Source organism: Neobacillus sp. Soil_C_43, from assembly GCF_057656715.1.
The window spans coordinates 1-57,671 of the sequence record NZ_JBDGJV010000025.1 but is presented as its reverse complement, the minus strand read 5'-3'; the positions used below and the strand labels follow the sequence as shown (position 1 = coordinate 57,671).

Below are 57,671 nucleotides of genomic sequence, written 5' to 3'. Positions count from 1 at the left end.
AACTTCATTGGCCACATCCAATCGCCAACCTGAAGAACCGTTTTTAATCCATGACTTTGCCACTGAATCTTCATCATACATAATATAATTCGCAAATGACTTGTTATTAAGTTCGGATGAATAGTCGACAGCTTCACCAGGCACTGATTTGATTTCTGGAAGGGAATCGTAACCCCACCAGCACTGATATTTATATACACCGTCAACTTTTTCATTTTGAATGTTAAACCAATTTTCGAAGCCGTATGGACTAAACGTTTGTCCTTCAGCGATAAATTTATCTTTTACTTGCTTTTTTGCCTCAGCTTCTGATATTCCTTTATTTACAAGATCATAGATAGCTGCCCAGTACTCATAAGCACCAACTGTTGGGTATTTACTGTAACGATCAAAATAAATGGAATCGTCCCCTACATGATTAAACACTCCATCTAAAATTAAATGCATTTTCCGTTTCTTTAATTCTTTCGTAAAGGCTTTAAATTCTTCAGGTGAACCAAACATTGGGTCAACATTCTTGTAGTCCGCCGCATCATATTTATGATTGGATGCTGCTTCTGCAATCGGATTTAAATAAAGTGTGTTTACGCCTAATGACTGGATATAATCCAATTTCTTTTGAATTCCAGCGATATCTCCACCGAAGAAATCATTAGAGAAAATGGCATCTCCTTTATACCCTTCTGTCCCTTCTAGACGAGGATTATCAGGCAAGTCATTCCACTGTTTATGCTCAATCGGTTCATCACCACGAGCATTTTTCTTAGCTCCATCATTCTTTTTGTTCCCATTGTTAAATCGATCAGGAAAAATTTGATAAACTACCGCTTCCTTCATCCAATCCGGTGTTTTAAAGGAAGGATCATACACTGTTAGCTGGAATAAGGACGCATTTGAGTCCGACGCGGTTCCTTTTCCACCTTCTTGGACATCTTCCCCGTACTCTTTCTGGCCTTCGCCATCTCGAGCAATAAACTTATAACCATAAACCCCTTTAACATCTGGTTTAACGTCTGCTTCCCAAAACTCAACCTCTTTACCCTTTTGATCCATCCAACCGGCATATTCCATATCTACCATTACCGTATTACCAGTATTGTAGTTTTTTAGCTGGACTTTAGCACCAGTTAAGTCACCCTTCTTTGCTTGAAGACGGAGCTTGACTGTTTCTCCCGCTTTTACTGCACCAAATGGTGATCGGAAAGCCGAATCCCATGTGTTGTGAAAAAGCTTGTCCCCTTGGACACTGCCATCAGGTAAACCAGGATCATAATCAGTGTAAACTTCGTTTGTATCATGGTTGTAAAAGAACGTAACCGTTGCATCTCTTAGGACATTTAACACAAAGTTATTTTCTGGATAGGCAGGCGCTTCCCAGTTGTTCCCTAGTACAACCTTAAATTCATGCTTACCCTTTGGAACTTGAGCAGTATAAGTGTATATATTATCATGGTCCTCATCTTGTAAAATGGCAGTTGACTCACTAGGTGACCACTCACCACCTGCATTTAGCTCAGGCTGTATATCGCCAACTATTCTAGGTTTTTCACTATCCGGCAATTCGATTGGCACTGTTACACGATGGGTACTATCATCATAAATAAAAGTAACCTGTGTTTCCTTTACAAAAGATAACTTATAGTTATCCCCCCCAGGAGTACCATCCACTCCATAGTTTTCATCCCATGAACCGTTAATGGCTACTTTATATTCATAGGTTCCTGCAGGAAGTGTTCCGGTTAATTTATACTTACCATTCTCCTGCTGTTTCATTTGTGTTGCAGGATCAGCCGGATTCCATTCACTTGAACCACCTAATTCATCTTGCAGGTTACCGACAAGCGTTACTACTCGTCCTTCCGCCTTTGTTGGTGACGGATGAAATAACGCCGTTCCTGCAATCGTTTGCACAATTAACATTAAAAGTGCTAAGTAACTGATTAACTTCCGTGATTTACCTTTCATTCTTTTTCCTCCCCTAGCTATATGGCTTTTGAGCAAACGTTTGCACAAACAAGTTTAGAAAACGCTTACTTAAAGCTATTATCTCATCTCCTACATTTCCATAAGAATAGGCCTTTCCTACTTTTTATATCCACTTTAAACATGTCTTTTATCCTATTTTTCTGATAATTCAATAATTACCAAACCAAAAAGGGTCAGACTCATCGAGGTTCTGACCCTTTTGTTATTTATACAGCCTCTTTTGAGTCGATATCCATTCGTCTCTCTAATTTCCTTAGCAAGTACGAAAAGATCAAAACAAGGGCTAAATAATAGATACCAACCACCATGTAAGTATCTAGTTGGCGATAATTCGAGGCTGCTTCACTTAAACCCGACCCCCATAAATCTGACATTCCCACATAGGCAACTAGGGAGGAATCCTTTAATCCAATAATAAATTGATTACCCAATGGAGGAATGGAAAATTTAAAAGCCTGTGGTAAAATAATTCTTCTCATCGCAAGTGGATAGGACATTCCAAGTGAACGAGCTGCCTCCATTTGCCCCTTGTCTATGGATTGGATTGAACCTCGAAAAATCTCTGCAATGTATGCTCCATTATGGATGGCTAAAGCGATAGCACCTGCCCAGAACTGCGAGAAGGTAACAACAGATGCAATTCCAAAATACAGAATGGCTATTTGGACAATTAACGGTGTTCCTCTAATAAGACCAATATAAATAGTTGCTAATTTATTAAGCCATTTATTTGAAGAAATTCTTAAGAAAGCAACAATGAGCCCAATAAGACACCCAATGATTAGTGATGTAATGGTTAACCTTAAGGTTAGTAGTGCCGCAGAAATAAATACATCATAGGTGTCCAGGAAGATTTGAACGATGATCAACACCCTCTCTTATTTAATCAACAGGGTGCCTGATACCCATACTTGACACCCTTAGAAACTCCTATTCTCCTAAAATACTGCGACCAAACCATTTGTTACTAATTTTTTCATAGGTTCCGTCCTTAATTATTTCAGCAAGGGCTTTGTTTAATTTATCAAGCAGTTCTTTATCCTCTTTTCGGACCGCGATTGCCTGATCATCGTGTGAAAGTGGCTCACCTACATCCTTAATCTTGATTGCACCGTCTTTGATGATTGGTAGCCCCACCATTTGATCAGTAATAACCGCATCCAGTCTTCCAGTTGGAAGATCCATTAGCGCTGTGATATCACTGTCATATTCAACAATGTTACCTTGATCTGTATTTTGTGATGCCAGTTCTTTATACGTACTTGCCTTAACAACTCCAATTTTTTTCCCTTTTAAGTCAGCAACTGATTTAATGGTCTGATTGTCTGCTGCAACAAAAATTTGTGCACCTGAACGATAGTAGGTATCAGTAAAATTCACTGATTTTTTACGTTCTTCCGTCACAGTCATACTGGCAAGAATGGCATCAAATTTCTTTGCCTGTAATCCTTGAATAAGTGTTTCCCAAGGGTTTGTAACCGCTACTGGCTTCATTCCCATTTTATCTGCAAGGGCTTCTCCAACCTCCACATCGAACCCTACTAATTTACCATTCTCCTTAAAATTAAAAGGCTTATACAATCCGCTCATTGCATAACGAAATTCTTTTTTCTCGTTGCCACTGCTTTTCTCTGAACTACCACAAGCCGTCAACATAACAGACACAAAAAACAAAGAAACAATCAATCCAATCATCCAACTTTTTTTCAACAAAATCCCTCCATTTTTTAAAGAATACTATTTAAAAATTGCTTGGCTTTCACGTGCTGAGGATTGACGAAAAATTCGTTCGGCGGTGCTTCTTCGAGAATTTTCCCCTCCCCCATAAAGACCACACGATCTGCTACTTCTCGTGCAAATCCCATTTCATGTGTAACCACAACCATCGTCATTCCCTCTTTTGCCAGCCGCTTCATTACCTGAAGAACTTCTCCCACAAGTTCCGGATCAAGTGCAGATGTCGGCTCATCAAACAGCATGATTCGCGGTTCCATGGCAAGTGCACGCGCAATAGCTACGCGTTGCTTTTGACCACCTGAAAGATTTTTTGGATAGGCTGAAGCTTTGTCATATAATCCTACTTTCTCAAGTAATACTAACGCTTTTTGTTTTGCTTGAGTCTTGTCCATCCCTTTTACATGCACAGGGGCTTCCATCACATTCTCTAACACAGTCATGTGTGGAAAAAGATTAAAATGTTGAAATACCATTCCGACATCTTCACGAATTTTGTTCAGGTTGTTGCTAGTTGGGTGAATTGTTTCTCCCCATAAGGTGATTTCTCCCTGATCATATATTTCAAGGAAATTAAGGCAGCGAAGTAATGTGCTTTTACCAGAACCACTCGCACCAATAATGACAACAACCTCTTTTTCAGAAACGGACAAATTAATATCAGTTAAAACAGTTTGTGAACCAAAAGACTTTACAAGATTTCTTACCTTAATCATGTCACCCTCCTTTGCATTACATAAGTTTTCACCGGCATTTATCATCAGCCTCTATGAAAAAAACAAAATATGCACCTTCTCAATGTTTTTTTCAAAAGTAGTACTGTACCTATATATAGTAATCCTATTAAACACTAGAGAATTATATTCGTTTCAAGAGAGCAACTGTTTTAAAAATGAAAAAACCTACCATGTCCCCCTATTACTAACAGGAGGCCTGGCAGGTTTAAGTTTTTATTTCGACTCTATAAAAAACCTTTCAATTGTTTTTTGTCCGCTTTCCTTTTCTGAATAGACAAACGAAATCTGGTCACCTTCTTTTATTGATGTTAGTTGTTTGATGGCTTCATCTGATAATTGAAAGGCGGTTATATTTCCATCAACGTTTACTTCTATTGTATGTGGATCCATTTGACCTACATACTGACCCGAACCATTAGTATATAAAGTATTCTTTACTATAAACTCTGCCTCAGTCTTTCCCTTTTCCTCTTTTGAATTCAGAAAAACTTCCAATTTATATTGACCATTCGGAAGATCAGATATAGTAAATTTTTGTTTCACTTCTTTATTATTATCTAATGAAATTTCTTGGCTAGCTTGTGTTGCAGAAACTTCATCTGAGTATTGTTTAACTTTTTTTCCATTCTGATCGTATACAATAAAGTCAGCCTTTAAACCATTAGTAAAGGTTAGTGTCTGTTTTTTGCCGGATATATTTTTAACTGCATATTTGACTGTCATGTCATGTGTATCCTCTTTTATTTCAAGTGAAGGAATAAATTTTGCCGTCACTTTTTCTTGCTTTTGAATTTCCGTTTTGGTTCTACCATTGGTACCATTCGTTTTTGTACTTGTGCCACAGCCTGTTAAAAGTCCAAATAGTAAAGCGGTGCTTATGACAAAATATATTTTTTTGTCTGCCATTTTCATATCCCCTTATTTAACATGTTTTTTGTTATCAGCACTATAGTCGCTATACACAGGAATAAAGTTACACTTCTAGTAAAAAATGTGTTTTCGTCATATCCAGTACTTTAAAATTAAAAGGTCCCATCATTAGCAGATGAGACCTTTTTTAACTTTCGTAATTTATTGCTTTTTAGGAGAGAATTCTCTTTTCACCTTCAATAGCTTTTATCGGATCAATATTCTGTGTAAATTCTAGTGTACCAATGTAGCTTCCTTTCTCATCTCGAATAGCAAAATAACGAATATATACATATTTATCTCGGAACTTAATCCAAAAATCCTCACTGTCTTTTTTCCCAGCTTTAAAATCTGCCAATAATTCTTCTACCACATGCACGCTTCGTGGCGGATGACAATTCTGAACCGTACGTCCAATAATTGCTTTTGTACGGGCGAAAATTCTTTCTTTTCCGTGGGAAAAATAACGAACTACATCCTCATGATCAATAAAAGTAATATCAACTGGTAGGTGGTTTAATAGCAGTTCTAATTGCTTTAAAGATAAAATTCCAGTTTCCATCTTTATATATCCTTCGGTCATAGCATTCTCAGCTAAAGCTTTTCTCTCTGGCTTCCATTCTTCCTCAGGGCCTGTTAAACAGAATCCAATCTCATCACTTTCATGAGCAATTTTTATCCACTCATCCTCAGATAAATTTTTCAAAGCCATTGGAAAAAGGATGTTTTCTTCTTTGTATATCATTCCAGATACTTCCTGGATGACAAAATTTAGGACCCCAAGGACCTCCTGCCTTTCACCTTGATAGCTGGCTAATTTTTGTTTTGCTTCTTTTATTGCATCGCGAATAAAGTCATCAATTCTCCACATATTGGTAGTTGGCCCAAAGATTCCGTACTTTTCTAAATAAGGAAATAGTAAGTTCTCTTTACGACTGTAGTGCTTATCAATGTCAAGTAAGAGATTAATATCATGCAGAAGATGGAAAATATTTTCGGAAGAATCGTCTCTCGAAAACTCATCCACATGGACCTGTACCTGTTGATGAAGCAGCTTTTCAATTTCCCTATTTTCCAGTTTAAACGTATGAACCGGATGCCCTGGTAGATCCTCTGGCTTTTCCAAATTATTTTCACTTTCTATTGATCCTTGAAAAATAACACTATGTTCCTGATAGATACGTTGTAACTCATCTTTCGGAATACTTCCGTCCTCTGAAAACTCATGCTGGAGCTGTGTGATTTCATCCACTGTAATTTTCCCAATCAATGCATCAAAATGAGCTTTTACTTCATCTAAATTTCTTCCGTTATGAAGATCTTGGAAGATCCCTTTTAATATGGTAAGACGGTCTGTATTTTTAGTCATTAGTTGTTCACGATTATTAATAATTTCACTCATTTTAGGACTCTCCTTCACTGTTGCTAAATACTTTTGATAAAGTTACCTCATTACTAACTTACCATTAAGAAAATTAGCTGATAGTGATTAACATCATTAATATAGTTATAAATGTGAAAACTTTAAGAACATGTTATGTGATTATCCTAATAAAAAGACACTGCCCACATGTATGGCAGTGTCCTCTTACAAATTATTTTTAGTTTCTATTTAATTTTTCTAATATAGGATAAAGGTCTTCCAAATGTTTAATTTCAAATGTGGGAATGACTTCATTTCGTTGTTTATCATGACGGTTAATCCACACAGTTTTTATTCCAGCTCTGTTTGCGCCAAGTATATCGGTCATCAGGTTATCACCAACCATTATAACTTCGTCCTTTTTCAAAGACATACGTGATAAAGCATGCTCGAATATCGAAGGATCTGGTTTTCCTCGACCAAAATCACCAGAAATAACAATATCATCAAAATAAGGAACCAATTCAGGTGTAATGGATAGTTTCGTATTTTGAAGATCAGGAGATCCATTTGTTAATAGAAGAAGTTGATAGTTTCCTTTTAAACCATCTAGAATCTTAAACGTTTCATCATAGACAAATGGATGGTTTCGCCGCTCCTGGGGAAACCGCTCTGCTAACTCCATTCCAAATTCAAGGTCATCAATACCCATTGCTGCTAATCCTGATGTCCAAGCATCTTTTCGATAGGTGGGTACAATTTCTTTCATTTTCTTAAACTCTTCCGTATCATCTAAAAAATTCCCCCATAATCCTTCAAAAGGATTAATCCCAATCATTTGTGTAAACGCAAACGTTTCATAGGAAGAATATAAGTTTCTAGCTGCATCACGAACAGCTTCCTCAAGTTGATCTGCAGAAAGGCCATACCTCATCTCTGCTAATCTACATGTTGCTGCAAAGGCTTCTTTTACACTTTTTTGGTCCCACAGTAGCGTATCATCTAAATCAAAAAAAATGGCTTTTATCATTTTTGTCCTCACTTCGATTAATGATTTTTTATTAGTTTATCATTAAATCCCTCGCACATGAAGACTAAAGTTTCTGACAATTAAATGCATAAAGAGGTATGAAACACCCTCTATCCGCATATTTTTTTAAGATGGGAAAGGAGGATACAATATGGTCAGCATTGAAGTTAATAAGAAAATTGAGAGTATCACACATCCGAAGGTACGTAATATCGTAAGAGTTTGCGTGGAACAGGGGTGTATGTTCAGACCACATCCAAGCAATCCTAACTTAGTTCATTTGTTTGATCCTGAACGTGGGAAAAAAATTATTGGTGACATTAACCTATTAAGTCCAAGAGGGTACTTTACACTGGAAGTTGCGAATGGTCGTTTTAAATCCTTTAGAAATGAAATATTGGATTTAGATATCAATCAAGCAAACTTTGTAGAAAAAGTACTCAAACGGTTGAGGCAATAGTAAAAATACACAGTAAAAAAGGCATTGATTCCAATTCTGGAAATCACTGCCTTTTACTATGTAGATTGTGTCTTACCTCCGAGTTTCTTCTATAATATAAAGTTTTTCAAATTCTTCGGTGGAGACTGGTTTGCTGAAAAAATACCCTTGTGCTTCGGTGCATTTTTGTTCTAGCAGAAAATAGACATGTTCTTTTGTTTCCACGCCCTCTGCGATAACCTGTAGTTTTAAGTTATGAGCCATCGCAATGATCGTCTTCACAATGGTCTCATCATTTGGGTCTGTTGTACTATCACGTATGAAGGATTGGTCTACTTTTAGTTTATCAATTGGAAACTTTTTTAGATAGTTAAGCGAGCTGTATCCTGTGCCAAAGTCATCCATACTTACTTTCACACCAATTTTTTTCAAATCAACTAGCGTTGTTATGGCTTGTTCAACGTCCATTGTCATACTTTCTGTTATTTCAAGCTCTAAATACCTTGCTTCAAGACCTGTTTCAAAAAGTATCTTTTCGACGATTTCAGCTAAGTTTGATTGAAAAAATTGTTTAGCCGATATGTTTACCGCTATCGTGATAGGTGGTAAGCCTTTATCCTGCCATTTCTTGTTTTGGTAGCAAGCTGTCCGTAGTGCCCATTCACCTAATTGAATGATGAGACCAGTTTCCTCAGCCACTGGGATAAACTCAGCTGGTGAAATTAGCCCCTTCTCTGGATGCATCCAACGAATCAATGCTTCCGCGCCTATTATCTGATTCGTTAGTAGATTGATTTGTGGCTGATAGTATAAGATGAACTCATTCCGTTCCAAAGCTTTCCTTAATTTGATTTCTAAATCTAACTCGTGTTGTGATTGATCTATTAAATCACTGGTGTAAAATTGATAGTTATTTTTCCCTAAGCTCTTTGCAAAGTACATCGCTAAGTCTGCATGTTTAATGAGCATATCATATGTTAACCCATGCTCAGGAAACATACTGATACCTATACTAGGAGTAACAAAGACTTCATGATAATTTAATTGCAGCGGGTTAGATAAGCTAGTTAAAATACCTTTTGCCACATCCCGTGCTCGTTCGACAGTAGACTGTGGAAGAAGAATGGTAAATTCATCTCCTCCATACCTGGATATAATATCTTTTTCATCTAAGCAATTTCTTAATCTAGAGGATACCTCAACAAGTAATTTATCCCCTATTTCATGGCCCATTGTATCATTGACAATTTTAAAACGATCTAAATCAAGAAATAATAAGGAAAAAACGTTAGGATATTCACTTGATTCTCTTATTAATTCATCTACCTTTTCCTTTAACAGATATCGATTGGGAAGGTCAGTTAACTGATCATGGTATGCCATATGTTTTATCATTAGTTCGGTATTTTTTCGATCAGTAATATCAATTATGGTTCCAATTATTGCATCTTTTCCTTCATATTCAATTTTTGATCCGAATACTTCTAAAGAAACAATTCTTTTATCCTTACAAACTATTCTAAATTGATCAGTCATACTTATCATTTCATTGGTAAACAACTTTTGAACATTTTTATGAACTGTTGGTAAATCCTCTGGTAAAATTAAGTTCGTTAGATTAAATCCAATGACTTCTTCGTACGTATAGCCTGTCATCTCACATAATCGTGGATTTACATAAACAATCTTGCCCTCTTGTAAAATATAAACCCCCACCTGCGAATTTTCTACAAGACTCCTATATTTAGCCTCTGCTTCTACTAGATTAAGCTGTGCGCTATTATGCTCAGTTATGTCTTTGATAATAGAATAGACACCGGTAATTTTTTTATTTAAATAGATGGGAATATTAGTTACGTTTATCTTCCTTTGCTTTCCATTCTTATCATAAACGGAACATTCATAATTGGAAGATTCACCATTAATCGTTGTATTAAATTGTAATAATGCTTTCTCCAAGTCATTTGGAACAATAAGGGGGATAAACGGTTTATTAATCAAATCATCAAGAGAATACCCAAATATGGAAGATACCGCTTTATTGGCACTAATAAACATTCCATTTAGGTCAAAGGTAATCACTACGTCTGGGTTTTGTTCAAACAAAGATCTATAGTACTGCTCATTTAATAGAAGTTGTTTTTTCTGCTTAGAGAACCTTTTAGAGGTAATAATGCAAAAAACAACTACAATACATAATAAAAAAATAAGAAACACATCTAAAATGCCAAAGGATATCTCCTCTATCATTGACAATAAACCCCCAGTAACCCGATAAAAGTACCATAATTTTACAATAGTATATTAATAAACTTTTATAAATGTAACAATGGATAAAATAGTAAGAATAGTTCGGTATACTAAAGTATAAAGAAATTATGCTTCTATAACAATAAATTTTTATTAATATTTGCATAATTTGTGAGCAGTTCAAAATACCTGCTTTTATTCAAGGCTTTGTTAAACTTGCCTGTTGATTTCCGCTCCAGGCACAAGCGGTTCGTGGGTGTTTCGGCGAGCCTCCTCGGCGCATGCGCCTGCGGGGTCTCCCCTGAACCATACTCCCACAGGAGTCTTCGTGCCTTCCGCTCCAATCAACAGGGTGAAATATCAACACTGTTCTTTAACACAACCATATTCAAAAAAAATAGAGGTATCTTTATTAAGATATACCTCCTTTAATAGCTTGTTAACCTCTTCATAATTTCGGTTTTTCTTGCTTTATCTTTAATTCTTGTTAAATCAAGGGCCACCTCATGACCTTTATTTTTTGAACGCAAGATTTCTCTTATGGCTTGTTTCACGCTTTCTTCATCATCCCTCACCATGATAACATTTCGTAGCATTTTCCCCCTCCTCAATAAAGACTATTCCCTTCTGTTCCAATTTACTTCAATTAATTATCTTTTTTTAAACGAACCATCGTTTTATTTTCAAAATAAGCTTTAACTGATTGGTTTATTATTGCAACACTTATGGCGGTAACAATAAAGAATCCAATTGGTACTAATTCAATCCATGGCTGTATTGAGTATAAATAACTTATATCGCCGCCAATCACACCTGACCACTCATATGAGATCGTCCGAGGAGGCGTATCATCGTCCGGATAGTGGGTCCCTCCAAAGAATAGCTTCATAAAACCAAGATGAGCGAGAAGCTGTAATGTCTGAATAAATTGTTGTCCAAATGAGATGATCCATTTTTCATACACATGTGGGATTATATGTTTATAAAAGATATAGCGTTTACTAGAACCTAGTGTTCTTGAGACTTCAATGAAATCTTCTTTTTCAACATGCCTCATTTCACCCGATATGTGAATGGTTAAGCTCGGAATGGCAAGAGCGACTAAAATAAATACCTGAAAGGATGCTCGTAACCAAAAGGGAGTATGAAAGCCATCAAGTGGCATCCATAAAACGCTAAACAAAATAAAGTATGCAATAATGGTCTGAGGTACAACCGAGAATGGTTCGAAAATAGTTTTTATACAGCTATAAATCCGATTGTTTAAAGAATAAATGAAGGACGACAATATGATTGAAAATAACATCCTGAGAATGACGATTGTGATTGTAATACCTATTGTCCATTTTGCCCCCTCTACCATCATATGAACAAGGTCATAGCCAAAAGGATCAGAACCTAATACATACTCGGTGAACGGAGCATAAGGGGGACGATCCACAATATTCCCCTTTCCATCAGCATGAAATCTAATTTGCCTAATTTTCCCGTCATTCAATAATGTATTAAGAATACTTCCAGTAAAAAGTACGATTAGAAACAGTGCACTGAATATGAACCTTTTCCTCTTTAGCAAAAATACCAGCATATTATTGTGTATCCTTTCTGTTTTCAAAACTCACCCATTCATAAATACGAAAAATAACAAAAAATGGAATAAAAATTAAGATGCATCCGATAATAAATGGATCTGCAGCCGTTAACATCACTCTAAGCAGGCCATTCATATTAAACAAGTAATCAATCACTAATAGAGTTGAAAGCATAGACCAGAAAATCATTTTTGATGTTCCGAACATACCATCCGCAATATTTCTAAGGACATGGACATTTAAGATATATGAAAAGGTAAAGCCCTTTGCTTTCGCCAGCATGACATAATGCTTCTCTAATTCTTCTTCAATGTAATGAATTAGTACTTTTGTTATGTATAAACTGATAGGGACACTTAAACTGATGACTGGGAGAAGAATCGCTTCTTCTCTTACGGTAACAACTTGGGCCAGCTTAATACCAGTTTTCTTATAAACTATGATAACCGCAAATTGCAGTAACAAAATAATCATTAGGTCAGGTATAGACTCGAGGATCTCTAGGAAGCTTTTAATATACTTTAATTTACTTTTGAAAAATATAAGACCCACATACGCAATTATGAAGGCAATCAAACAGGCTGTTAAAAAGCTTAAACCTAACATTTTCATCGAATCCATGTATTTATAAAAAATAACCGGAAATACAGAATTCTTCTGGTCCCATAATAAGAAATCTCCAAACGTAAATAACTTTATATTTAAATCATAAATAGCTTGCAGATATTGAGGACTGTTAAAGGTTAAATTTTTAAATAGCTCTGGGGAAACAGCAATTAATATTAGTACTTCAACCCCTACAAGACACTGAACAATGAGGAAGAACAATCTTTTAACCATATTAATACCTTTCATAACAACATCCTCTGTAATAGTATTTGAGTTCTTTCGCATTCCTAATAGACGAAAGATTCAGTTAGATAGTTACAGGGTTTGAGGATATATTTATAAAATTTTCTAAATTGTGGAATTTTCATTTCGCCTGTTATATATTTGTAAATACGGAAAATGATTAGAGGAAGGGACTGAGGTTCTTGTATACGAAGAAAATATTTTTACCTATAAGATTTATAGTTATTCTAGTAGGTTTTATTTCTGCTGTGAATTTACCCATCCTATTAACGTTTAATCCTTATCAAGTAAAAGTTGAATTTAGGCTTAGTTTTTTTAAGGAATATGTATTAAGCAACTTAAGTTGGTTTACCCATGCAAATGAATATCCATGGATTTTACAGTACTTTGAAGGAGATGGCATCCATAGATATCTGTATACCATGTCATTACTAGGTATTGCTCTATTCATCGTTATCATTCTCAGTTTGATCATCGCAACAGGCATCATGCTCCTGCCATTACCTATACAAAAAAGGTTTAAAGGTTTTATTGATTTCTCCACCACAGTTCCAGATTTACTTATTATCGCTCTAATACAATACCTTGTATTCTTTCTGTTTAAAACGTACAATTTCAGGCTTTTTCGACTATATGGTGGAGTGGAAACGGAACCATATTTTGTACCAATATTCATAGTGATTTTTGTTCCAACACTTTTTTTAACTCAGCTGATATTAAAGGAATATTCTTCAGAAGAACTCCAAGATTATGTTTTGTTTGCAAAGGCTAAAGGTCTTCCATTACGAACGATTTATATCAAACATATTTTTAGAAATATTATCCCATTAATACTCATCCATTTGAAATACATAGTCTGGTTTCTGCTTTCGAGTATTTACGTGATAGAACACATTCTAAATATCAAAGGCTATAGTGCTGCTCTTACTTATATGTACGGAACCAGGGTTGTTCTTTTTGTAGTAGGGCTTCTCCTCTTCTCCCTACCCCTTGTTATTGTGAGTGCAGTTGGTTATGTAGTAAAACTTATTATGATTAGAAAGGAAACACCTAGTATATGAAAAAATATAAAAAGACAATTTGGGGTTCATCTTTTTTATTATGTGTACTAATTGTAAGTCTTCTCTATCCCTTATACGGTCCAAGTGATTTCGATAAAGTCTATTTTTTATATGACGATAAGGGAGACCTAGTAGGTGTCCCGCCCATACCTCCTTCTTCCTATTACCTGTTAGGTACAGACCGAAATGGTGAAAGTATTCTTCTTATGATTCTTTATGGGGCGAAATTTACCATTTTAATAGCATTGTGCGTAACCATATTAAGAGTCTTTGTTGGTGGAATTTTAGGAATAATATTTTCTTTATGGTTGAAACCACTTTTAATGGTTGTTAAAGATTACCTTTTAGTTTATAAAATAGTACCACCTATAATTATTACCATAGTTCTAATGGGTAGGGTCTCTTTCTATATGGAAGATGCAATATATGGTATTATGCTATACCAAATTGTGGTCTTAGCTATTGTAGGAATTCCATCTGTTATAGTGACTACTTCAGAAATTATTGAGGAACTAAGTAAGAAATCGTTTATCCTCACTTCTTACTTGATGGGCGGAACGCATTTTCATGTATTAAAAAGACAAATCAAACCATTCCTAACGTCTTATGGGGTATTGATCGGTATCCAGCAATTACTGAATACCTTTATTCTTATTATGTACCTTGGAATCTATAAGATTTACATCGGTGGAATTTCTAAAGAGAATGTACGTGGATTAGAACTTTTTAATTCAAACTCAAAAGAATGGGCTGGACTTATTGGGCAAAACTTTGATGAGTTTTATCGCACTCCCTACCTGGTCTTTACACCTTTAATATGTTATTTTATTCTTATTTTAATTGTAACCATGATAAAAAAAGAATTAGAAGAAGCTTGGGATATTAACTCATTAGCTTATAAAACAAAAAAGAAGAAGTTCAAAAAGTCTCAAGAAATACAAGGTCCGAGCAAAACCACAATTGTTGCTACAGACTTTACTTTACAAAAAGAAATGAGTTAGCGTGTTTTAAAACGAGTGTCAGCGTCCCAACATGGTTGGGACTTTTTTTACAATATTGTGGAAATTCGTCGAAAGGTAGTATATATTTATTCTTGCAATTAAAAATATTAAGAAAGGAATGAATGTGGTGATGAAAAAAATTGCCTATCTTCCTGTTAGATTACTAGCTATGCTTGCTGGTTTTATCTGTTTATTAAACATTCCCATTCTATTAGTCTTCAATATAGATCACAAAAACATTGAATTCCATTTTAGCCAATACAAAGAATATGTAATAAACAATTTATCCTGGTTATTCCAATTCGAACAGTATCCCTACATATTAAGATTTTTTGAAGACGATGGAATGGAAAAGTATATTTATACTATGACTATATTGTCTGTCTCCCTTCTGGTAGTAATAGTCATTGGGTTGATAGTGTCCATCACAATTATGTTACTGCCTCTTTCCGTTCGAAAGCGTTTAAGCGGTTTTATAGATTTCACTACTACTGCACCTGATTTACTCATTGTCTTCCTATTACAGTATTTAGTCATTTATTTATATAAAACCTTTCATATCAAGCTTTTTCAGCTATACGGAGGAAATTATACCGAGCCATATTTCATGCCAATTGTTATTGTTAGTTTTGTACCTACTATTTTCTTAGTCCAATTTTTATTAAGAGAGTTTGCGAATGAAGAACAACAAGATTATGTATTATTTGCAATAGCAAAAGGAACGCCATTAAAAACCATTTACATGAAACATATCATCCGCAACATTATTCCTTTATTACTCATCCACCTAAGAACCGTTATTTGGTTTCTATTATCAAGTATTATAGTAGTTGAGTATTTATTTAACATACATGGGTATGTGGATGTGTTACGTTCCATGTATGGGACAAGAGCCGTCTCTTTTGTTTTTGGTTTTCTCCTTTTTGCTGTACCTGTTATTATCGCCAATATCATTGCTAAAATTGTAATGATATCAAAAAATAGAAAAGGAACTAGCAGTATATGAAACTTCAAAAATATAAAAAGACCATTGTTGGATTGTCTATTCTAAGTATCATTCTTATTGCCAGTTTACTATATCCATACTTTGGACCTGCGGATTTTAATAAGGTAACCTATCTATATGATAAAAAAGGAAATTTAATCGGAGTACCTCCTATCCCACCGTCCTCTCATTACCTTCTAGGCTCTGATCGGAATGGTGCAGATATTCTTTATATGATGATTTACGGGGCTAAATTCACACTATTAACTGCTTTTGGTGTCACCCTTTTTCGAGTGTTAATCGGCAGCGTCCTCGGATTATTATTTTCGTTATGGTTAAAACGTTTGCTTCCACTGGTAAAGGATTTTCTAGTTGTCTTCAATTTAGTACCACCTATCCTAATTACTTTAGTGCTGATGTATCCTGTTTCAACAAACTATATTAAAGATTCTATTTATAGTGTAATGGTCTATCAGATTATCATTCTTGTGATAATGGGGATTCCTTCCGTATTGTTTATGACTGTAGACATTGTTGATGAATTAAAAAAGAAAACATTTATCCAGTGTTCGTATTTAATGGGTGGGAATCATTTTCATGTCCTTAAGACCCAGATTAAACCTTATTTAACTTCTTATGGGCTATTGATGGTTATTCAGCAGTTGCTTGGTACACTTGTACTTATGATGTATTTAGGTGCATTTCAGGTATACATAGGGGGAGTTTCAAAAGAAGAGGTCCGTGGATTGCCCCTTCTGAATTCTATATCTAAGGAATGGGCAGGTCTGGTTGGACAAAATTACCGTGAATTCTATATGTCACCTTGGGTCGTACTAATCCCTCTCGCTTGTTACTTTATTTTAATCCTCATTATTAACATGATTAAGAAAGAGTTAGATGAAGCATTAGACATTAACTCCTTAGGCATCCTGTCCAAAAAGAAAAAATCAAGAAAGAAGAAACAACTGAAAGAGCAAAACCCAACTTACTCCCTTAAACCAAATGACTTCACATTTCATAGGGAACTAAAGTAAAAAATGGGGACAGTCCCCCAACGCTTTAAAGCAGCGGGGGACTGTCCCTTTTTATTCTAAACTTAACATCATTCTTTTTAGGTAATTCCTTCTTCCAATTATATATTCCTTTATTACATCCATTTCTTTATCGAATTGTTCTATTTCTTTATTTTTATAAGGATCCTTCAAGACATATGGTCTAATCAATTCAAGCAACTGTTCCACCCTTGGAACCATATAGTCTAATGTGAATTGCTGTGACATAATTTCTTTAAGCAATTTTACATACTGTTTCCGGAAAGAATCTACGCCCAAAATTCTTGACGTTAATGTATTAAACCCGTCTATTGGAACATAATCCGCTTCCATCGGTTTTCCGTTCACATCCCTTCCCCATGTTGCATCATAATCCCAAGGTATGATTTCGAAAAGACAAGTCTCTCCGTTTCGATACAACGCGTAGTTATGAACAAATCCATCATAGTTCGAAGTGAAGATTACTCCTGCGATCCAACGTAGATATTTATCTACATTTACATATTTTTGTATTCCCCTTTCGAATTCACTATTAGCTAATGTATTAATATTAAAGATCATTTCTTCTAAGTAATAATCTTCTTGTCTGTCTCCACATTTTTTCTCATAACCCAAACGTAACGATTTTTTGGTTTCTTTGTCTAATTCACTCATCAGGGAAAAATTTGCGTCACCATCTAGGGCATAAAAAATGCTGCCTTTCGGTAAATTTCTTCTTCGTAAGAAATTTTCATCAACTGACTCAATTTCCAAGTAAACCCCTTCCGATTTACCGTTTTGTGTAAAAAAAACATGTCTGGATTTTGGTGATAAAACACCAATGTCTGAAAAGAAATCAAAGGATAATTTATTTCGAATGAGTGAGGGGTCCATATATTCTGCATTTAAATGAATAATATTAGCCCCCCTAAAAGCTTTGGGTTTATAGAACGCTATCTGATAGGACTTTTTCTCCAAATCTCGGATATGAGACCCCCGATAACTTAAATCAATCTCTAGTCTCTTTCCTTCTATGGTTAATTGTCCAGGTACAGGATCATCATTCCATATATCCCTCTTTAGTTCCTTTAGATCATTGGGATTAATAAAAAGTTTATACTCAGGAACCTTTGTCACCTCGTCCATTTTTATTCCTCCTTCTTTTATTCGTATGAAAAAAAAGAAGGAGTGGTCACGATTGGATAGCAATTTTTCCTTTTATAGGCTTTTTTCTCATTCAAAAATAGCTCAACAAACGTAAATTGGTAAAAGAAGAGGTAGGTTTATAGGTATATGTATAATGAGCAAACGTACTCCCTTTTCTATATTTAAAGGAGGTGCTAAAATGAGTGAATTTTCATCAGAGGAAATACAAAGGGCTGCAGATGAGGTAAGACGTGGTGGTTTCGGAGACTTCATGTTTAGAGGACCAAGCCGTAATCGTCGCACTTCATCTTCTAGTCGAAATACTACTCGGCATTCAAGTAGACACACAACCAGAAGGCATACATCTGCTAAACGCTGTACAACAAGAAGATATCCAACCAAATGCTTTAAAATAAAATCTTGTTGGCAGAGTACCCACCGCAGCAATCATCAATCGAAAAGCTATTGGGATAATGGAAATATGTGGAAATTAAGAGTAAGAAGACGTTAAAACGTTTATTAGAATGAAAAGAGGGTGAATCCATGCATGGACTCCCCTCTTCTTTTTTTGTTTTTTCCTTAATAAAAGGAAATTGGTTGATTTTACCTTAAAAAAAGGTAAAATTAACTAGTTAACTAATTTTATTGGAGGTGTATTTAAATTAGAGAGTTTTTAAAAGGCATAATTGGTTTTCTTATTTTAGATTTATATTTTAATTTAATTCCTGTTCAGCTTGGAAATCCATATCTTCAATTTGGGTCCACTATACTTTTCTTTCCGTTAGCCTTCTTTATTTCTAAATGGGTGGGACTAGATGGATTAAAAGGGTTGGGAATGATATTTCATCCAGGCTGGAAAAAGAACTTTATATTTAGCTTTCTGATAGGTTTTGGATTTTGGATGGTTATGTTCGGCATACAATTTCATGTGGGTGATTTAGAGTTTGTTGGAATTCACGACCTAGTAAATGTAATCATGCCTGTTGTGGAAGTCTTTGTTGGTTATTTAGTTGGATCTCTAATTAATGATTTAATTGTCAGAGGCTATGTTATCAATATATTAAAAGATAAGATTCACATTGTCTGGGTTTTTATATTAAGTATTTTAATTTATGCACTTGATGATTATTGGTATGCGGGATTCAGCCTCAGCAATATGATCTTTTCAATTATTTTAGGCCTTTCTTTAACTCTTGCATACTATAAAACAGGATCAATATGGGCAGATACAGGGCTCCATTATGGTTTAAATATTGCCTATGGTCTTTTCTTTGGTCTAGTTGGTAATTCCGGGAGTGCTCTTTTTATCGTTAAGGAAACTGGGCACGAAACTGCCTTTTCCAATCTCCTCAACTATATCATCCCTGCACTGATGTTTATCTTTGTACTTTGGGCACTAAAATACTATTCTTCTAGTAGTACATTAAGTAAAGATAATAAAATAACTTTTTCCCATTAAAAAAGCCAGATTGGAGAGCCAATCTGACTTTATTTCTAAATAAAACTAAGCCCTTTACCAACAGGTTGGACGGATTCTAAAACAGTATCAACCATTTCTTCATTTATTAGAGTCTTGATAATCCATGCGGAAAGCTCTTGAGCAGCAAAACAGCCTGCTGCTGTTGATACATTACCAGAGTTAACAAAGCTCTGTTCAATCACTTCCACATTAAATTCTTTTAGCTGTTCAACCACTGTTGGATATGTAGTTGCCTTTTTACCGGACAGTAATCCCTTCGCTCCTAACAACAAAGCACCAGAACACATGGAGCCAATCAGTTGTTTTTCAGGATTTACTTTTAAACGATTAATATAATCTTGATTCCTATACAGTTTTTGGACACCTTTTCCACTTGCAAAAATAACAGCATCTGCCAAAGTAATTTCAGAAATCGTGCCTGTCATGGGAATACGTAATCCAGCCATGGAAATATGGGTTGACTCTGTACCTAATAGCTGGACCTTCCAATCATCTAATCCACCTACTAATCGAACACGGTTTAGCAAATCCCATGGCAAAAATACGTCTATATCAGTAAAATCATCAAAGCAAACAATTGCTATTTTCATTTTCATCCCCCTTGTTAGTTAAACTAGAATGATATTCCGAGAAAACTGACGTATGAACATTCTTAAAAGTTTCAAATAGAAGATTTTTGTGGGAAAATGAAACTTTTTCACCCTTCTAACGTCTTGATTATATAAAAAAAATTTGGGGGTAAATCTATGAAAATCATTGGTTTGGTTGGCGGGATGAGCTGGGAGTCTTCTGTTGAGTATTATCGTATCATTAACGAGGAAGTCAAAAAGAGATTAGGTGGATTGCATTCGGCTCATTCCATCATGTACAGTGTTGACTTCGCGGAAATTGAAAAGTGTCAATCTAAAGGAGATTGGGAAAAAGCAGGAGATATATTAGCTAATGCAGCAAAAAGTCTAGAAAAAAGCGGTGCCAACTTTATTATCATTTGTACCAACACCATGCATAAAGTCATAGATGTCATCCACGAAAACATTAATATCCCAATTTTACATATTGCAGATGCAACAGCTACTCAAATTAAAAAGCATGGTTTAAGGACAATTGGCTTGCTCGGCACCAAGTATACGATGGAGCAGGATTTTTACAAATCACGATTAGAAGCCCAAGGATTAAAGGTTCTTATACCAACTGACCAGGAAAGAGAAATGATAAATACCATAATTTTTGAAGAATTATGTTTAGGTAAAATTCTCCCCTCCTCAAGATCTTCATTTAAAAGAGCCATTGATCATCTAATTGAAAACGGAGCCGAAGGAATCATCCTTGGTTGTACGGAAATAGGATTATTAATAAAACAAAAGGATTCTGATGTGCCATTATTTGACACAGCTTCTATTCACGCTCTTGCTGCGGTTAACAAAGCACTTGAATAATATTTATTTTTCATAAACAGAATGGAGGGTAAATATGAAGTTTAAGAAATTTCTAGTGGGTTTTTCTACTTTTTTAATTACAACCGCTTTATTTTATGCAATTGGGCATCTCTTTAAGATAGAATGGTTAATGTTTCATCATAGATATGAGGAAAGTGCACATGGTTTCTCAGTTGAAACTGGCTCATTAGTCCCATTCATTATTGGGATTTTCCTTAGCATTATTGCAGAGAAAATATATGTATACAAAAACCACGCACACTATCGATAAAGCAAAAAGAAGTGCCCTACTCCAAAAAGGGCACTTCTTTCATTATCCTACTCGTTTTCATGTTCGAATTCTTCTTCCAATCGTTTGATTTCTTCAACTGATTTTTCTAATGCAGCTTGAGGGCCTTTAAAGTGCTTTTTATAATAACCCAAGTCCATGATGATTAGAATGACAAACATGCCTCCTATGGCGTAGGCAGCCATTTGATTTGGTGGAATCACCATGATGATACATATAAAGAGAATCCAAATTAAACTAATCACATTAATTGGTTTGCTCCATTTTCCTAAACTCCACGGACCATAGTGTTTAGGTAAGAATATGCCTTTTGATTCAGCTCTTAGTTTCAAAAAGATCGGGATGCCGTAAGCCACATATAAACCAACTACACTCACTGCAGTTAAAAATGCGATTGTAGAGTACCCTACATCTGGATTGATTAATTTGGTAATGTAATCAATTAAAGCTAATACAAAAGAAAGAATGACAGAGAGCCAAATTGCTTTAGCTGGCGTCCGGTACTTTCGACTAATTTCTGCCCAGTGCCTGCTAAACGGCATTCCCTTATCTCGCGAAAAAGCATACATCATGCGCGAAAACGAGGTAATTGATGAGAGACCGCAAAAGAACATCGCAAAGGTAACGAGCCAAAGAACGATATTTCCAAACGTTCCACCTAAAGCTTGGCTGATAACGTAGATAAAGGCATTATCTGAGTTTACCGCACCATTCGCATCATGAATGGAAAGAGTAACAAATGAGAGCATGATAAAACCAAAAACAAACGAAAAAGCAACTGAGTTAAAGATTCCCCAAGGTGCTCTTACCCTTGGGTGAACCGTCTCTTCAATCGTATGTGCAGATGCATCATAGCCTGTAAAGGTCCATTGTGCTTGCAATAATCCAATTAAAAAGGCAAGAAAATAGGGCTTATCTGAGAAGGTTGTTCCAACTTGGAATAAATAGTCAAGTGGCTGCAGCCCATCTTTTGTAAAAAAGGCAAGACTTACGACTAAAATGGCAACAACAATCATATGATACCATGCCGAGAAGTCATTTAATTTAGCAACCATTTTAATGCCCACATGGTTTAGGATTCCGTGTAAGAGGAGGACGATGCCAAAAACAATTAGAATGGTAGTATCGGTAGAAGAATAATTGAAGATGGTTGCTAGGAGTGGATCAGCGAATAAGGCGACAGAATAATCAATCCCTGCTACAATTCCGATTTGACCAATTAAATTGATCCAGGCAGTATACCAGCCAATTCTCGTACCCTTTAAGGCAGCAGCCCAGTGATATAAGGCACCTGCCGTTGGAATCGCTGAAGCGAGCTCAGATAAAGAGGCCGCAATTAATAGTACAAAAAAGGCAACGATGGTCCAGCCAAATCCCATCATTCCAGGTCCCCCATACAGTAATCCATGGCCATATAGAGAAACGGCACCTGTTAAAATAGAAATGATTGAAAATGAAATGGCAAAATTTGAAAATCCACCCATATCCCGAAGTAGTTCTTGTGCATATCCATAGCGATTTAGCTGTTTTTTATCAGCAAGCATTTGTTGGTCTTTGTTTTTCATAGATACATCTCCTTTCGTGCTTAGACTTTTTCATCACTTCCCACGAAAATCTCATGTTCTTCCTCTTTAAAAACTCTTACATTTTTATTTGCTCTCAGGCCAATAGCTGAACCAACTGCAAGTGTAATGATGACTAAAGCGATACCAATGAAGACCTCCATTCACGGTCACCTCCTTCAAAAAGGTTTAAACAAAGACCTAAATGGGTCAAGTTATACCTATAAGTATTCTGAAGAATCCGATTATATTCACTATAAATCATAGAATAGAAAAAGCAGTCCACATAGAGACTGCTCAATCTACTCGAAAATTATATGATATTATCTGTTTACAACATCCTTTAATTCTTCATGTGAAGTAATATCTTCTATGGATACAAATTCTTCTGACATTGGGCGTAGATTTTTCGAACCAACTAAGAAATAGTAGACAAGGGCTACTCCAAAGATGGATAAAATGACATAACCTAATGGAAGTTCTACTCCAAACAATGGTAAAGATGTAGTTAGAACACTATATTTAACAACACAGAAGAAAGAAAACACGCCTAAAATAAGGGCAATCGCTGGTACAACTGGATAACTTACTTTGAATGGTCTCTCCATATTTGGTTCTTTCTTTCTTAACACAAATAATGAAACCATACTTAAACAGTACATGGTAATCGCACCAAAAACAGAAAGGATAATTAAGGCATTTGCAAAATTAGCAGAACCAGCAGCAATGACTCCAATAGCACCTGGTACAATTAGCCCCCAGTGCGGCACACCTCTTTTTGAAAGGTTAGAAAGAAATTTTGGTAAGTACCCTGCTCTTGCCAAGGCAAACGTCTGGCGGGAGAATCCAATAATAATTCCATGTAAACTGGCAATTAAACCAAAGAGTCCAATAATCGCAACAGTAATAGGAATGATACTACCTTCACCGTACACGCTGGATAAGGCTTGTGGAAGCGGGTAATCCGCCGGCTTGCCAGTTCCTCCACCAAGACCAGCTGTTACGAATAATGTTAAAATCGTGGCAACACCTAGAGTTAAAATACCTGAAATGAATCCTTTTGGAATATCCTTCTTAGGATCACGAACTTCTTCAGCGGCCATCGCACCGCCTTCAATAGCTAGGAAGAACCAAATTGCAAAAGGAATTGCAGCCATAACCCCAGACCAGCCATTTGAGAAGGCTGTTTCATTAAAAATATTAGATGTTTGTACATGTGGTAACCCTGCTACATAATAAATTGCTAAACCGATAAGGGCCATAATGGTAGCTACCAATTCAATGATTGCAGCTCCCTTTACCCCAATGAGGTTGACTAAAATAAACAAAATAAACATCCCAACTGTTGCATAAACGGTATTAATGCTAGGGACTAAGAAGTTAATGTATGCACCCACTGAAACAGCAATTGCTGGTGGAGCAAATACAAATTCAAGTAAACAAGCTATACCTGTTACAAACCCCATAAATGGCCCCATTGCTTTCCTTGCATAAGCAGATGGCCCACCAGCATGTGGAATAGAAGTGGATAACTCAGAATAACTAAAAATAAAAGTTGTATAGAACACAGTAATTATAAGTGCTGCAATAGCAAGGCCAATGGTTCCCCCTTGTTCGAACCCGTAATTCCAACCAAAATACTGACCAGAAATAACCATACCCACAGCAATACCCCATAAATGGATAGGCTTCAGACTTTTATGCAATTGGTTTTTTTCCTTCTCCAATAAGATCGTCCCCTTTTAAGAACATTTTTGAATTTAAAGCTTCCACTATTGTTTGGTCTTTTTCTGAAAATTTTTCGTAGGAGAATGTATACCTTATTCTACAATATTAATAGACTTGAACTACTTGTTAAAAATAGTCATAACATTTCGGACGGATTGTGCAGATTTATCTAATGCAGATTTCTCTTCAGGAGTTAACGGGATCTCAATAATACTTTCTATTCCATCCCCGCCAAGAATGGTCGGAACCCCTAAATAAAGATCATGATATCCATATTCACCTTCTAAATAAGCGATGGATGGTAAAATGCGCTTTTTGTCTTTAAGAATGGCCTCTGCCATTTGGACCATTGATGCGGCAGGAGCATAATAAGCACTTCCTTGTCCAAGTAAATTGACAATCTCACCGCCGCCCTTACGCGTTCTTTCTACAATTGCTTCAATCCGATGCGGTGGGAGAATTTTATCAAGTGGGATTCCTCCAGCATAGGAAAAGCGTACTAAAGGTACCATATCATCCCCGTGACCACCAAGTACAAACCCAGAAATGTCCTCAACTGATACATTCAATTCCTGGGCTACAAATGTGTTAAAACGGGCTGTATCTAATACACCTGATTGACCGATTACACGATTCTTTGGAAACCCGGTCGTTTTATAGCATACATACGTCATTGCATCCACCGGATTACTTAGAACTATAATGTAACTATTAGGCGCAAACTTTTTCACGTTTTCTGATACTTGCTCGATAATTTTAGCATTTGTTGACACTAAGTCGTCGCGGCTCATTCCCGGTTTCCGAGCAATCCCTGCTGTAATAAGCACTAAGTCAGCATCTTGGATATCCTCGTAATTTGACGTTCCAGTAATATTTGCATTAAATCCCTGCACAGGACTTGCTTCTAACATATCGAGTGCTTTCCCTTTGGTTGGATCACTTTGAGCTGGAATATCTACTAAAACCACGTCACCTAATTCTTTCTGAGCAAGCATCAATGCAGCCGTCGCACCGGTAAAGCCTGCTCCGATTACTGCAATTTTTCTCCGTTTGAAAGCCAATTTCTTCTCCTCCTATTTTCTATACTCATAGTAGGTTTTCAGATTAATCGTTTAGTTGCTTGGAGGTTCTTCTTGTGTAGAATCAACTTTAGGTGAAATTGATTTTGCTTTTGTATCCTTTTTATTTGTTTTCGATATTTCTTGATTCTTTTTTGGCTGCTCTGCAAGAATCACTCCTACACCATCGTCAGGACGTGGAATCACATGTGCAGAAACCAGCACTCCTGCCTTAGCTGCTGCATACTTGCCTGCATCAACGGCAGCCTGCACGGCTCCTACATCGCCTTCCACTAATACAGCCACAAGGCCTGCATCTACCTTTTCTTTCTTTATGAGCCTGACATCTGCCGCTTTTACCATTGCATCTGCAGCCACGATGGAGGCAATTAACCCTCTCGTTTCAATCATTCCTAATGCCTTCGCCATGCTCGGCACCTCCTGTAACGTCTATCGAATCAATTATGCCTATAATAAGGGCATCGATAGGTAGACTAGTCTCTGCTGCCATATTCGTTGCAGCACTACCTAAAGTTACCATCACTTTGTCCCCAACACCTGCACCAATTCGGTCTACAGCAATAAAGGGGGTTTGAATTGGCGATCCGTTAGGAAGCTCTGGCTGCACAAATAAAAATTTCAATCCAGTTAAATGGTCTTCCTTTCTAGTCGCCCATACATTTCCGATTACTGTACCTACTTGCAAAAAAATCATCTCCCATCGTTAGTCAATTACCTTGATGGTTTTCCCTAACTCTCTTGCGGTATCACGTGCTAAAGGGGTTACGATTGTACGCTTATATATCGTAATTGTGTGGTTCTTCCATGTTTGTACATCTCTTTGTGATAAAAGCTTATTCTCAAAGACGACTGGTTCATTAAGTTGCTCAATAGCCGTTTGCTTTTCGGGAAGTTTGACAAAACTTTCCCTCTTTACATCGTCCATTTCCTCATATCTCTCTAGAATACCCATATCTCCGCTAGTAATCAGACCTGCATTCGCTTCATCCGTATCAATATGCATCTCCAACTTATATCTAGCAGACACACGAATGAGTACTTTTTCAAAGGATACAGGACGTTCATCGCCCGTTCTAATCCGTACATATTCTCCATTCTCCACACCAAAATTCAATGCATCTTCAGGTGTCATATGGATGTGTGCCTGGGCTATGATAAGACCTTCTTTTTTAAAAATACTTCCTTTTGGGCCTACTAGTGTAATAGAAGCAGATTCATTAATATTTCCAGATTCACGAATCGGAGGTTTTACCCCCAATTTAACCGAATCTGTTTTACTTACTTCTACTTGAGTGAGCGAACGGGCAGGACCAAGAATTCTGACCTTTTCAATAGAACCCCTTGGTCCAGCAATCATCACCGTTTCATTTGCAGCAAACTGACCTGGTTGTGATAAATCAGCTTTTTTAGTTAATTCATAGCCTTTACCAAATAGCACCTCTAAATCACTTTGACTTACATGACAGTGTCGGGCGGAAACAGCCATCGGAATGTTACGAGTCACCGAATTTTTATTCAAAAATTGCTGAATGACCTCTTCCACGATCATTTGAATGGCCTGTTTATTCATCACTTATGCTCCTAACCTAGTAAGCTAAAGATTAGAGTTCAGCTTCTAATTTTGGTAAAATGCTTTCCAATTCATTGTGTGGACGTGGAATGACGTGAACAGATAAAAGCTCCCCAACACGTTGTGCAGCTGCAGCACCAGCATCTGTTGCTGCCTTTACCGCACCTACGTCCCCGCGTACAAATACAGTTACAAGGCCTCCTCCAACCTGAACTTTTCCAATAAGGTTGACGTTTGCCGCTTTTACCATTGCGTCAGCTGCCTCAATTGATGCCACTAACCCTTTTGTTTCAACCATTCCTAATGCTGTTAACTCTCTTGCCATTGTCCATTCCTCCTATTAGTTCATTTGATATTTTTTTAAAACTTGATTCACCATTTCAGAAATCAAACTTGGATCTACATTTCCTGCGAGATTTACTTGTTTTAAAACCTGTTCTACAATTTCAGATACATTTTCGGTTGATTCTGATTTTACTTGACTAGGTTGATTGCCTGACTTTGGAATGATAACTTCTTTCGTTCCATATGCCATTCTTTTTATATTGATTAAATGCTTGGCAGATACATTGTCTGAAGTAATATTGCCTCCAAAAGAGCCACAGCCAAGTGTCAGTGATGGCACGAGACCAGTTGTAGCACCAACCGCCCCAATCGAGGAGAGCGTGTTTACCATCAACCTTGAAACTGGCATTTCTAGGGCAAATTCCCTTGCTACCTTGTCATCATTCGTGTGCAGGGATAAACTATGTCCTCTCCCTCCAAGGTTTAGCAAGCTTAAGCATATTTCTTTTGCCTGATGATAACTATCCGCTGTGTATAGGGCTAGGATGGGTGAAAGCTTTTCTATAGAGAAAGGTACATCCTTGCCTACTCTTGTTTCTTCAGCCACTAAAATTCTTGTATCTGAAGGAACAGAAATTCCTGCCATTTCAGCAATTTTCAGTGCACTTTGTCCTACAATATTAGGATTTAATTTTCCAGGAAGCGGTGAAATGACTTTTTCTAAATTGACTTTTTCTTGATCATCCAACAAATATGCGCCATTTTTCTTTAGTTCTCTAATCGCTAACTGCTGGACATTGCGATCAACCACCATGGCTTGTTCTGTTGCACAAATCGTACCATGATCAAATGATTTGCTTTCCACAATCATTTTCATAGCTTTTGCTATATCCGCTGATTTTTCAACATAAACCGGAACATTACCAGGACCTACCCCATAAGCTGGTTTTCCTGAGCTATAAGCCGCCCGGACTAAATCTTTTCCACCCGTTGCCAGGATTAAGTCAATGTCACGATGTTTCATTAATTCCGTCGTTGCTGCCATCGTTGGTTTAGAGATCCAGCCGATAATTCCATCAGGTGCTCCTGCCTCTTTAGCAGCCTCCAAGCAAATTTCCAATGCCGCTATCGTACATTTAACTGCTCTAGGGTGTGGGCTAAAAACTATTCCATTTCTTGTTTTCAAGCTAATTAATGCTTTAAAAATAGCCGTCGAAGTTGGATTGGTCGTTGGAATTATACCTGCGATTACTCCAAATGGTGCCGCCACTTCCACTACTTTGTTAGCATGGTCCTCTTTAATAATGCCAACTGTCTTTTCATTCTTGATAGATTGGTATACAGCCATTGATCCGACATCATTTTTCATTCGTTTGTGTTCAACAATACCCATTCTTGTTTCTTCAACCGCAAACCTTGCTAATTCAAATGATTTAGCAAAAGCAGCCTCCGCAACTCGCTTCACGATTGCGTCGACTTGCTCTTGTGAAAACGCCATGTACTTCTGTTGCGCTTCCTTTGCTTTTTGAAGGGCATCCCGCATTTCTTGGATTGATCGTAAATCATGGTCAAACTGCACCTGGGATACACACCTTTCTTTTAAAAATAGTAGTTAGTTAAATTTGTCTTGGATTTCTGCTGATATCAAGAATGACTTCACGGAACGCATCTGCTGCTGCCTGACAGGCTGATTGCGAACCGGTCAGTAGTCCCCCTCCAAAGTTCGTTTCTGAAGGAGGGCCAAAAAATTTAACTAACTTTACGTCTGCTGCCTTTAACGCTGCATCAATTCCATAAACCGCCTCGAGTGGCGGAGCAATCAAGTAAGCAAGTGCTTCCCCTTGCCTGATACCAGCTTCTTTCGATAAATAACTTCCCGTCCTTGCTACCACGTGGGCATACAACGCATGGCTTTTATCCTCATTTACCGCTTCGAAAAAAGCATCGTTTTCTGCTGTCTGGATGACCGCCTCCATTCCACTTTTCACTTCATCTGGTGTTGGACCAGCAAGGATGCCAATCATTTCACCTGATAAGGGTCCAGAGGCATGTGCTGCACCCGCATAGAACGAGCGAGCATAAACAACCTCAACATCCGCTCTTTTTGTAGCCTCATCTAATGCTGTATATCCAACATCATCGATGGTGGAAGTAAAAATGGCCAGGCTTCGATGATTGGGCTGTAGTTGAAATTGCTCGGCCAGGGCGGAGTCTACGTTTGGGATTATTCGGACAGCTAAAATTTCTGCATGAATTCGCTCTAAGGTCACAAACAAGTCCTCCCTTATTGTTCTTTTTGAACTAGCGAAACTCCACTAGCTTGATATTTTAATATTTTTTGAATGACTGTACCTAGGTAGGCACCGGCTTCAACCGGTGGGATTCCGCCTTTATGAATATTTGATACAACCATTCGGTCCGCCTCAATTGTTCCTATGCGCGGTTCATAGCATAGATAGGCACTAAGAGATTCCGCACTCACAAGACCTGGACGCTCACCAATCAAGTACACAAGCACTTTTGGCTTTAACAGCTCTCCAACATCATCCATGGCAGCTACTCTTCCTTTTTCAATGAAAAAAGGTGTCCCAACATCAAGGCCTAATCCTTGTAGCGCTTGATTAAGAGACAAATAAACATCCTCTAAGTTTTCATCAATCGCCTTTGAACTTAAACCATCTGATACAATGATTTGAACAGTCGGAGATTTTTTGCATTTTTTTGTAATCAGTTGCTTAGCTTCTTCAGAAAGCTTGCGCCCAAAATCAGGACGTCTTACATACACTTCTTTGTCAGACACCTTTGTGTTAACTTTAAAAAGCGATAAACTTTCTAATAAACCAGGATTTACATCACCGTACACAGCATCCACTGCAGCTGCATGATCGTAACGAAACTTCAACCAGGTATTCGTTTTAGGTCTTAGTCCCGCTCTCCCCACCCCAATTCTTGCAGGTGTTTTACTAATCAAAGATGCTAATTCATCTTTATCAAATGGGGATTCAATTCCAATAACAGGCTTTGACTCTATGTTAATTTCTTCAATTTCATCTTGTATGGTTTGGTGCATCTTTTTATCACTCGCAGAAGGGGGTGATTGACCATCTGCATTATGGTTCCAAAACTTCACCTCTACTTCTGACGACGTCTGTTCATCGGTCACCACAGTTTGTGATTGTAATTTTTCATATATTAATTTGGTAATTTGTTCAACTAACTCGGGATTCATTCTAAACACCTCCTACCCTCGAAAAAATAGTTGGATCTCCTGCCTTTTTACTTAACTTTCCATTTTCAAAAATCCCCATCTTTTCAAGCCACTCCTCGAATAATGGAGCAGGGCGCTTATTCAATGTTTGTCTTAAGGTTGCCACATCGTGATAACTTAAGGACTGGTAATTCAACATGCAGTCATCACCCATTGGTGCAGCAATGATAAAATTCACTCCAGCAGCGGTTAAAAGCACACCTAAATCCTCAATATCATTTTGATCTGCTTTTATATGGTTTGTATAACAAATATCTACTCCCATCGGAATCCCATGCATTTTGCCCATAAAGTGATCTTCTAACCCTGCTCGGATTACCTGTTTATTGTTGTACAAATATTCTGGCCCAATAAAGCCAACCACTGTGTTTACGATATAAGGATCAAAGTATCGAGCAAAGCCATAATTACGTGATTCTAAGGTCAATTGATCAATGCCATAATGTGCCTCTGCCGATAACTCAGAGCCTTGACCCGTTTCAAAATACATACGCTGTGGCCCTGTTCCAGTTCCATATACCTTAGCCATTTCATTGGCTTCTTCTAAAAGGGAAGCAGTAATACCAAATGAACGGTTAGCGGCTTCGGTTCCTGCGATACTTTGGAAAATCATATCTGCAGGAGCTCCTTGCTGAAGTGCTTTCATCTGAGCAGTGACATGGGCTAGCACACAGTTTTGTGTCGGTATTTCCCATTTTTGAATGAAGTCATGGGTAGCGTGTAGCAGTCTCTTTACACTTTCTACTGAATCATCCACGGGGTTGATTCCAATGACCGCATCACCAATTCCATAGGAAAGACCTTCTTTCATGGATGCCATCATTCCCTCAACATTGTCTGTTGGATGGTTAGGCTGTAGTCTTGAAGCAAGCACCCCTTTTTGACCAATCGTAATATTACATTTTGATAGAATCTCAATCTTGTTTGCTGCATGAACCAAGTCTAAATTGGACATGATTTTCGCAACTGCAGCGATCATCTCACTATTTAAACCTCTGCTTAACCGCTTTAAATCTTCTCCAGTGGTTGTATCATTTAGGATATACTCCCTCAGCTCGGAAACGGACCAATTTTTAATCGATTGATAGATTGGTTCATTGATTTGACCTTCAATAATGCGTGAGACTTCATCTTCATCAGGAGATAGTAGCGGGTTCTCCCTAATATCATGAAGTGTTAGGTTGCTTAATACTTCCTTTGCAGCTATACGCTCTTGTACGGTTTCTGCTGAAAGACCTGCTAAGCGGTCACCTGATTTTTCTTCGTTTGCTTTTGCAAATAAGTCCTTTAATGAGGAAAATTGGTAGACTGTGCCGAAATAATTCGTCTTTAATCTCACCTGAAAGTCCTCCTTTCTTCATTCTGGAATGTTAAGGTTTTTATGATGACCGGAACGACATCGGATTCTAGTACGCGCCCAATGTCTAAATAGTCACCATTTTCAACGGTTATTTGATCTATGCAAATGACCGATTGCGAAGGATTTTTCCGATTAATCGTTTGTCCGAGTACTTTTGCATAATCTCTATCTAAAACAAGGACTACGGGCTGCGAACGATTAGGTTTTTGCTTCAGCCCTTGAAGGATGCATTCTGCCCATTCGTCAATTTCTCGGAAGCGTAAATAGGGTAGATTCGAAAAATATAGGGCAAAATTCTGACCTTCCTTCTGGGGATCATATAGTTCAATTGCTTCTGTCACCTTTTTCGAAATAGAATCCACTACCTCGTTAAAATCATTGTCAAATCGGATTTGAAAAACCGGCAAATTCTTAAGTGGTAATTGGCTACTATCTACCTCAATGGTCGCCCCGCTGATTTCCGTTGTTTGCAACCCTGCACCTAAGACGGTTGCCCTTACAGTTTCCTCCGGCTTGACCCAGGACCATTTATGTAAGACCTTGTTTTCTTTCAAGGAAGCAGCCAGAACCATGCCGATGTCATCATATTGGGCTGGGTTAGCAGACTCGTCTTCATAACGATAGATACATTCACCAACTCCTCCTGAAAACATAATAGCCTCTACATCTTCCTGCCAATTAGGTTCATGACCTAATAAAAGGAAGTGGTCTTCTTTCGTAAGTGACTTTTGTAGCATCCTTCCAATTACACCAGCCATAAAATCAGTAATTCTCTTTATTTCATTTACACTTATGGATTGTCCTTCATTTATGATTGTCCCCCAATGATTAAGCAGATTCTTCACAGGGGGTGAAATACTTTTGATTATTGAGTCGTGAAATTCTATAAGTCTACCGCCAATATGGAGTGTACAAGTGCCACAAAGTCGCCCTGATTTATAAACGGCTATATTTGCTGTTCCTCCACCGATATCAATATTGGCAGTGACTTTTCCTGATGATTTCGAGTACTCATAGGCACCAGAACCCTTTGCAGCAATGATCCCTTCTAGATCTGGTCCGGCTGTTGCTACCAAAAATTCTCCGGCATGATCCGATAGCTGGTGGATCATTACTTCTGCATTTGTCTTCGTTGCTGTTTCTCCCGTGATGATGACAGCCCCGGTTTTAATATCTTTAGGCTCAACTCTTGCTTTTTTATATTCATCTTTTACTAATGCCTCAATCTTCCCGATATCGATTGATGTTTGAGAAAGAAGTGGTGTTCGATAAATGGGACTGCGATAAACGACCTGCTTATCAATTATCTCGATGCGAGGAACATGTGCACCGCCAGCCATATTCATCAATGTAAACTTACTAATCACTACTTTAGTTGTACTCGTTCCGATATCAATTCCAGCACTTATCATTTCTTCTTTATGTGGGCTAGTAAATTTCATATCCCATCTCCCCAAAAACAAAGGCGCCCCTTTTAAACCATCCAAGATTAGATGGTTTAAAAGAGGCGCCTTTGCCTGTAAATTCATTTGTGTAACCATAATATAATTTATTTTCTGAATACTGTAAAGGCTTTCATTCAAAAAAATATATACGGGGAAGGATGATTGTCGATATACTCCTTCATTTCCTGTATCGTATTCATGCCCACCAGCATTTTAATTTCCTCTATCCCCTCATTTTTAAGGGAAGATGTAATCACAATGGGCCCTCTGTTCACCATTACCTTTTTTAAAAGGGAGACAGCTAACTCGATATCTGCCTTATCGGAATCACTCTTTGTGACGACACCAATCGGAAGTTTATTTATACCTGTACTAAACCCATGAGGGAAAATCATCTTTTTCTTCGTACTATCCTGTAAATAAAGGACATGAGTAACCTCAAGTGCGGTTGCCATGATATTTTTATAAAAAAATGGGTTTTCACTATATTCACCAGGAGTATCCACAATCCAATCAAAATATAGTAGGGATTGTGTTTTTACCGCTTTTACTTCTCGGCCAAGGAGAGCATTTGTTAAGGTGGATTTTCCTGCACCAATTGAGCCGATTAACATTGCTCTGTTCTTCATTTGGATTCTCCTTTTCAGAAATTAAGACTTTGTAATTTGCGCTGGTGTATAGTGAAGGGTATCCGCAAGAAACCGGTTGATTTCCCTCATGGCCATATCTACTTCTGATACATTCCCGACAATGACTAAGCTGCCTGTAAAGCGATCGAGGAAACCTAATTTTACATTTGCTGCCTTTGTTGCTAAATCTCCAGCAATAATAACCGTTTCACTCGGTGTTAATGTTAGGATTCCTAATGCACCACTTTCCTGGATACCCAATTTCTCAAACATATCTGGATCTGGATTTGCAATTAAATGGCTTAATGTCACTTGTTTACCAGGGACAAATTCTTGAATAAATCTCTTTTTCTCATCACTCATGAGAATACCTCTCCATTTCTTTTAATAAGACAAAAAAAGCTTAATAGACCTTATTTTTTATAAAAATAAAATCTATTAAGCTCCATTGCTTATGGTTATTTACTTGTAATCATTCTGTCTAACTGGGGTATTTCAAGAGAATGTATTTAGCTACCTTTTCCAATGGGAGCTGTTTTTTCATACTGATATTTCTCATCTTATTGTAAGCCGTTTCTTCTTGTAAATTCAATTGTTTCATTAAAATTCCTTTTGCTTTTTCAATTAATTTGCGATTTTCCAGTTCTTTATTCATTTCTTCTACTTTTTCTTTGTAAAGGCTTGTGTTTTCTGCCTGCCTTAGAGCGATCTCAACTGCAGGGATTAAACTGGCTTCAGAAATGGGTTTCACTAAGTAACCTAAAATATTGGCCTGTTTTGCTTTTTCAATATATTCCTTTTGGCTATAAGCAGTTAAAAGAAGAATAGGAATATCAAATTTGTTAGAAATAATTTCACTGGCTTTCAGCCCATTCAACTTTGGCATTTTTATATCCATGATGATTAAATCAGGTTTTAGTTGAAAAGCTAATTCAACAGCCTTTTCCCCATCAGCTGCTTCGGCAACAACCTCATACCCCGCATCCTTTAACATGAGTGAAACATCCAAGCGAACGATTGACTCGTCTTCTACTACCATAATTCGTTTTTTCAAGATTAATACTCCCTTTCTAAGGGGAATTCAACTGTGGCGATCGTACCCTCACTTGTTCCAATGATAGTAAATTCACCTGATAAATCATGTTCTATCATCATTTTTACAATATCCAAACCTAAAGACGGCTTCATAGTAGACTGACACCCTATACCATTATCCTTAACTTGAACTTTAATCATAGGTGTATAATTTTGAATGGTTACAGCAATTTCACCTTCATTTAATCCAGTAAAAGCATGTTTAACACAATTCTGAATAAGTTCATTAATGACCAATGCAACAGAGACAGCAACATTTGATTTTATTAAAAGTTTAGGACCTGAATATGTGATTGTAATATTTTTACTATCATGGTCATCACTACATACCAACATATTGCCTATTTTTTCAATTAAACTAAAAATCTCAACATCATCAATACTAGAATTTGATAGGATGATTTCGTATACAGAAGCAATGCTTAATATCCGATTAAGACTTTCAATAAAATGAACCCTGCTTTCTTCTGGAACCCCTCTCCTCATTTGAAGCCGCAATAGGCTTGCAACAGTTTGAAGGTTATTTTTTACACGGTGATGGATTTCGCGAATAGCAACTGTCTTAACTGTAAGTTCTCGTTCCTTTTCCCTAAGTTCAGTCAGGTCACGAAAAATAATGAAGGAACCACTGTTATTATCATTTTGGACCAGGCCGATCTTTTTCATTTGAAACACTTTATTCTTTATCGTTACTTCTTGAATGAGTAATTCGTCAGGAAGCAAACAAACCTCATGTAAGTTAGGAAAACATTCTAAAAAGGAAGTTCCATTTTTATACTCTTTGGAACACATTTCGAACAATAGATTCATAGCAGACGGGTTTGCATATTGAATTCGTAATTCAGAGTCTATGATAAACAAGGACTCTTCAATCACTTCATGGATAAAGGGACTATTTTCAGCGATTCCGAGCAGAAGCTCACTTAGAGTCTCATTTGCCTCTGTTAGCGTTTTCAATTTATCTTGATTTTGAAGCTTATCACTGATATCCTTTTCCATAATTAACGTCCCAATCACCCGGTTATTTATGCCTTCAATAGGGACCACACTCTGCTCTACTTTTTTCCCTTCTTGTGTTAACGCATGGTTCAAGAAGATAGGCTTTCCTGTTCGAAGTGCATAAAAAACAGCTGGTTCAAACGTTTCATAGGCAAACTTACCGACGACAGGATTTTTGTATACCGATTTAGCTGTTGTTGGTGACGCCTCCGCTACGACAATCGCATGCTTTCTTTCGCTTGTTGGACAATCGATAAAGACATTTGCTTGATTTAAATCAGCAATTAATGAAAGATTTTGTACCACATCATTTATCTTTTGAATGTCATCATCTGAGAGATCTGTATGTATTTTGCACAGGGAATACACTGCATTTATTTCATGATTTGTCATCCATTTACCCCCTGTTAGTAACTAGTAGTATTTAAATATATTAAATATTTTATATATCATCATTTGTAGTGTCAAATTAAGATTCTGGAAAGTAATAATATTCTAAACACAAAAAAGAAGCTGCATTTGGCAGCGACTGTTTATAACCGTTTAATAATCCTTTTACGTTTTTCAAATGTTGCAACTCCCTTAACCCCCATTTCCCTTAGGACTCCCGCATTCTCGGCAACATAATTTCCAAGATCATCTGGAAAATGAGCATCTGAGGACAAAGTAAATGAGACATTCTTGTTGACAAGAATTGATAAAAAATCAGGCCCTGGGCACATTTCTTTTACAGGATAGCGGTAATAAAGACCGGCATTTATTTCAGTTGCAGTATCCGTATCAATAAGAGCTTGGGCAATCCGTTCTTGCCATGTTAGGGTAAATGATTCGTTTTCTGCACGTACATTGAAGACTTTTAAGTTATCTAAATGAGCCACAAAATCAAACAAACCTGACCGAATCATTTTCTCTACAGTCCCGTAAAAGTGAGTATATAAAGTAAGAGTGTCCCATTCATTAAAAATGTGGATGGTTTCTGGATTGTCGAACCCCCAACCGTTAACAAAGTGGACAGACCCAATAACAAAATCCCATGGATAGTCCCCAAGCAATTTTGATAGTTCTTCTTCCCCTCCTGGAAAATAGTCAGCTTCGAGACCGAGTTTTAAATGTACACCTTCTTTTTCCCATATTTTTTTTGCATTAAGTATTACTTCGACAAAATGCTCCATTTCTTCATTCATCACTTTCGATAACCAGTAATTCTGTAATGATCCAATGGTGTCATTCTGATCAAGATTCACTCTTTTGGAAAAATAATCAGCTGCTTCACGAAATCTATAAAGATGATCGACAATTCCAACCTCTTTTATCCCCAACTGTTTTGCTTTACGTAAATATAAATGTAACCATTCTTCACTATAACAACCCTTTGACATACGCTCTTGTAAAGAATTTACTTGCTCTATAAGTCTTCCTCTAGAACCAATAGATGAAAAGGGGACTCCCTGAAATGCTTCTAATGCCTTTGCTGTCCGTGACAGCCATTTAAAAGAATAGGGCCCTTCCTCTAAATGAACATGGTAATCTATGAGCATACCTAGATTCCTCCTTTCTTAGCTAATCAATGTCCATTTAATATTTTTACGATTTAGTGATTTCACCCAATCTTGGGGACAGTGTTTATTGGTAATAATTTCATTTACCATATCTATAGAGCAGATGGAAAAAAAAGATGACTTACCTACTTTCGAATCATCTGTCAGTAAAAAGGTTGAAGTACTCTGTTTAACCATCTCCGCTGAAACAAGTGATTCATCAAGGTCATATTCATAAATAGTCGTTTTAGTTATTCCGCCACATGAAATAAACGATTTGTTAATTTTCATTTGCGAAAGCATTTCAAGGGTCATGGCTCCTGCAACGGAAGATTGCTCCGGATTTGTTATACCACCAAGCATTATGACCCTCCCTGTCATTCTTTTTTCTTCTAATGCCAAATTGAATCTTTCTGCTGCTGCAATTGAATTAGTTACAACAGTCACATTTTCTAGGTTTTGTATCATATCGGCGATGTGAACGGTTGTTGTCCCTACATCTATAGCAATAAAATCTCCATTGTTAATATACTCTGCGGCCCTTGCTGCAATTTTTATTTTTGCCTCCCTATTCAAATCCAGCTTACGTTGAAAAGCTAATTCCTTTTGCGAAGGAATAAAGGTTACCGCCCCACCATGAACCCTTGTTAACAGTTCTTTATTTTCTAGTTCGGCAAGGTCACGACGAATCGTTTCTGGAGTCACGTCTAACATGCCCGCAAGTTTAGAGACCCAGATTTTTTTCTCACCTTCTAACCTTTTTAATATTGTTTTTTGTCTTTCTTCTTTTATCACATTCATTTAAGTCCCACCACATCTTCTGGCTCAATAAAGCAGTCATAAATTTTTCCCTTTTGCAAGGTTCCTGTCCCATGATGCAAACGCTCGCAAAGAAAACGGATTCTCTCCGCTTCAAAAATAGTTCGAATCACATTACCGTGCATCGTAGAATCAATCGCTTCAGCCCGTATATGATAGGATGAAGGTGTTTGACTAAAGTGAATAGCTTCCGGACGTATGGCGTATTTTCCAAAGTCATCCCCTAAATGACGTTCTATTAGTTTTTCTAATTGTTCTCGTAGGATAATATTGTAATTCCCTATAAATCTCGCAATAAATTCTGATCTCGGCCTTGTATAGATGTCAATTGGTGTTCCCCTCTGGGCAATTTCCCCTGTCTTCATTACAAAAATGTGATCCGAAACAGCCATTGCTTCCTCTTGGTCATGAGTAACAAGTATCATTGTCATTTCCATCTCTCTTTGGATGTTGCGTAAATCTGTTTGAAGCCGCTTGCGAATTTGTGCATCTAGAGCACTTAGGGGTTCATCTAATAACAATACTTTTGGACGTACGACTAGAGATCGGGCTAAGGCAACTCGTTGTTGCTGGCCACCAGATAAATGGTTAGGATATGCGGCCTTTTTTTCGGTAAGGTGTACAACATCTAGGATGTGATCAACCCTCTCTTTAACCTCTGACTGTGGAACCTTTTTCATTTTAAGTCCAAAAGCCACATTATCTTCCACCGTCATATTTGGAAACAATGCATAGGACTGAAACACCATTCCTATTTCTCTATTCATAGGTGTTACATTTCTCATATCTTTACCATCAATATAAACAGATCCTGAAGTTGCTTCTGTTAAACCTGCTAAGATACGTAATATGGTACTTTTTCCACACCCACTCGGTCCAAGAAGTGTAACAAATTCACCTTTATTCACTTCCATGTCAATTCCAGATAATACAGTTGTTTCATGGTATATCTTTTTTATATCCTGAAGCAGTACATAACTCATCCGCGGGTAACCCCTTCCGACTTTTTCGCTAAAAATGCAGTAATAACAGTTGTAACCCCCATAAGAATGATATAAATTAGAACAACTGCACTAGCAATATGACCATTAGATTTTAAAACGGCAATTAAAAATATTTGAACCGTTTCAAATTGTGAACCTACCAATAAATTAACTAGTACAAATTCTCCAAAAAGAACAGAAAAGGATAAGATTGATGCAACGAAAATTCCTGGATAGATGGATGGTAGTAAGACACGCCTAAAGGCCTCCAGTTTTCCAGCCCCTAATAGCTCTGCTGCATCCATTAATTCTCTTGCATTTAAGTTTCTTAAACTATTTCGTGTCCCTTGATACATAAATGGAAGAATACCAATTACATAGGCACCCAATAAAATAAGGACCATAGATAGACCTGTACCTGAATATGAATTGATCAAGCCGACAGCTAGAATGATAGGTGGGAACGCATAGACCATCACTACCATAGATTGTATCCACTTCTCATATTTAGGATAGTAAATCACAATAATCAATATAGCTGGAATCATTAGAATAACTGCTAATATGACCGCACTCCCAGAAAGGACTACTGATCTACCAAAGGCTTCGATAAATCGTAAATCATTAAATAAGGAAGAAATCCATTTTAGTGTTAGGCCCTCAGGAAACACTGTTCTATTCCATTCAGTTGAAATCGCGTAAAGAGCGGTTGAGATAATCGGCAAAGCCAGGTATAAACTGGTAATGGCAAAAACGAAACTATTAAACCTTTTCATGGCTGGGCCAAATCCTTTCTAGACTTCTTGATAAACCACTCATTTAGCAACATAGCAGATACCATTGTCGCTCCAAGTAACACTGCAATAGCACAAGCAAATTCAGGCTGTGCAAAAATATCTCCTTTAATCAAAGATCCAATTTTAATCGAAGCTAAATTATAACTACTTGCAGTTAATGCATAAGCGGATGCATAAGCACCCATGGCATTGGCAAAGAGAACACTAAATGTTCCCGCAATTCCCGGCAGTAATATTGGGATGCCAATTTTCCACCAAAAAACAAATGGTGATGCTCCAAGCAGTGAAGCTGCTTCTTTCCATCGGTCCTGAATCCCATAATAAATGGGATAAAGCAGCATGAGCGCTAAAGGAAGCTGAAAATAAATATAGACTAATAACAGCCCGCTCCAGCTATATAAAGAAAACGAAGATGAAAAATCTACTCCCCATTTTTTAAAAAGAAGGGTGAAGAGACCACTATTTCCTAGTAGGATAATAAAGGCAAATGCAAGTGGTACGCCCGAAAAAGTGGAAGTGAGGTTTGATAATATTAATATTTTTTCTCTTAAAGATTCCGAAAAGCGCATAATCGTGTAAACAGATAGCAGTGATACTATAAGCGCTATAAAAGCAGACAATAATGACAAGGTTATACTATTCTTAAATCCTTGCAAAATATAGCTATCCGTTAATGCGTTTTTGTAATGTTCAACTGTGATTCCTGTAGATGCTGACGTAAAGCTGCTAATTAACATATAGATCATGGGGACAATAAAGAATAACAAAACCATTGTCAAGAAGGGCAACATTAAAAAAATGGTATTTTTTTTTCTGCTCACAGCACCAAATCCTTTCCTTTTATCTCATCTTTTACAGGAATAAGAAATGGTATCATATCCTTGGACACTGCTATTCCTAGTAAATGACAGGCAAGAGGAGCTATTTGCAGCTGTGAAACAACCTCCTTGTAGATACCTGGTTTTACTTTTTCAGAGAAAATAAACAATGGGACATGACGGTCAGCTATCGAATTTCCTCCATGATTTCCATCTGATGTCATACCATGATCTGCTGTTACAATAACGTCATAGCCCCGTTCCAGACACACTGGCAAAAATTGAGCTAAAAGAGAGTCTACGCTCATAACTCGATTTCTATATTCAACAGAATCAGCAGTATACTTATGACCATCGTCATCGACATTCATTGGATGGATATACAAAAAGTCAGGTTCCTTTTCTTTTAATAGCCAAAGTGCGTCGGCAAACAAATGGCTATCAGGGTAATGGTCCTCAAAATAAAAAATTCCATTTTCAATTGGGTGCTTTTGATCTAATTGAATACGGTCCTCCCCCCATTGGAAAGGTGCACGATTGTAAAGCTCACTAACCCAATAATAAGCCGCAGCAGCGGTTGATTTCCCGCTGCTTTTGGCTAAATGAAATAGGCTCGTTTGTTTAGATAATCTAACAACCTGGTTGCCAGTAATACCATGTAAATGTGGTGGAGTTCCAGTTAATATGGTCTCGTAAAGCGGACGTGACAATGCGGGTAATTCGGAACGAACTTCAAAGCGGGCCACTTTTTTATTTTCCACAAGATGATGCATAAAACCCATGTGTGAACATGCAGTATCAAAACGCAGGGCATCAATTACAATTAAAACCAATCGGTTATTTGACATGGATGAGTACCTTTTCCTGCCACATTTGTGGGATGGTCTTTGTTGTCTCCGCCCATGCCTTTTGATCTCCTACAGGACGCGCATTCTTATAAAGTTCGTCTGGTAAAAGAAGTGCCTTTACATCATCGGACAATTTTGCATTTTCGCGAATTGGTCTTGCAAACCCTTTTGCTAGATTTTCTTGACCTGCATCAGATAAAATATATTCACGTGTTAACATGGCGGCATATGGATGTTTGGCGTATTTGTTAATGACAGTTGCATAACCTGATGTAACAGATGCTTCTTTTGGAATGGTAATTTCAAATCGATTCTTATCAATTTGACTACTATAACCTAACGCATTAAAGTCCCAAAGAATTGCAACTTCAATCTCACCTTTTTCAATATTTGCCACACTTGGATCTCCAGATAAACGGCCTTGCTTTGCTAATTCAGCATAGAAATCAATACCAGGCTGCAGATTCTTTTCATCTCCACCGTATGCATAAGCGGCTGCAAGAATAGCAAACTGTGCTTGACTTGCCACCAATGCGTCCCCAATACTCACTTTATAATCTCCATTTTTAAGGTCCTCCCAAGAGGTTGGTGGATTTTTCACTTTGTTTTTATCAGTTAGAAAAGCAATGGTTCCAGTGTAGCCAACAATCCAGTTCCCCTTATCGTCTTTTGCCCAATCGGGGATATCATTCCAATAAGAAGTTTTATAGGGAATTGTCAAATCTTTTTCTACAGCGATTGGTCCAAAAGCAATTCCAACATCCCCTATATCCCCACTCGCATTTTCTTTATCTGCTTCAAACTTTGCCAACTCTTCCGCACTAGACATATCTGTATCTTTATGTTTAATTCCGTATTCACTTGTAAGTTCTTCCCAAGTTTCTTTCCAATTTGCCCATGTGTCTGGCATAGCGAGTGAATTAATTTTCCCTTCTTTTTTCGCCTTCTGAATAATCTCATCTAAAGGAAGGTCTGTTTTCACTTCCTCTTTTTTCCCTGATGAACAAGCTGACAAAATGGATATAGACAAAACTGTGACGAGAATACTCTTCCAGAGATGTTTGATTTTCATTTGTATGCCCCCTTTTACTTTTGGTTGACTTTTGTTTCTATCATGAATATATACAAGACCACAAAAAACATACCATTAAATTTCTAAATATTTAAAATATTATCAAACCAATGTTTTTGTTTATTTGGTAATTTATTTGGCAATAATAACCTCGATAAAGATTGAAAGGATGGGATGTTTGATGTCATTAGAATGGTTTGACAGAGTATGTGGGGAATTACAGGATCATCTTGAGTCTATTTGTGAAGAATATGATCAAGTTGGTCAAATGACAATTGAAAGAGCTGCCAAACATCCAAGAATCGAGTTTTTTGTCGATACGGCAGATGTTGATACCGAAGAACTTGATCGTGATTATTTCTGCACCTTGTTCTTTGACCCGCAAAACGAGGAATTTTATATTGATACTTTCGACGTTGACAGTGGGCATACAGCGAAGATCATCCTTTCTGACATTGAGGAAATCATTCAAGAGGTTCATGAGAGCCTGCATGATTATATGAACGACGATGATCACTATACAGATGATGGAGTATACCTCAACACTTCTGAAGAATGTGATGTTGAGGATGAAAGCGAAGTTATATATCAAACTATTGATGAAGATAATACCGATGAATACTACGAAGCAGAACAACTGAATGAAGACGATATTTTTGAAGAAATCGATGTGGAATGGTCAACACCAGAGGTAACTGCCTTTAAGCATGAGGATGAAGTCGAAGTTACCTATCAATTTGGGGTAGTACAAGAAACCGGAGATGGTGTCCTCAAACGAATTAACCGGATTTGGACAACGGATGAAGAGTTAATTAAAGATGAATCTCATTTTATTTTTAGTAAGGAAGAAGCAAGTACCATTATTGCGATGATTGCTAGCCATATGGACCAGTTAAGCGAGTTTGATTTTTGATAAAAAAGGAGGAGCATGCCACTGTGGTATGCTCCTTTTCCTCAATCAACTGTATAATCGATTTCAATAAGATCCCATGCTGTAATGATTCCAAGAGGTGCCTCATCCGCTTTTCCATTCTCAGTGATTATTACCCCCTCTAGCTTTCGCTTCTTTTTATGAGCCTTTTCAAAAATATTTTCCACCTCAAAAATATTAATATCTTTAGGTACGATTTCGATTGGGTGTTCCTTTTCGTACATCATAATATCGGATACATGGATGTCAGATAAGTTCACCATACTGTTTTCCATATTTTGCGCCATCCATTTTACTATTGACCCTGCTGTCAGAAGACCGATACATGTTTTGTTTTTATAAATTGGAAATTTTGAATAGCCGTGCTCTTTAATAGCTGTTGTTACTTTTAAAACACTATCCCGGTAATCAAAGAAAACCACATTTTTCGTTGCAATAGATAGTGCGTAATTAGGCCGGCTAAACACGTTAGCAATTTTTTCAATATGAGACACCACCTTGGCATTTGGCTCAGCAATATAAAAGCCAATCTCCATTTTTTCATGAACTATGGCATTACGAAGTCTAGCATACTGTTCTAAGTCCTTTTTATAGGTGTCAATCATTTGATATTTTTTAGCGCCAACCTTGACCAATACCACAAATCTATCATCTTTAATCTGTACGATATCCCTAAGTGCATCATGTACTAGATTAAATGCTACCTCAAAACGCTCCGATAGTAACGGACTCTGTTTTTTATTCATATAAGACTAGCTCTCCCATTTACATTGCTTTTTTATATTATTTATCCACTATTATTAGTGTAAAATCAATACTTGCTAATTTCAAGAAAATTCTGTTTCCCCTATTTATTCGCATGTAAAATTATTGATTTGACAGTATAGTCACAATCTGATCCTCGATTTTCTTCCCCTTCCTTTCATCTATCATATTGTTTAACAGGATTGAAAAGATAAGAGTTTGCCCGTTTTTGGATGTTACATATCCAGAAAGCGAGCTTACTGTTGAAAGGGTACCTGTTTTGGCTTTCACTTTTCCAAGGGTATCCGGACCTTTCATTCGGTACCTTAAAGAGCCTCCGACCATTTTGTCACGGACACCGGCTACTGATAAAGCATTTAAATAACTAGGAAACCATTTCTCTTTTTGAACTGAAAATAAGAGCTGTGAGAGTTGATTCGCTGGAATTAAGTTGACATGAGAAACGCCCGACCCGTCTCGTATAACCATTGTTTGAGGGTTGAGCTCGAATTTTGGCATCTCTGCATTTAAAACTTGTAATCCTTTTTCCCAGCTGCCTTCACCATAAACCACCCTTCCCATTTCCTTCACTAAAATTTCGGCATGTCCATTGTTACTTAACTTCATAAAAGGCACAAGCAGTTTGGACAGTGGCATAGATTGATGCGTGGTTAAAAGTTTAGCTGTGTCAGGCACCGTGTCCATCTTGATTTTTCCCGTCACGGTTATTCCTTGTTTGGTTAGTGATTGTTTTAAAAGGGTAACGGCGTAGAGGGTTGGGCCCCATACTCCTACCCATTCTTTTTCTGGTTTTGCTTTTACAGGAATTGTCCCTTCGATCATAATTGTATTTTTAGCATGCTCCCGTTCGATCGTCATTTCCTTTTTTCCATCCTTAGCGACCGTTTCAGCAAGGTTTATGATTTTTACATAATTTGTTTTCGGTGTCATTTTCACCGTCGGCTTGTCCCCTGCTTTAAGACCTGGTTTTACTTCAATTTTGACTGACCCGGCGTCAAAATCTACTGTTGGAGATGTAGTAAGTGCAGATATTTGTGCACCATAATGCTCTGTTTCGTCACTCCAAGGCAAGTCTAATGAATAGCGGACGTCATCATACCACGAATCATCACCGAACAGATTTCCTTTTATTCTTTTGATTCCTTGCTTTTTAATGTTCTCGGCCATCCGATCAAAATCAGTTTTTAATAGGGTTGGGTCACCTTTTCCTTTTATGTATAGATCCCCATTAAGGATGTTCTTTTTTATCGGACCATCTGCGAATACTTGAGTTGAGAAGGAATAATTCTCACCCAAAACATTTAGAGCTGCTGCAGCCGTTAAGAGTTTCATATTAGAAGCAGGGCGTAACCGAACATTGCCTTGATAATCATAGATGACTTGCCCGCTCGCAGCTGACCGAACACTAATTCCTGCAATGGCTCCTTGTAAAGCTAGCTCATTCATCAATAGTTGGTTGAGTTGTACTGTGATGTTTGTTGGGGGACTCATAGCATTTACATGTATATTAGGACCTGTTGCCCAAAGCGATATGAAGATAAGTAATACGATTTTCAACTTTAATTTCAAGCGAAATCCAGCCTTCCCTTTTTTCTTGAGTTTGTCCAAATAGTACCATTTGTATGTTGGATTCAATAAAAACGTGGTTCAGATTCCAAATAATGTATATTTATACAAAACACCTTAAAAATGGCACAAAACAAAGTGATTTTTGCACAAAACACCCTAAAATAAGCACAAAACCAAGAAATTATGGCACAAAACCATCCCAAAAAAGCACAAACTTCTTATCACCTTATACTCAAAGCCAGCAAACAGGGTAGTATTACACTCTCCCCTACAATACTGTAATATTTTTACTCAAATATGCCCAATTTTGTGGTGCGGGCAAGCTTATTTGCCAAAATGTAGTCCCTACTAACTGGTACAGATCCATCAACCGATACTTTTCTACAAAACTACGAATATCCTCAAACCAAACAATATGCTCCTCAGCACCTTGATAGTAGCGAAACCAAGGTGATTTAGCCATATTATCGAATTCAATCATCGCCCCCTTGGAAATAGCTTGATTCTGGGCTGCGAGTACAGATAGTGCACGGGTAACATGGGTAGAAACCACTTTGTCGTAACCATATAACGGCAACGCAATTTGAAGTTTACCAGGTTCAACCTGAGTAATGGAATATTGAATAACCTGTTCCATCCAATTAATTGGAGCAATTGGATCAGGCGGTCCACCTGGGTATCCATAGTCAATCGTCATCACAGCCATAATGTCTGCTACTTTTCCAATTGCCGCATAATCGTAAGCACCAATAATGCGGTTAGTCGGAATATCAGCTATCTTTGCATGTACATTCACCTGCAAAATAAGATCTCCTAGGGCAAGCTTTAACTCTGTTAAGAAACTAGTAAAATCATTTCGCTGGGCTGGTGGTATAAATTCAAAGTCAATACTGACACCACCAAATCCCCTCTCGAAAGTTAAATTGACTATACTTTTAACCAAATTTGATCTAAAAACAGGATCTTTTAACACCTTTCCGGCCAACTCTGCACTAAACTCATTGGCAGTAAAATTCCTAATCATCAACAATGGGATAATCCCTAATTCTATACTCTGAGCTACAATTTTAGCATCATCTACTTGATTGAAAGCGTACCCTTCTTGCGTAAATGAATATGCAACAACTGCTACATACGTTAATTGACCAGCGAGAGTAGTAAGGGTCAACACATTTGCACTTTCAGATGAAGGTACTAGAAAACCAAGAGTAGCTATTTCTAATTTTACAAGTGAAGGGATATTAATCACTTGGCCAATGGTAAGACGGTTAGGATTCAAGCCTGGATTTGCAGCCAAAATACTTTCTATAGTTGAGCTATATTGTTGTGCAAGCTGCCAAATATGATCGCCCGCTTTTATTCGATAGGAACGGATTGGCAGCAGGTTATCCGGAAGATAAAGGGCAAGGCCAGGCACGATAGAAGTAGCGGATGGCAGTCCATTAAGCTCTACTATCGTTTGTATAGAAACACCATATAAGGTTGAAATGGTCCACAAGTTCTCTCCAGCAGCTACAACATGAACAGCCATAACATCACGCTCCCTTTTTTACCATCATATGGTCCTAAAAAGTGAATATACGCTCCTACAGACAAAAAACGAACTCGTCGCTCGACAAGTTCGTCTTCCTCAAATCTATAATCGTAGGTCAATCGGGGCAGATTCTAATGCCAAAATTCCTAACACACATTATGATAGCGCTTATAGAAAATCCACCAAGCAAACGTTTGGTGGATTTGTTTTATGCACGTTTTTTAAAATTGTTCAAACCCGCCATTATCGTACCTTCTAAATTTAGCCCTATGACAGGCATCACAGGTTGGAAACGAATGGTCCCAAGGGAGTTTTTTACCGCAATTTTTACATTTCTTAACAAACTTTTTTATATCTGTTTTTAACCGTTCCTGGACTCGATCACTCACTTCTTCTCGGAGTCGCTCCCAATAGATGGCTTCCGTTCTTTCATCCAAACGATATAAAAATAAGAGATGAAGTCCAATGGCTTTGTAGCTTAGTTCCAGTTCTTCTAGACTTCGCTCCTTTACAATGGGTTCAGGGAGTTCTCTTCCTTGAATGATGCTGTACATCGTTTCCTCCCATTGTCTTGTTAATGCTGACTCATTTTTGGAAAAAGGAAGATGTAAAAATCCATATAAGTCCATTAATGAGAGCCTTGCTTCAATTTCCGTTCCTGCAATCAATTGGTATAGCGTCTTTTCTTCTGAAAGTGAAGCTTTTTTTGTACCTTTTGGACTTTCAAATTTTCCCCATAATTCAAAAAATGTTCCGAGGTCATGATAATAGCGCTGAAAGCGTTCGAAAACTGAATTAGTAGGGGCAATAGCAAACGTATGGACAGGTTCATCCTCTTGTAAAAGCAAATTTCTCATTTTTTTAATATCGGCTGTAAATGCCACTTTTCCGACATCATAGATTCCTTTACGACCTGCACGGCCAGCAATTTGTTTTACTTCTTGAGAAGTAAGCAGTCGCCTTCTTGTTCCGTCAAACTTTTCATTTTCTAAAAAGACAATCCGGCGTATCGGGAGATTTAAACCCATACCAATCGCGTCTGTCGCCACAATGACTTTCGTCCTGCCTTTATTAAACTGTTCAATTTGTTTTTTCCGGGTTTCAGGAGGCATGCTGCCGTAAATCATACTGACCGAGTGACCATCATTTTGTAGTCTTGAAGCTGTTTCTAGGACACGTCTTCTTGAAAAACAAATAAGGGCGTCGCCTTTTTTCACATGTTTAATATGAAATTCTTTCTTCTCCACTTCTAACGGCGTATCACGAGAATACTCATTAATTTCAACATTCGAATCACCTAATAATTCGAGCATCATGGATTTAGAATTTCTGCTTCCTATGATGTGGACTTCCTTTGCATTTGCTTTCGTGATGGCTTTATACCATGAAAAGCCACGGTCCTTATCTGTAATCATTTGTGCTTCATCAATAACTACAACTTCATAAAACTCCTTTTCATGAAACATTTCTACCGTACATGAAGTATGGCTAGCATTTGGAACGATTTTCTCTTCTTCTCCTGTTTTTAAGGAACATGGTGTCCCTTCTATATTTAACTTATCATATACCTCTAAAGCTAATAACCGTAGTGGTGCTAAATATAATCCACTGTCTGCCTCTTTCATTTTTTCTAATGCCTGATGGGTTTTTCCTGTATTGGTCTCACCAATATGAAGGACATACCGGATATTTCTCTTTAGTGAAGGGTCATATTCAGTACCAAATATATCCTTCATCATCCGCTCTTCTGCTTCCTTTTTCCGTTCTACCTCTTCCTGCTCTTCCCGATGTTTTTTTTCCCGTTCCTGCAAGTCTTTTTCATAAACTTCCTTGTGTACCGTTAAATCAAAAGGAAGTTCAGTTAGTTTGACTAAGTCTGAAAGATATTCTTCTTGAATGTCTTCGATAAAATAGCCTTCAACTTCATAAAGAAGCTGTGCAATACTACCTTTAACGAACGATGCAGAAAGCGGTTCATGAAAAGTATCAAAAAAATTCGCTTTTAAATCAGGTGGAAGCTGTTCTAACACTTCTTGTGGTATAAGCTCTGACACATAATCAGAAATTAAACTTTCATACACAAAGAAATAGGTTTGGTATTCGTAGAAACTTCGTCCCAAATGAAGGGTTTTATGAATATCACCTGTCAGTTCTTCAAAGAAAGTGGCAACAGTAGTATAGGTAGAGGGATTAAACGGACCTTCATTGACCAATTTTTCCTCGAGTGCAAATGTATCAACCGATTGAAACTTCGTATTATTTTCGAGATCCGCCCTTAATTGGGTAGCAACGAAGAATCGAACATGTAAGTAAAATAATTCGTAATTGTTCTCAATAATGTTGCTGGCTTCTTCTTCTATATCCATTCGTATTACTTGCTTCTGCTCATCAAGCTGTTTCTGCACTTGTTGCTTTATATAGTTTTCCTTTGCATTATGATATCGTTTTTCCCACACCTCTTCTTGCCCAGCAAATGTTTTGTTAATCCAGTCAAGTGCATCAAAGGGCTGATACGTTCTCATTTCATCCCGGAATAACTTATTTAAGAACTTCCTGTCAATCCCTTGAACCTCATAACCTTTTTCACTTAGATAAGTCTTTTTTTCATTTTTCGGTACATCATTTGTTGATTTATTTAACCATACATTGACCCAAATTTCTTCTATATAGTGGCCACGTTCAGCTAAATAGTCTTCAAAGGTTGGCAATGACTCCTTCATTTCTAAATAACGATCCATATCTTCTTGAATCTTCATTTTTGTATGTTCAATTGCTTGAGGGTAAATGGTAAGTAATTTACTCAATACGACCCCTCCTATATATATTTTGAATTTCCTTTTTACTTAAAGTTATGTATAATGTGAGTATAGATAATCATATAGTAAAAAAGACCGAGAGTCCTGAGACACGCTCGGTCATGCAATAGTTGATTCCCTTAAAGGGGATCGGCATAAAGGGCATAATCCACCACTTCTGCTTGCCGGCTCAAGGGTGGGTTATTTTTTTTTGTGGAAAGACAGAACAGTGACAATGAGACTAGCAAACGATATAGCTAACATCAATGCTTGAAAAACTGTCAAAAAGCATCACCCCCTTTCGATAGGAGAGTGTGCCGTCCACCCTTGAGAAAACTATACTATTGCATTTTCAATTATATCATTAAAAAATATACCGAACAAGCGTTCTTTAAATATTATGTAAATCACAGTACTTTTCGACTAGATCCTCTATTTGGTCTAGTTCTGGAAACTTTCCCGAAAACTTAAATTGGATCTCTTCAATAAAATCCTCTCGTTTATATACATGTATAGCTCCATTCTGTTGAATCACACTGTATTCTGGTACAAACCGATATCCATTCCGCTCAATAGCCCCCATATTCTAACCCCTTTGATAGTATTTTTTATATTATTTGCAAAAATAGACTAATCATGATTACATTTTCAAAAATAAGAGGATGCGTCACAAGACACGCATCCTCTCTTCATATTATGCTGTTGTAAATACTTCTTCTTTATTTAACTCATGACGAATGGTTGCCTGTGCCGCTGCTAGTCTGGCTAATGGTACACGGTATGGAGAACAGCTCACATAATCTAATCCTGTTCGGTAGCAGAAATCAATCGAGCTCTTTTCGCCTCCATGTTCGCCGCAAATACCTGTTTTTAATGAAGGTTTTGTTGAACGACCTAGCTTCACTCCCATTTCAACCAGCTTACCTACCCCATTTTGGTCAAGGACAGCGAAAGGATTTTCTGGTAGGACTTTATTTTCGATATAGGCCTGCAGGAATTTCCCTTCCGCATCATCTCGGCTATAGCCGAAGGTTGTTTGTGTTAAATCATTTGTACCAAACGAGAAGAAATCAGCTTCCTCTGCTATTTGGTCTGCAGTTAATGCTGCACGAGGAATCTCAATCATTGTTCCGATGGTATATTCGAAATTCTTCCCTGTCTCTTCTTGGATACTTAATGCTGTTTCTACCACAAGCTGACGCATTTGTTTTAGCTCATTAACATGACCGACTAAAGGAATCATGATCTCTGGCTCAACTACCATTCCCTTTTCTGCAAGTGCTGCTGCTGCGTAGAAAATTGCTTTTGCCTGCATTTCGTAAATTTCTGGATAGATCATTCCAAGACGGCAGCCACGGTGACCAAGCATTGGGTTAAATTCATCTAACTGACGAATTTTTTTAAGTAATTTTTCTTTTTGCTTTAATTCCACAGATTGAGGGTCAGTCAGTTGAAGCTTAGTCACTTCTACTAATAGTTCCTCTTTATCTGGTAAAAATTCATGAAGCGGCGGGTCAAGTAAACGGATAGTCACAGGGAACCCTTGCATTGCTTCAAAAATCCCTTCAAAATCACTTTGCTGCATTGGTAACAGCTGGTTCAAGGCTTCCATTCTCTCCCCATAATTATCAGCAAGAATCATTTTTTGTACTATCGGAATACGTTTTAAATCCATAAACATATGTTCCGTGCGGCATAAGCCAATTCCGCCTGCCCCAAATTCAAATGCTTTCTTCGCATCTTCAGGGTTATCAGCATTTGCTCGGACACCAATTTTCCGCTCTTGGTCGGCCCATGCAAGTAATAGCTGGAACTCATCTGAAAGTTCAGGATCAATCATTGGAATTTCACCAAGCATAATTTCGCCAGTCGAACCATCAATGGTAATAATATCTCCATAATTAACGAGGGTACTACCAATTGTGAACTGTTTCGCCTTTAAATCAATCTTTAAGGCTTCACATCCACAAATGCAGGCTTTCCCCATCCCTCGTGCTACAACAGCCGCATGGCTAGTCATTCCACCCCGGCTTGTTAATATTGCTTGGGAGGCCACAATTCCATGGATATCATCAGGTGTAGTTTCTGGACGTACCAGAATCACCTTCTTGCCATCATTTCCTAATTGTTCTGCTTCATCCGCATCAAAGACTACTTGACCTGTTGCAGCACCAGGTGAAGCTGGGAGACCTTTTGCCAAAATTCGTTTTTCAAACGCATCATCAATACGTCGGTGGAGCAATTGGTTTAATTGATCAGGATCGACACGTAAAAGAGCTGTCTTTTTGTTGATGATTCCTTCTTCTACCATTTCAACGGCAATGCGAATCGCAGCTTGTGCCGTACGCTTCCCATTACGCGTTTGCAGGATGAACAGCTTACCGCGTTCCACAGTGAATTCAATATCCTGCATTTCTTGATAGTGTTGTTCCAACCGTTTGCACGTTTCAGCAAATTGTTTATATACACTTGGCATTTCATCCTCTAATGTAGCGATTGCCTGAGGTGTACGGATTCCGGCAACCACATCTTCGCCTTGAGCATTGATTAAGTACTCGCCGTAGAGAAGATGTTCCCCAGTTGATGGATTTCTTGTAAACGCCACACCTGTTCCAGAATCGTTCCCCATATTTCCGAACACCATGCTTTGAATATTGACAGCAGTTCCTAAATGATCCGGTATTTTATTTAAACGTCGATAAACAATTGCACGTTGATTATTCCAAGAATTAAAGACGGCATTAATTGCAAGAAACAATTGTTCTTTTGGTTCCTGTGGGAAGTCTTTTCTTGTATGCTTTTTAACAATTCCTTTATACCCCTTGATTACCTCTTGCCAGTCTTCTGCAGTTAACTCTGGATCAGTGGAGTAACCCTTTTGCTCACGTGTTTCTTCTAATAATTGTTCAAAGTAATAGGTATCAATCTCAAGGACTACGTTACTGAACATTTGGATGAATCTTCTGTATGAATCATAGGCAAAACGAGGATTATTCGTCAACTTCGCCATACCAACAACCGTTTCATCATTCATTCCTAAGTTTAAAATGGTATCCATCATACCTGGCATGGAAAAAACGGAACCTGAACGTACTGAAACAAGGAGAGGGTTTTCAGGGTCGCCTAATTTTTTACCCATTTTCTCTTCTAAGCGGACAAGTGCTTCTAGCGTTTGTTTTTCTACAATTGTAGGAATGGTTTTACTAGCTTCATAGTATGCATTGCAAGCCTGTGTCGTAATGGTAAAACCGTATGGAACAGGTAATCCAATTCTAGTCATTTCAGCTAGATTGGCTCCCTTGCCTCCTAGCAATTCTTTCATATTGCCATTTCCTTCATGAAATAAATAAACGAATTTGTCCATTATTAAAAGCTCCTCTCTTTTTTTAACACTTCTAATATTAAGCCTGCCGTTTCTTCCACAGCCTTATTAGATACATCAATAACAGGACAGCCTACACGTTTCATAATTTTTTCAGCATGGTCGAGTTCCTCTAATATTCTCTCAAAGCTTGCGTAATTTGCTTGTGAAGCTAGCCCTAAAGCCTTCAGACGTTCTGTCCGAATTTCGTTTAATTTATTTGGTGAAATGATTAATCCAATACAATTTTTTCTAGGGATTTGAAATAATTCATCTGGTGGGTGCACTTCCGGGACTAATGGAACATTGGCCACTTTAAAGCGCTGATGTGCTAGGTACATAGATAATGGTGTTTTAGATGTTCTAGATACACCGACTAAAACAATATCAGCCTTTGTAATTCCTCTTGGGTCACGCCCATCGTCATATTTCACAGCGAACTCAATAGCTTCAATTTTTCGGAAATATTCTTCATCCAGCTTTCTCATCAAACCTGGTTGATGATGCGGTTGCTTATTAAATCTAGTTACGAACGCATTCATTAATGGACCAAGCAAATCTACTGCTAATATACCCTCTTCTAAGGCTCTGCTATCTAAATATAGTTTTAAAGTAGGAACAACAATCGTATATGCAATGATGGAGTTGCCTCTTTTCGCTAGTAAAAGGACATCTTCAATATCTTCAAAGTCCTCTACATATGAACTTCTGCGAATGTCCACATGACCTCCATTAAATTGTGTTGCGACTGCTTTTACTACAAACTCAGCTGTTTCCCCCACTGAGTCAGAAACTACATAAACCACTTCTTTCTGTACCAAAATAACAGCCACTCCTCTTAGTCTGTTTTTTCTTCCATAATTTCTAGATATGCCCTTGTAATCGTGGTTTTTGTGATTCTTCCCACAAGCAAATATGTATTTTTCAGTTGGTCTTCTACCTTCACTACTGGTAGAGAATCAATGTGATTTTGAATCATTTTTTTGGCGGCTTCTAACAGTGTTTCCTCGGGTTCGATGGTGATGATATTAGGCATTCTGGTCATAATGACACTTACTGGTAAGTCATTTAGATTCTTATTTCCAAGTGAAGCTCTTAGTAAGTCTTTCCTTGATATCACTCCTGCTAATAGCCCTTCAGTATCCACTGCATAAAGTGTACCTACATCTTCTAAAAACAACTGAACAATAGCATCGTAAACGGAGGTTGATTTTTCGACTACAATTGGATGAGCCTTATAATCATTTACTTTTTGGTGAATAAACTTTTTCGCCTTCTGTTTTACTTCATAATTGTCATTAAAGTAATACCCCACACGCGGTCTGGCATCCAAATTTCCCGACATCGTTAAGATGGCAAGATCTGGTCTTAAAGCAGCCCGTGTTAACGAAAGCTTATCTGCAATTTCTTTTCCTGTAATCGGTCCATTTTGTTTCACAATCTGTAGGATTTCATCCTGTCGTTTAGTTAGTTTAATCATTACCACCCCCTTATTTATAATAAATATGTTATATTCGTTAGATTAATTATAAATGTGCTATACTTATTTATATATAGTATATTACATTTGTGTGAAATACGAAACAATTACTTTCACTTTTTTTTGACAAAAATAAAAACCCGCTAATGTAGCAGGTCTTAGTTTACTTTTGACAATTAGGACAGTAAAATGTCTTTCTAGAAGAAACCATTTCATTTATGATAATGGCCCCGCAACGATTGCAGTTCTTGCCTTCCCGGTCATAAACTTGACATCTCTCATTAAATCCTCCCGTTAAGGTATCTCCATTAAATAAAGGATTTTCCATATAACCACCGTACTTTATTCCGTCCTGCAGGACTGCCTTCAATGAATGATATAGCATGTTCCTTTTTGATTCCTCTATTTGATCAATGTCTATCATAGGCAAAATTCCAGCATGGAAACAAATCTCTGCTGAATAGCAATTTCCGATCCCAGCAATAAACTCTTGATCAAGTAAAGTGGTCTTTAATCGTCCATGCTTATGACTAATCAATTCTAGAAAATGATTTAAAGTGAAATCGTTAGCCAATGGTTCAGGTCCTAAATCGGTGAGTTTCTCCTCAACTTCTTGTCGATTATATAAATGTAGATATCCAAGTCGAAGACCGATAAAGTATAGATGATTTTCTCCAAAGGAAATTTGGACTTGGATGGTTCGTTTTGGTTTTTCCGACTCAAGGCCATAGAACATCCATCCCCCTAACATTAAATGCAACAGCAGCACATGACCATTTTGGAGATAGAAAAGTAGGTGCTTTCCCCTCCTTTGGACATTAGTTACTTTTTGATGAAGAACTGTTCTTTTAAAAAGATCTGGATTTAGGTTAATGGATTTTTCTCTATTGATTTGAATATCTGAAATGACTTGACCAACTATTTTTTGATTTAAAAGGATCTTATAGGTTTCCATCTCAGGAAGCTCTGGCATCGAACTACCCCTTCCATCTATATGACTGCATGCACAATAGGTTTCCCAAAATAATTAAATAAAATGAAACAATTTAGTCATTGTGCTTAGAACAGCACCTTCATCTGAAAAAGAAATACGTGAGTATCATTTTTTAGGAACATTCGTTTCTCTTAATAAAAGAAAAAGACCTTCAACTAATAAGTTGAAAGTCTTTTAAAATAAGGCTCTATTAAAATTGTCTGTTGATTTCCGCTCCAGGCTCTTCGCTTTCCGTGGGCGTTTCGGCGAGCCTCCTCGGCGCTTGCACCTGCGGGGTCTGAACCGTACTCCCACAGGAGTCTTCGAGCCTTCCGCTCCAATCAACAGGGTAAACAAATCAACAATATTCTTTAACACAGCCTATTGAAAAAAGTTGAAGTGGAGCACGTCTACATCGACGATATCGGATTTTTTTAAAAAAAGTAGCAGTAGAGCACGTCTACATCGACGTTATCGGACTTTTTATTAAAAAAGTAGAAGTGGAGCCTCTCTACATCGACGTTATCGGACTTTTTATTAAAAAAAGTAGAAGTAGAGCACGTCTACATTGACGATATCGGACTTTTTATTAAAAAAAGTAGAAGTAGAGCCTCTCTACATCGACGTTATCGGACTTTTTATTAAAAAAAGTAGAAGTAGAGCCTCTCTACATCGACGATATTGGACTTTTTATTAAAAAAAGTAGAAGTAGAGCCCGTCTACATCGACGTTATCGGACTTTTTATTAAAAAAGTAGAAGTAGAGCCTGTCTCCATCGAAGAAATCGGATTTTTTATTGAAAGAAACAGGGTAAACAAATCAACAATACTCTTTAACACAGCCAAAATAAAAAAAATTCCAAAGTACATACTTGGAATTTACATAAGTAATATTGACAGGGGTAGTAGGAATTGAACCCACACCAAAGGTTTTGGAGACCTTCGTTCTACCTTTAAACTATACCCCTAAAATGGTGGAGGGGGACGGATTCGAACCGCCGAACCCGGAGGGAGCGGATTTACAGTCCGCCGCGTTTAGCCACTTCGC

56 protein-coding genes, 1 tRNA gene and 1 pseudogene (1 of these 58 running past the window's edge) are annotated in these 57,671 nt (G+C 37.4%); 10 read left to right on the top strand and 48 right to left on the bottom strand.

Going from position 1 to position 57,671, the window contains the following annotated elements:
• The 7 genes from AC3A54_RS23395 to AC3A54_RS23365 form a co-directional block, all read right to left on the bottom strand.
• A protein-coding gene (locus AC3A54_RS23395) for an alpha-amylase family glycosyl hydrolase (RefSeq protein WP_487656404.1) crosses the window boundary here: on the bottom strand, window positions 1-1,965 show its 5' end (the start). It extends 2,379 nt beyond the left edge of the window; 1,965 of the gene's 4,344 nt are visible here — the first part of the coding sequence; the start codon lies at window positions 1,963-1,965; the stop codon falls past the left edge of the window.
• A 227-nt stretch (window positions 1,966-2,192) separates the two neighbouring features.
• On the bottom strand, window positions 2,193-2,849 hold the full coding sequence (locus AC3A54_RS23390; RefSeq protein WP_487656407.1) for an amino acid ABC transporter permease: 657 nt from the start codon (window positions 2,847-2,849) through the stop codon (window positions 2,193-2,195).
• Between the two features lie 67 nt (window positions 2,850-2,916).
• A complete protein-coding gene (locus AC3A54_RS23385; RefSeq protein ID WP_487656406.1) occupies window positions 2,917-3,681 on the bottom strand; it encodes an ABC transporter substrate-binding protein in 765 nt (254 codons plus the stop codon).
• 32 nt (window positions 3,682-3,713) lie between these two features.
• Window positions 3,714-4,436: an amino acid ABC transporter ATP-binding protein gene (locus tag AC3A54_RS23380; RefSeq protein WP_487656403.1), complete on the bottom strand. Its 723-nt coding sequence runs from the start codon at window positions 4,434-4,436 to the stop codon at window positions 3,714-3,716.
• A 234-nt stretch (window positions 4,437-4,670) separates the two neighbouring features.
• Entirely contained in the window at window positions 4,671-5,363 is a 693-nt protein-coding gene (locus AC3A54_RS23375; protein ID WP_487656402.1) for a BsuPI-related putative proteinase inhibitor, read from the bottom strand.
• A 175-nt stretch (window positions 5,364-5,538) separates the two neighbouring features.
• Window positions 5,539-6,768: a DUF438 domain-containing protein gene (locus tag AC3A54_RS23370; RefSeq protein ID WP_487656401.1), complete on the bottom strand. Its 1,230-nt coding sequence runs from the start codon at window positions 6,766-6,768 to the stop codon at window positions 5,539-5,541.
• A gap of 199 nt (window positions 6,769-6,967) precedes the next feature.
• Window positions 6,968-7,759 (bottom strand): HAD family hydrolase, encoded by a 792-nt coding sequence (locus AC3A54_RS23365; protein WP_487656400.1) that lies wholly within the window; start codon window positions 7,757-7,759, stop codon window positions 6,968-6,970.
• Window positions 7,760-7,910: 151 nt separating this feature from the next.
• On the opposite strand from AC3A54_RS23365, the gene AC3A54_RS23360 reads away from it, so the two are divergent.
• Window positions 7,911-8,219, top strand: a complete 309-nt coding sequence (locus AC3A54_RS23360) for a hypothetical protein (RefSeq protein ID WP_335547592.1) — start codon at window positions 7,911-7,913, stop codon at window positions 8,217-8,219.
• A 72-nt stretch (window positions 8,220-8,291) separates the two neighbouring features.
• On the opposite strand, the gene AC3A54_RS23355 is transcribed toward AC3A54_RS23360, so the two are convergent.
• The 4 genes from AC3A54_RS23355 to AC3A54_RS23340 form a co-directional block, all read right to left on the bottom strand.
• Window positions 8,292-10,448, bottom strand: coding sequence for a sensor domain-containing protein (locus AC3A54_RS23355; protein WP_487656399.1), 2,157 nt, complete (start codon window positions 10,446-10,448; stop codon window positions 8,292-8,294).
• Between the two features lie 428 nt (window positions 10,449-10,876).
• Window positions 10,877-11,044 (bottom strand): hypothetical protein, encoded by a 168-nt coding sequence (locus AC3A54_RS23350; protein ID WP_487656398.1) that lies wholly within the window; start codon window positions 11,042-11,044, stop codon window positions 10,877-10,879.
• Between the two features lie 50 nt (window positions 11,045-11,094).
• On the bottom strand, window positions 11,095-12,036 hold the full coding sequence (locus tag AC3A54_RS23345) for an ABC transporter permease subunit (protein WP_487656397.1): 942 nt from the start codon (window positions 12,034-12,036) through the stop codon (window positions 11,095-11,097).
• A gap of 1 nt (window position 12,037) precedes the next feature.
• On the bottom strand, window positions 12,038-12,895 hold the full coding sequence (locus AC3A54_RS23340) for an ABC transporter permease subunit (protein ID WP_487656396.1): 858 nt from the start codon (window positions 12,893-12,895) through the stop codon (window positions 12,038-12,040).
• 179 nt (window positions 12,896-13,074) lie between these two features.
• Here AC3A54_RS23340 and AC3A54_RS23335 point away from each other — a divergent pair, with 179 nt between their 5' ends.
• The 4 genes from AC3A54_RS23335 (at window position 13,075) to AC3A54_RS23320 (ending at window position 16,973) form a co-directional block, all read left to right on the top strand.
• Window positions 13,075-13,953, top strand: coding sequence for an ABC transporter permease subunit (locus AC3A54_RS23335; RefSeq protein WP_487656395.1), 879 nt, complete (start codon window positions 13,075-13,077; stop codon window positions 13,951-13,953).
• A complete protein-coding gene (locus AC3A54_RS23330) occupies window positions 13,950-14,954 on the top strand; it encodes a hypothetical protein (RefSeq protein WP_487656394.1) in 1,005 nt (334 codons plus the stop codon). The genes AC3A54_RS23335 and AC3A54_RS23330 overlap by 4 nt, the downstream gene beginning before the upstream one ends.
• 130 nt (window positions 14,955-15,084) lie before the next feature.
• Window positions 15,085-15,960, top strand: coding sequence for an ABC transporter permease subunit (locus AC3A54_RS23325; protein ID WP_487656405.1), 876 nt, complete (start codon window positions 15,085-15,087; stop codon window positions 15,958-15,960).
• Window positions 15,957-16,973 (top strand): ABC transporter permease, encoded by a 1,017-nt coding sequence (locus AC3A54_RS23320; protein ID WP_487656393.1) that lies wholly within the window; start codon window positions 15,957-15,959, stop codon window positions 16,971-16,973. Before AC3A54_RS23325 ends, AC3A54_RS23320 begins: the two co-directional genes overlap by 4 nt.
• Window positions 16,974-17,024: 51 nt before the next feature.
• Here the strand turns inward: AC3A54_RS23320 and AC3A54_RS23315 are convergent, their stop codons facing one another.
• Window positions 17,025-18,116: a CotH kinase family protein gene (locus AC3A54_RS23315; RefSeq protein WP_487656392.1), complete on the bottom strand. Its 1,092-nt coding sequence runs from the start codon at window positions 18,114-18,116 to the stop codon at window positions 17,025-17,027.
• A 199-nt stretch (window positions 18,117-18,315) separates the two neighbouring features.
• On the opposite strand from AC3A54_RS23315, the gene AC3A54_RS23310 reads away from it, so the two are divergent.
• Window positions 18,316-18,627 carry a CotG/ExsB N-terminal domain-containing protein gene (locus tag AC3A54_RS23310; RefSeq protein WP_487656391.1) on the top strand — a complete coding sequence of 104 codons (312 nt, stop codon included), beginning with the start codon at window positions 18,316-18,318 and terminating at the stop codon, window positions 18,625-18,627.
• Window positions 18,628-18,951: 324 nt separating this feature from the next.
• Entirely contained in the window at window positions 18,952-19,575 is a 624-nt protein-coding gene (locus AC3A54_RS23305) for a CPBP family intramembrane glutamic endopeptidase (protein WP_487656390.1), read from the top strand.
• Window positions 19,576-19,610: 35 nt separating this feature from the next.
• Here the strand turns inward: AC3A54_RS23305 and AC3A54_RS23300 are convergent, their stop codons facing one another.
• Complete coding sequence (locus tag AC3A54_RS23300; protein ID WP_487656389.1) at window positions 19,611-20,186, bottom strand: DJ-1/PfpI family protein; 576 nt, start codon at window positions 20,184-20,186, stop codon at window positions 19,611-19,613.
• A 156-nt stretch (window positions 20,187-20,342) separates the two neighbouring features.
• Here AC3A54_RS23300 and AC3A54_RS23295 point away from each other — a divergent pair, with 156 nt between their 5' ends.
• A complete protein-coding gene (locus AC3A54_RS23295) occupies window positions 20,343-21,032 on the top strand; it encodes an aspartate/glutamate racemase family protein (protein WP_487656388.1) in 690 nt (229 codons plus the stop codon).
• 34 nt (window positions 21,033-21,066) lie between these two features.
• Entirely contained in the window at window positions 21,067-21,303 is a 237-nt protein-coding gene (locus AC3A54_RS23290; RefSeq protein ID WP_487656387.1) for a hypothetical protein, read from the top strand.
• 47 nt (window positions 21,304-21,350) lie between these two features.
• Here AC3A54_RS23290 and AC3A54_RS23285 read toward each other — a convergent pair whose 3' ends face one another.
• The 24 genes and pseudogenes from AC3A54_RS23285 to AC3A54_RS23170 all read right to left on the bottom strand — a co-directional run bounded on the left by AC3A54_RS23285 (window position 21,351) and on the right by AC3A54_RS23170 (window position 43,216).
• Window positions 21,351-22,886, bottom strand: coding sequence for an amino acid permease (locus AC3A54_RS23285; RefSeq protein ID WP_487656386.1), 1,536 nt, complete (start codon window positions 22,884-22,886; stop codon window positions 21,351-21,353).
• A 20-nt stretch (window positions 22,887-22,906) separates the two neighbouring features.
• Window positions 22,907-23,047, bottom strand: coding sequence for a hypothetical protein (locus AC3A54_RS23280; RefSeq protein WP_487656385.1), 141 nt, complete (start codon window positions 23,045-23,047; stop codon window positions 22,907-22,909).
• Window positions 23,048-23,206: 159 nt separating this feature from the next.
• Window positions 23,207-24,610, bottom strand: coding sequence for an ethanolamine permease (gene eat / locus AC3A54_RS23275; protein ID WP_487656384.1), 1,404 nt, complete (start codon window positions 24,608-24,610; stop codon window positions 23,207-23,209).
• Between the two features lie 120 nt (window positions 24,611-24,730).
• Complete coding sequence (mdh, locus tag AC3A54_RS23270; protein ID WP_308083748.1) at window positions 24,731-25,672, bottom strand: malate dehydrogenase; 942 nt, start codon at window positions 25,670-25,672, stop codon at window positions 24,731-24,733.
• A gap of 51 nt (window positions 25,673-25,723) precedes the next feature.
• Window positions 25,724-26,098 carry a BMC domain-containing protein gene (locus AC3A54_RS23265; RefSeq protein WP_487656383.1) on the bottom strand — a complete coding sequence of 125 codons (375 nt, stop codon included), beginning with the start codon at window positions 26,096-26,098 and terminating at the stop codon, window positions 25,724-25,726.
• The gene (locus AC3A54_RS23260) at window positions 26,073-26,375 is read right to left on the bottom strand and encodes a EutN/CcmL family microcompartment protein (protein ID WP_308083746.1); all 303 of its coding nucleotides are present in this window, start codon (window positions 26,373-26,375) and stop codon (window positions 26,073-26,075) included. Before AC3A54_RS23260 ends, AC3A54_RS23265 begins: the two co-directional genes overlap by 26 nt.
• Window positions 26,376-26,615: 240 nt before the next feature.
• Window positions 26,616-27,260: pseudogene (locus tag AC3A54_RS23255) on the bottom strand (phosphate propanoyltransferase); the annotation flags it as partial.
• 31 nt (window positions 27,261-27,291) lie between these two features.
• On the bottom strand, window positions 27,292-27,585 hold the full coding sequence (gene eutM, locus AC3A54_RS23250) for an ethanolamine utilization microcompartment protein EutM (RefSeq protein WP_307287352.1): 294 nt from the start codon (window positions 27,583-27,585) through the stop codon (window positions 27,292-27,294).
• 15 nt (window positions 27,586-27,600) lie between these two features.
• On the bottom strand, window positions 27,601-29,124 hold the full coding sequence (locus tag AC3A54_RS23245) for an aldehyde dehydrogenase family protein (RefSeq protein ID WP_487656382.1): 1,524 nt from the start codon (window positions 29,122-29,124) through the stop codon (window positions 27,601-27,603).
• 37 nt (window positions 29,125-29,161) lie between these two features.
• Window positions 29,162-29,815: an ethanolamine utilization microcompartment protein EutL gene (gene eutL / locus AC3A54_RS23240; RefSeq protein WP_487656381.1), complete on the bottom strand. Its 654-nt coding sequence runs from the start codon at window positions 29,813-29,815 to the stop codon at window positions 29,162-29,164.
• Between the two features lie 14 nt (window positions 29,816-29,829).
• On the bottom strand, window positions 29,830-30,774 hold the full coding sequence (gene eutC / locus AC3A54_RS23235; protein ID WP_487656380.1) for an ethanolamine ammonia-lyase subunit EutC: 945 nt from the start codon (window positions 30,772-30,774) through the stop codon (window positions 29,830-29,832).
• Window position 30,775: 1 nt separating this feature from the next.
• On the bottom strand, window positions 30,776-32,152 hold the full coding sequence (locus AC3A54_RS23230; protein WP_487656379.1) for an ethanolamine ammonia-lyase subunit EutB: 1,377 nt from the start codon (window positions 32,150-32,152) through the stop codon (window positions 30,776-30,778).
• Window positions 32,149-33,615 (bottom strand): ethanolamine ammonia-lyase reactivating factor EutA, encoded by a 1,467-nt coding sequence (locus AC3A54_RS23225; protein WP_487656378.1) that lies wholly within the window; start codon window positions 33,613-33,615, stop codon window positions 32,149-32,151. The genes AC3A54_RS23230 and AC3A54_RS23225 overlap by 4 nt, the downstream gene beginning before the upstream one ends.
• 137 nt (window positions 33,616-33,752) lie before the next feature.
• Window positions 33,753-34,247, bottom strand: coding sequence for a EutP/PduV family microcompartment system protein (locus AC3A54_RS23220; protein WP_308083740.1), 495 nt, complete (start codon window positions 34,245-34,247; stop codon window positions 33,753-33,755).
• 21 nt (window positions 34,248-34,268) lie between these two features.
• A complete protein-coding gene (eutS, locus tag AC3A54_RS23215) occupies window positions 34,269-34,610 on the bottom strand; it encodes an ethanolamine utilization microcompartment protein EutS (RefSeq protein WP_430119005.1) in 342 nt (113 codons plus the stop codon).
• A 118-nt stretch (window positions 34,611-34,728) separates the two neighbouring features.
• Window positions 34,729-35,301 (bottom strand): ANTAR domain-containing response regulator, encoded by a 573-nt coding sequence (locus AC3A54_RS23210; RefSeq protein WP_487656377.1) that lies wholly within the window; start codon window positions 35,299-35,301, stop codon window positions 34,729-34,731.
• Between the two features lie 2 nt (window positions 35,302-35,303).
• Window positions 35,304-36,734, bottom strand: a complete 1,431-nt coding sequence (locus AC3A54_RS23205; RefSeq protein WP_487656376.1) for a histidine kinase N-terminal domain-containing protein — start codon at window positions 36,732-36,734, stop codon at window positions 35,304-35,306.
• Window positions 36,735-36,874: 140 nt separating this feature from the next.
• The gene (locus AC3A54_RS23200; protein WP_487656375.1) at window positions 36,875-37,879 is read right to left on the bottom strand and encodes a histidinol phosphate phosphatase domain-containing protein; all 1,005 of its coding nucleotides are present in this window, start codon (window positions 37,877-37,879) and stop codon (window positions 36,875-36,877) included.
• Between the two features lie 18 nt (window positions 37,880-37,897).
• Window positions 37,898-38,680 (bottom strand): DeoR/GlpR family DNA-binding transcription regulator, encoded by a 783-nt coding sequence (locus tag AC3A54_RS23195; RefSeq protein ID WP_335546355.1) that lies wholly within the window; start codon window positions 38,678-38,680, stop codon window positions 37,898-37,900.
• Entirely contained in the window at window positions 38,677-39,681 is a 1,005-nt protein-coding gene (locus AC3A54_RS23190; protein WP_487656374.1) for an ABC transporter ATP-binding protein, read from the bottom strand. The genes AC3A54_RS23195 and AC3A54_RS23190 overlap by 4 nt, the downstream gene beginning before the upstream one ends.
• A complete protein-coding gene (locus AC3A54_RS23185; RefSeq protein ID WP_487656373.1) occupies window positions 39,678-40,457 on the bottom strand; it encodes an ABC transporter permease in 780 nt (259 codons plus the stop codon). Before AC3A54_RS23185 ends, AC3A54_RS23190 begins: the two co-directional genes overlap by 4 nt.
• The gene (locus AC3A54_RS23180) at window positions 40,454-41,269 is read right to left on the bottom strand and encodes an ABC transporter permease (RefSeq protein WP_335546361.1); all 816 of its coding nucleotides are present in this window, start codon (window positions 41,267-41,269) and stop codon (window positions 40,454-40,456) included. Before AC3A54_RS23180 ends, AC3A54_RS23185 begins: the two co-directional genes overlap by 4 nt.
• A 26-nt stretch (window positions 41,270-41,295) precedes the next feature.
• Window positions 41,296-42,144 (bottom strand): alkaline phosphatase family protein, encoded by an 849-nt coding sequence (locus AC3A54_RS23175; protein WP_487656372.1) that lies wholly within the window; start codon window positions 42,142-42,144, stop codon window positions 41,296-41,298.
• Window positions 42,134-43,216, bottom strand: a complete 1,083-nt coding sequence (locus tag AC3A54_RS23170; RefSeq protein ID WP_335533705.1) for an ABC transporter substrate-binding protein — start codon at window positions 43,214-43,216, stop codon at window positions 42,134-42,136. The genes AC3A54_RS23175 and AC3A54_RS23170 overlap by 11 nt, the downstream gene beginning before the upstream one ends.
• 181 nt (window positions 43,217-43,397) lie before the next feature.
• On the opposite strand from AC3A54_RS23170, the gene AC3A54_RS23165 reads away from it, so the two are divergent.
• Entirely contained in the window at window positions 43,398-44,129 is a 732-nt protein-coding gene (locus tag AC3A54_RS23165) for a hypothetical protein (protein WP_487656371.1), read from the top strand.
• 41 nt (window positions 44,130-44,170) lie between these two features.
• Here AC3A54_RS23165 and AC3A54_RS23160 read toward each other — a convergent pair whose 3' ends face one another.
• From AC3A54_RS23160 to AC3A54_RS23110, 11 genes are all read right to left on the bottom strand, one after another.
• Window positions 44,171-44,893, bottom strand: a complete 723-nt coding sequence (locus AC3A54_RS23160) for a CBS domain-containing protein (protein WP_487656370.1) — start codon at window positions 44,891-44,893, stop codon at window positions 44,171-44,173.
• Between the two features lie 121 nt (window positions 44,894-45,014).
• Window positions 45,015-46,481, bottom strand: coding sequence for a D-alanyl-D-alanine carboxypeptidase/D-alanyl-D-alanine endopeptidase (dacB, locus tag AC3A54_RS23155; RefSeq protein WP_487656369.1), 1,467 nt, complete (start codon window positions 46,479-46,481; stop codon window positions 45,015-45,017).
• Window positions 46,482-46,749: 268 nt separating this feature from the next.
• Complete coding sequence (locus AC3A54_RS23150; RefSeq protein WP_487656368.1) at window positions 46,750-48,012, bottom strand: LysM peptidoglycan-binding domain-containing protein; 1,263 nt, start codon at window positions 48,010-48,012, stop codon at window positions 46,750-46,752.
• 224 nt (window positions 48,013-48,236) lie between these two features.
• Window positions 48,237-50,819, bottom strand: coding sequence for a DEAD/DEAH box helicase (locus tag AC3A54_RS23145; protein WP_487656367.1), 2,583 nt, complete (start codon window positions 50,817-50,819; stop codon window positions 48,237-48,239).
• A 192-nt stretch (window positions 50,820-51,011) separates the two neighbouring features.
• Window positions 51,012-51,095 carry a putative holin-like toxin gene (locus AC3A54_RS23140; protein ID WP_402959266.1) on the bottom strand — a complete coding sequence of 28 codons (84 nt, stop codon included), beginning with the start codon at window positions 51,093-51,095 and terminating at the stop codon, window positions 51,012-51,014.
• Between the two features lie 106 nt (window positions 51,096-51,201).
• Window positions 51,202-51,393 carry a YbxH family protein gene (locus AC3A54_RS23135; RefSeq protein ID WP_335533717.1) on the bottom strand — a complete coding sequence of 64 codons (192 nt, stop codon included), beginning with the start codon at window positions 51,391-51,393 and terminating at the stop codon, window positions 51,202-51,204.
• A gap of 111 nt (window positions 51,394-51,504) precedes the next feature.
• The gene (ppdK, locus tag AC3A54_RS23130; RefSeq protein ID WP_487656366.1) at window positions 51,505-54,174 is read right to left on the bottom strand and encodes a pyruvate, phosphate dikinase; all 2,670 of its coding nucleotides are present in this window, start codon (window positions 54,172-54,174) and stop codon (window positions 51,505-51,507) included.
• Window positions 54,175-54,176: 2 nt separating this feature from the next.
• A complete protein-coding gene (locus tag AC3A54_RS23125) occupies window positions 54,177-54,992 on the bottom strand; it encodes a pyruvate, water dikinase regulatory protein (protein ID WP_487656365.1) in 816 nt (271 codons plus the stop codon).
• A gap of 17 nt (window positions 54,993-55,009) precedes the next feature.
• Entirely contained in the window at window positions 55,010-55,651 is a 642-nt protein-coding gene (ccpN, locus tag AC3A54_RS23120; RefSeq protein ID WP_487656364.1) for a transcriptional regulator CcpN, read from the bottom strand.
• Window positions 55,652-55,814: 163 nt separating this feature from the next.
• Window positions 55,815-56,624, bottom strand: a complete 810-nt coding sequence (locus AC3A54_RS23115) for an Fpg/Nei family DNA glycosylase (protein ID WP_487656363.1) — start codon at window positions 56,622-56,624, stop codon at window positions 55,815-55,817.
• Window positions 56,625-57,520: 896 nt separating this feature from the next.
• Window positions 57,521-57,591, bottom strand: a tRNA-Trp gene (locus AC3A54_RS23110).
• Between the last annotated feature and the right edge of the window lie 80 nt (window positions 57,592-57,671).

Coding starts and splice junctions, on each gene's coding strand:
- AC3A54_RS23280 (WP_487656385.1), bottom strand. CDS start 23,047: ATGGAGGTCTTCATTGGTATCGCTTTAGTCATCATTACACTTGCAGTT.
- AC3A54_RS23135 (WP_335533717.1), bottom strand. CDS start 51,393: ATGGGGGCTATTGAGCGGAATGGATATCGGTTTGTACCAGAATACAGT.
- AC3A54_RS23295 (WP_487656388.1), top strand. CDS start 20,343: ATGAAAATCATTGGTTTGGTTGGCGGGATGAGCTGGGAGTCTTCTGTT.
- AC3A54_RS23340 (WP_487656396.1), bottom strand. CDS start 12,895: ATGAAAGGTATTAATATGGTTAAAAGATTGTTCTTCCTCATTGTTCAG.
- AC3A54_RS23285 (WP_487656386.1), bottom strand. CDS start 22,886: ATGAAAAACAAAGACCAACAAATGCTTGCTGATAAAAAACAGCTAAAT.
- AC3A54_RS23355 (WP_487656399.1), bottom strand. CDS start 10,448: ATGATAGAGGAGATATCCTTTGGCATTTTAGATGTGTTTCTTATTTTT.
- AC3A54_RS23370 (WP_487656401.1), bottom strand. CDS start 6,768: ATGAGTGAAATTATTAATAATCGTGAACAACTAATGACTAAAAATACA.
- AC3A54_RS23170 (WP_335533705.1), bottom strand. CDS start 43,216: ATGAAAATCAAACATCTCTGGAAGAGTATTCTCGTCACAGTTTTGTCT.
- AC3A54_RS23225 (WP_487656378.1), bottom strand. CDS start 33,615: ATGAAATTTACTAGCCCACATAAAGAAGAAATGATAAGTGCTGGAATT.
- AC3A54_RS23305 (WP_487656390.1), top strand. CDS start 18,952: ATGATATTTCATCCAGGCTGGAAAAAGAACTTTATATTTAGCTTTCTG.
- AC3A54_RS23265 (WP_487656383.1), bottom strand. CDS start 26,098: ATGGCGAAGGCATTAGGAATGATTGAAACGAGAGGGTTAATTGCCTCC.
- AC3A54_RS23205 (WP_487656376.1), bottom strand. CDS start 36,734: ATGACAAATCATGAAATAAATGCAGTGTATTCCCTGTGCAAAATACAT.
- AC3A54_RS23375 (WP_487656402.1), bottom strand. CDS start 5,363: ATGGCAGACAAAAAAATATATTTTGTCATAAGCACCGCTTTACTATTT.
- AC3A54_RS23300 (WP_487656389.1), bottom strand. CDS start 20,186: ATGAAAATAGCAATTGTTTGCTTTGATGATTTTACTGATATAGACGTA.
- AC3A54_RS23365 (WP_487656400.1), bottom strand. CDS start 7,759: ATGATAAAAGCCATTTTTTTTGATTTAGATGATACGCTACTGTGGGAC.
- AC3A54_RS23220 (WP_308083740.1), bottom strand. CDS start 34,247: ATGAAGAACAGAGCAATGTTAATCGGCTCAATTGGTGCAGGAAAATCC.
- eutM (WP_307287352.1), bottom strand. CDS start 27,585: ATGGCAAGAGAGTTAACAGCATTAGGAATGGTTGAAACAAAAGGGTTA.
- AC3A54_RS23330 (WP_487656394.1), top strand. CDS start 13,950: ATGAAAAAATATAAAAAGACAATTTGGGGTTCATCTTTTTTATTATGT.
- eutS (WP_430119005.1), bottom strand. CDS start 34,610: ATGAGTGATGAGAAAAAGAGATTTATTCAAGAATTTGTCCCTGGTAAA.
- AC3A54_RS23160 (WP_487656370.1), bottom strand. CDS start 44,893: ATGAATAAAAAACAGAGTCCGTTACTATCGGAGCGTTTTGAGGTAGCA.
- AC3A54_RS23345 (WP_487656397.1), bottom strand. CDS start 12,036: ATGCTGGTATTTTTGCTAAAGAGGAAAAGGTTCATATTCAGTGCACTG.
- AC3A54_RS23315 (WP_487656392.1), bottom strand. CDS start 18,116: ATGGACGAGGTGACAAAGGTTCCTGAGTATAAACTTTTTATTAATCCC.
- AC3A54_RS23320 (WP_487656393.1), top strand. CDS start 15,957: ATGAAACTTCAAAAATATAAAAAGACCATTGTTGGATTGTCTATTCTA.
- ccpN (WP_487656364.1), bottom strand. CDS start 55,651: ATGATTAAACTAACTAAACGACAGGATGAAATCCTACAGATTGTGAAA.
- AC3A54_RS23180 (WP_335546361.1), bottom strand. CDS start 41,269: ATGTTGCCCTTCTTGACAATGGTTTTGTTATTCTTTATTGTCCCCATG.
- AC3A54_RS23175 (WP_487656372.1), bottom strand. CDS start 42,144: ATGTCAAATAACCGATTGGTTTTAATTGTAATTGATGCCCTGCGTTTT.
- eutC (WP_487656380.1), bottom strand. CDS start 30,774: ATGAATCCCGAGTTAGTTGAACAAATTACCAAATTAATATATGAAAAA.
- AC3A54_RS23200 (WP_487656375.1), bottom strand. CDS start 37,879: ATGCTCATAGATTACCATGTTCATTTAGAGGAAGGGCCCTATTCTTTT.
- ppdK (WP_487656366.1), bottom strand. CDS start 54,174: ATGGACAAATTCGTTTATTTATTTCATGAAGGAAATGGCAATATGAAA.
- AC3A54_RS23165 (WP_487656371.1), top strand. CDS start 43,398: ATGTCATTAGAATGGTTTGACAGAGTATGTGGGGAATTACAGGATCAT.
- AC3A54_RS23380 (WP_487656403.1), bottom strand. CDS start 4,436: ATGATTAAGGTAAGAAATCTTGTAAAGTCTTTTGGTTCACAAACTGTT.
- AC3A54_RS23190 (WP_487656374.1), bottom strand. CDS start 39,681: ATGAGTTATGTACTGCTTCAGGATATAAAAAAGATATACCATGAAACA.
- AC3A54_RS23185 (WP_487656373.1), bottom strand. CDS start 40,457: ATGAAAAGGTTTAATAGTTTCGTTTTTGCCATTACCAGTTTATACCTG.
- AC3A54_RS23150 (WP_487656368.1), bottom strand. CDS start 48,012: ATGGCTGTTCATGTTGTAGCTGCTGGAGAGAACTTGTGGACCATTTCA.
- AC3A54_RS23195 (WP_335546355.1), bottom strand. CDS start 38,680: ATGAATGTGATAAAAGAAGAAAGACAAAAAACAATATTAAAAAGGTTA.
- AC3A54_RS23310 (WP_487656391.1), top strand. CDS start 18,316: ATGAGTGAATTTTCATCAGAGGAAATACAAAGGGCTGCAGATGAGGTA.
- AC3A54_RS23360 (WP_335547592.1), top strand. CDS start 7,911: ATGGTCAGCATTGAAGTTAATAAGAAAATTGAGAGTATCACACATCCG.
- AC3A54_RS23115 (WP_487656363.1), bottom strand. CDS start 56,624: ATGCCAGAGCTTCCTGAGATGGAAACCTATAAGATCCTTTTAAATCAA.
- AC3A54_RS23325 (WP_487656405.1), top strand. CDS start 15,085: ATGAAAAAAATTGCCTATCTTCCTGTTAGATTACTAGCTATGCTTGCT.
- AC3A54_RS23385 (WP_487656406.1), bottom strand. CDS start 3,681: ATGATTGGATTGATTGTTTCTTTGTTTTTTGTGTCTGTTATGTTGACG.
- AC3A54_RS23350 (WP_487656398.1), bottom strand. CDS start 11,044: ATGCTACGAAATGTTATCATGGTGAGGGATGATGAAGAAAGCGTGAAA.
- AC3A54_RS23290 (WP_487656387.1), top strand. CDS start 21,067: ATGAAGTTTAAGAAATTTCTAGTGGGTTTTTCTACTTTTTTAATTACA.